Below are 57,671 nucleotides of genomic sequence, written 5' to 3'. Positions count from 1 at the left end.
AAAGAATATGCAATTCGAATTGCTACTGAAAATGAAAGTGATAGTATTATCCTTTTATTAAAAGAGGTAGCACAATGGCTACAATATAAAAAAGTGGATCAGTGGCAGTATCTTTTAGGAGAGGAAGCTACGGCTGAAATACTAGAATGTATAAGAGAGAAATATACATATGTTGTTCTGAAAGAAGCTGAAATAGTTGGTACGGTTACAGTTTCTCCTAAACAAAATGAATGGGATGAACATATTTTTGGTAAAGAGGAAGTTTCTAATTCATTATATATTCATAGATTTGCGGTGAAACGGAAGTATAAGGGATATGGAATAGGAGAATGGATTTTACGTTGGGTAGAAGAGAATGTGCAATGTGATAAAGAGTATTTGAAGTTAGATTGCGTGGGGCATAATTGTACGTTGAATGATTTTTATAAGAAAAATAGTTTTGAATATGTTGGAAGTACGGATGGGCTTAGTAAGTTTCAAAAGAAAAGGAGAGTGTGAATGCATCCAATTAACGTAAGTTTAGTTGAAAAGTTAATACAGGAACATTTTCCTAAATGGGCCCATTTAGAAGTGAAACCTGTAAAGTTTAGTGGGCATGATAATAGGACGTTTCACTTAGGGGATGAGATGAGTGTAAGATTGCCAAGTGATGTGGCATATGCACCGCAAGTAGAGAAAGAAAATAGTTGGCTTCCTATATTAAATAAGGGGCTTTCTTTACCGATTTCTACCCCACTTGCGAAAGGAAATCCGTCTGAAGCGTATCCATTGCCTTGGTCTATTAATAAGTGGATAGAGGGAGAAACAGTTACGAAACAAAACGTTCGGGATTTAAATGAATTTGCGGCGGACTTAGGATCTTTTTTAGTAGAATTGCAATCTATTAATGCGAGTAACGGACCTTTAGCTGGAACACATAATTTTTACAGGGGCGGACTTATATCTGTATATGATGAAGAGGCGAGAGTTGCTATTGAAAATAATAAGGATGTTTTTGACGAGGCATTATTAAAGCACCTTTGGAATTTAGCACTTAGTTCAACATGGGATCGTAAGCCAGTTTGGGTTCATGGAGATGTAGCACCAGGGAATTTACTCGTTAAAGATGGAAAGCTTTGTGCTGTAATTGATTTTGGTATTTTAGGTGTAGGAGATCCTGCTTGTGATGCAGCGATGGCGTGGACGTTTTTTGATGAAAATAGTAGAAATGTATTTAAAGAAGTATTACGCATGGATGAAGAGACGTGGAATAGAGCGAGAGGATGGGCACTTTGGAAGGCGATAATTACATATGATGCGAATAGGGATAGTAATGAAAAAGTAGCAGAAGAATCGTATCGTATCATTCAAGTGATTGTGGATGATTATGAGAGGTAATAGAAAAGCCTATTTTAAAATAGGCTTTTTCATATGATTAAATAGTAGAAATGGAAAGAAGGAATATAACATAATTATACAGAATATTTAGATAATAGGAGGTGTCGAATTTTGAGTGAAATTGAATTAAAGAGTAATGTAATTAAGACAGGGCGAGAGAAGGGGATTATTCTTCGGTTTATACTTGCTAGTCTTGTTGGAGTGTTTATGTTTTTCGTTCCTGTTACGATAAACGGTGCATCGTCTATTATGATTGATCATATCGTATCGTGGATTAGGGCTTCCGTTCCTGGCATAGTACCTTATTATGCATTATTTGTTATGGCAATTGGTGCGATTTATCCATTTTATACGAAGAAATGGAATGCATCTATAGTAGACATTTGTTTTTCTATTTTAAAAGTAGTTGGCGTTGTTTTTGGTATATTATATTGTTTAAAAGTAGGACCAGCTTGGTTCTTTGCGCCAGATGTTGGGCCGTTTTTGTATGAGAAGCTAGTCATATCAGTAAGTTTGCTCGTTCCGATTGGCTCGGCGTTTTTAGCGTTATTAGTCGGATATGGATTGCTTGAATTTATCGGTACATTTTGTCGTCCGATTATGAGGCCATTATGGAATACGCCGGGGAGATCGGCGATTGATGCAGTTGCGTCCTTCGTTGGAAGTTATTCGCTTGCCCTTCTTATTACGAACCGCGTGTATAAAGAAGGAAAGTATACGACAAAAGAAGCGGCGATTATCGCTACAGGATTTTCTACAGTATCCGCTACATTTATGATCATCATCGCAAAAACATTAGATATTATGCATTTATGGAATGTTTATTTTTGGACTACACTTGTTGTAACATTCATCGTGACTGCTATCACCGTAAGAATCCCACCCCTTAGTAGAAAACCAGATACATATGTAACAGAAGAAGGGTTTCCAGAGCCTGTTTATAAAGAGAAAATGTTAGAACGTGCTTGGGAAGATGCGTTAGAAGTATCAAAGTCTGCACCGAGCATTATGAAAAATATTGCAGTGAATTTAAAAGACGGATTTATTATGACAATGGGAATTTTACCATCCATTATGTCAGTAGGATTAATTGGTATCGTCTTAGCGAAGTTCACGCCAATATTTGATTGGATTAGTTATATTTTCTATCCGTTTACATGGCTATTACAATTACCGGAAGCAGACTTAGCTGCTAAAGCGGCATCCGTTGGTATTGCAGAAATGTTTTTACCGTCTCTTTTAGTTGTAAGTGCACCACTTGTGACAAAGTTTGTCATTGCGGTTGTTTCGGTATCATCTATACTGTTTTTCTCTGCGTCCATTCCTTGTATATTATCAACAGATATTCCGTTAAAAGTATCTGAACTTATTATTCTGTATGTGCAGAGAACGATTTTAACGTTGCTTATCATTACGCCGATTGCTTATTTGTTGCTTTGAAGTTTTAATAAGATAAAGTTAAACAAAAGAAGCCGTCTGTAAATGAACTGCACCCCAATTGTTAGACACAGTCTAACAATTGGAGGTGCAGTTTTTTGTATGACAAAATTTACGAAGGATTTAAAGTTAACGCTCGTTCAAGGATTTAATCCGAAAATAATTTCTCAAGCAGAATATGCAAAACAGATGCATATTACAAAGGCACAATTTCAATACTGGTTACGCTTATACGAACTCCATGGAGAAGAAGGTTTACACGAGGTCTATACAAATTACACCGCAGAGTTTAAACTAGACGTACTAAATTTTATGGCTCAATCGGGTATATCGTTAATGGATACAGCGGCTATCTTCATGATTCCTTCTTTTACAACGGTTTATCAATGGAAGAAGCAATTTGAAGTAGGTGGCTTAGATGCCCTTGAACCAAAGAAAAAGGGGCGTCCATCCATGAAAAATAAAAACACAAAACATGATACTAAAAAGATTCCGGCAGAAGGTTCAGTTGAAGCGTTACAAGCTGAATTAGAACGCTTACGTATGGAAAATGCGTATTTAAAAAAGTTGAATGCCTTAGTTCAAAACAAGGAAAAATCACCAAACAAGACAAGGCACAAGTAGTCTATGAATTAAGGCATGAGTTTCAAGTGAAAGAATTAGTAAAGTTAGCGGATATCCCTCGAAGCACCTATTATTTTTATGTAAAACAAATGGATAGAATCGATCCAGATGCCGATTTAAAAGTAGAAATTAAAGCGATTTATGATGAACACGAAGGTCGTTATGGATATCGTCGTATTCGTGATGAGTTAGCCAATCGTAATCAAATAGTGAATCATAAAAAAGTGCAACGAATTATGAAAGAGTTAGGTTTAAAATGTCTTGTACGTATGAAAAAATATAAATCTTATAAAGGAACAGTCGGTAAAATTGCATCTCATATTTTAGAGCGTAAATTTACGGCAGATACGCCAAATGAAAAATGGGTAACCGATATTACAGAATTTAAATTATTCGGTGAGAAACTTTATTTATCACCTGTATTAGACTTGTATAATGGTGAAATCATTACCTATACAATTGGCTCTAGACCGACGTATTCACTTGTTTCAGAAATGTTAGAGACAGCATTAGAAGGTTTACCTGAAAATCACCAACTAATGATGCATTCAGATCAAGGGTGGCATTATCAAATGAAACAGTACCGTCACGCATTACAAAAAAGAGGTATCGTACAAAGTATGTCTCGTAAAGGCAACTGTTATGACAACGCAGTAATGGAGAATTTCTTTGGAATCATGAAGTCTGAGTTTCTCTACATAAAAGAGTTTGAAAGTGTAGAGCACTTCAAAATAGAATTAGAAAAATATATAGATTATTACAATACAAAACGGATAAAAGCAAAATTAAAAATGAGCCCGGTGCAATACCGGACTCATTTTTATCAAGCTGCCTAATGAAATAACCGTGTCTAACTTTTAGGGGTCACTTCAAAAAAAGAGGGCTTCTTTTGTTTAAAAGCGGGATATTCTTATTTATTTTTCGTATATGACGTAACGCTTCTTAAGAAGATTCCTAGTCCCGCAAAAAAGAATCCTAAGCATAATAAGCTGCCTGGCGTTCCCCAAGTAATTTGATCTAGCATTTATTATCCCCTCCCGTTTATCATTATATAGAATTTATTGGAAATTATCAAAAAATTCTTTTTTAAGGGTTACTGATGAGTCTTCCTACCTTATACGAGAAGAATATATTTGAAAAGAATTCTTTTCTTTATATTTCTTTATTCTTATAATATGTTTTTGATTCTTATGATATAGTAACAACAAAGGGGGCTTAAAAATGGAAATTATTCACGAAAGAGCAAAGTTACGGTTAATGGATAATACTGATGTCGAAACTTTGTTTTCGATTGTAGAAGGAAATCGAGATATTTGGGCGTATTTAATCTCTAAAATGGATAGTGTGCAAGATATGCAACAATACGTTCAAAAAGCGATAAAGGGTTACGGAAGAGGTACTCAAATACCTTTCGTAGTCGTAGATCAACAGACGAATAAGATTGTAGGAAGTACACGTTTATATAATATTTCAGTAGAAGATAAGACAGTTGAATTAGGGCAAACGTGGTATCATCCGAGTGTGCAACGTACAAGTATAAATACAGAGTGTAAGTATATGCTTCTCCAGTATGCTTTTGAAAAACTGCATATGCTTAGGGTACAAATTAAGACGGATGCAAGAAATGAAAAAGCACAACGAGCAATTGAAAGGTTAGGTGCAGTAAAAGAGGGTGTGCTTAGAAATGAAAGAAAATTACCGAATGGTTATGTGAGAGATGCGGTGGTGTACAGTATTATCTCGAGTGAATGGCCAGGCGTAAAAGAACAATTGTTAGAAAAATTAGAGTTGTATAAAGAAAAGTTATAATTCGTGTTTTGAAAGGTATATTGTTCGTGAGACATGAAAAATATACCTTTTTTCTTACAAAATGCTACTTTATTTTAATTCCTTTTGTTTCATCGTTCCCTTCTGAGAAAAAATTCGTTACAATGTAGTTGTATGGTAATAAACTTATGAATTTAAAAAATGTAATGAAAACCGCAAATGAAAATGAATTGATAATCCTCAATTTTAAATGAAAACCCTTTTATACATAAATAACAAGTAAAGTTCCTTCTTTTAAATAAACTCAAACAAAACGATTTGATATAAATGTTTTTTATAGAAGTATGGATGATGTACGGAGGCAATTACAAATGAAAGAAAATAAGAAAAGTAAGAAAAGACGAATCTTTCAAGTATTTTTACTAATGATTTGTTCTGCTATTTTATATGTAAGTTATGCAGCTTACGATATTTGGAGTTATCGTTTTAAAGCAAATGATGACGTGAAAACGGATGCTGGTATCGTACTAGGCGCAGCTTCATGGAATGGAAAACCATCTCCTGTATTTAAAGAAAGAATTAATCATGCAATTTCTTTATATAGGAACGGAAATATTAAAAAGATTATTTTTACAGGTGGTACAAAGTTCGAGGCAGAACTTGAGGAAGCACGTACTGCAAGAGTATATGCAATGAAACAAGGTGTAAAAGAGGAAGATATTTTAATTGAAACTAAATCCCTTTTCACTGAAGAAAATTTAAAAAATGCGAAGCAAGTTGGAATAGAGAACGGTATACAAACATACACGATTGTAAGTGATCCACTTCATATGAAACGCGCAATGAGAATCGCAAAACATATTAATATTGAAGCGTATGCTTCACCAACGCCGACATCAGCATATAAAACGTTAGATACAGAAATACCATTCTTCTTTAAAGAATTATTCTCGTATATTGGATATGTAACCTCTTTGCCGTTAAAAGCATTGAAGGGGGACTAATATAAGAAAAGGATCTATCCTTAAATAGGAACTTTTCTTATTAGTCAAAAACATTGTATTTTTATCGGAATAGTGAAACAATAGAGAGGTAGCTTCATATAATCATAATGACAAAATGAACGGTTTATGAATCGAGCATAAAGTGAAACTTTAATCAGTGGGTGGGTTTCTCACTGATTATTAGTTGAACCAATCGGGCGTTTACGGGCAGTTGATCTCCCACCTAACTTCCTTTGCTTCACCTAAATTTTTAGGTGGGAGTTTTACTGCCCGTTAATGCGGGATAAAGGAGATTATAGTATGGCACTCTCATTTGTTGAAACAGAAGAACAGTCTTTAATTATTGAGAAAATAAATAAATTGATTCCGAAGTTCATGGAAAGGGAGCATCAGCTAAGTGAATTAGGATCATTTCCGTATGAAAATATAAATGATTTGAAAGATATTGGATATACGAAATTAACGTTACCGAAGGAATTTGGTGGTAGTGCGATTTCTTTATATGACTTCGTTTTATTTCAAGAGAAAATCGCGGAAGGCTGCGGAGCTACTGCATTATCGATTGGCTGGCATCTTGGCATTGTGAAGGAGCTAGCGGAAAATCACTCTTGGAATGATGAGATGTTCAAATGGTTTTGCGAAGAAGTACGTAATGGTGCGCTCTTTAACAGGGCAGCAACAGAACCGAAAACAGGGAGTCCGACGCGTGGCGGCAAACCAGAAACAATAGCGGTTCAACAAGGCGAGAATTGGGTTATAAATGGAAGGAAAACTTTTACAACGATGGCGCCAGTACTTGATTATTTTATTATTTCAGCAAGTATGGAAGGCCAAGAAGAAGTTGGTGAGTTTGTCATTCCAAGAAATACACTCGGTGTATCTATTGAAGAAACGTGGGATAGCGTTGCAATGAGAGGGACTGCTAGCCACGACCTTGTCTTACAAAATGTAGAGATAGAAAGCCGCTTTTTTACGGATGTGAAGGGCGGAAAAGTAAAACAAAAGGGTATTGGCTGGTTGCTACATATACCAGCATGTTATTTAGGAATTGCACAATCAGCAAGAAATTATGCAGTTCAATTTGCGGGATCATACAAGCCAAATAGTTTAAACCATTCTATTAGTTTATTACCGAATGTTAGAAAATTAGTTGGAGAATTAGAACTCGAGCTTATGCAAGCTCGCGTCTTTTTATATCAAATTGCGAAAAAATACGATGAGGCAGAAGATAAACTGTCACTGCAAGCAGAATTAGCGGCAGTGAAATACGCCGTAACAAATGCGGCGATATCCATAGTGGATAAATCAATGCGCATTGTAGGAGCAAAAAGTTTATCAGAAAAAAATCCGCTTCACCGTTATTATTTAAACGTTAGAGCAGGACTACACAATCCGCCGATGGATGATGCAACACTATCTATGTTGGCGGATGCGGCGTTTCGGTCGTAGGTTTTTTAGCTTGAATTTTATTGTCTATGTACAATATAGTTATTTTGAAAGCACGTGTTTGATTAGTAATCGAACGCGTGCTTTTTATGTGCAGGAACGTACCAAGTTGAGATGTAGGTTTTTAATATAAGTGGTTATCATGGTTTTGTGATTGTTTCTTGTTGAAAAATTCTTACCGCAATGCCAGTTTGGAACCTTTGTAAATAATTACTGAATTTAATCCCAAATCAATGGTCTTTCCAAATCTACCATTCGTAAATATTGTAAAAATTGACCTGCATGGACCGCATCATGATAGGCAATTCGTAATAGCATATCACCTAAATATCGTTGATAGCCAATATCACTTCTATCAATAAGTCTTGAATCTAGCTCGGCTATGCTTATTGATTGAACATATTCTATGAAGTCAGTAAAGTGTGATTGTGCCAATTCAATTTCTTTTTTTACACAAGTAATTGGTTCGTCATCATACGGGGTACGTATGTCGTTTATTGAACCGTTGTTTTTTATAATTATATGATAGTAAAAAGTTGAGCTCCATACGTGACGAATCATTTCACCAAAGGACATAGCCTCAGGATCAGGCTTCCAATTAAGAAAATTATCGGGAAGAGAATTCCATAATTTTTCTGAGCGCCTTCTCGTTTCTTTTAAATTTAATATACTAAGATCAATTGCATTCATAATACATTCTCCTTTACTATTAAACTTAAAATAATTGTATCAATTTAATAGTTAGGGTATCATCGAAATATGAATGTATATCCGAATATCTCATATATAGCTAAACTAATTGCTGAACCTACAAGAGCAATCATCTTAGATTGTCTAATGAATAATCAGGCACTACCTGCTAGTGAATTGGCTTATATGGCAAAAGTGTCACATCCAACAATTAGTTCGCATCTTTCTAAATTAGTAGAAGGGAATTTACTTACAGTTGAACAACATGGTAGACATCGTTACTATCGACTTGCTAATCAAGAAGTTGCAGAAGTGCTTGAAAAGTTAGGGACAATTGCACCAACAGTTCAAGTTCGCTCTTTAAAACAATCAAGCCAACTAAAACAAATTCGTTATGCTCGAACTTGTTATGATCATCTTGCAGGCAAACTCGGTGTAGAGATAACTGAAAAATTACTAGATAGGAAATTAATAATTTTAGAGGATGGAGAATACATTGTAAAGGAACAAGGTAAGGAATGGTTTCTGAATTTTGGAATAAATGTTGATGAGGCAGATACAAAAAGGAGGGTATTTGCAAAACCTTGCCTTGATTGGAGTGAACGGCGTTACCATATTTCTGGTTGGTTAGGGTCTGCAATTGCAAAACTGCTTTTTGAACAGGGATGGATTACGAAAACGGATAAGAACCGAGCTGTCCATCTTACAAAGAAAGGTGTAAATTTATTGGAAGATCAATTAGGCATTGATATGAAAACTGAGGAAAGAAAAGCTTGAAATTAGAAAAGTCCGTCAAAATGAAGGGCTTTTTTCATTATGGTAGGAGTGTACATGAATAATAGGATGTTACCAATAATCGTTGCCAATAAAAAATCTTTCTTTTCATTCTTCTTTTTTAAGTTTTAAAGGAGAAAGCTAGGCTTCTTATTTTTACTAATGTTATAATAAGAAAAAAGCACGAAAAGAGGTCATCTCATGCTAGAGGTTATTGCAACATGTTTAGAAGATGTAAAACGAATTGAAAGCGCCGGCGGGAAGCGGATTGAATTAATTTCATCTTATACAGAAGGTGGTTTAACACCGAGTTATGCTTTTATAAAAAAAGCGGTAGAAGCGGTAAGTATACCAATTCATGTTATGATTCGTCCGCATGCGAAGTCTTTTACATATACGGAAGAAGAAATTGAAATGATGAAAGAAGATATTATAGTTGCGCAGAAGTTAGGAGCAGCTGGTGTAGTATTAGGCGTATTAAACGAACGAAATGAAGTGGATGAAGAGAAATTAGCGGACTTACTATCTGTTGTAAATGGAATAAATGTAACGTACCACCGTGCGATAGATGATATAGAAAATCCAGTAGAAGCAATGAACACTTTAAAGAAGTTTCATAAAGTGACTCACGTTCTAACTTCAGGTGGACAAGGAAATATAGTAGAGAATATTCCGGTGCTTACAGAAATGCAAAAGGTAAGCGATGGTCAAATTCAGCTTGTAGCTGGAGCTGGCGTGACGAAAGAAAATATAAAGCGATTGCTAGATGAAACTGGAATTTCGCAAGCTCATGTCGGTACAGCGGTAAGAGAAGGAAAATCATGTTTTTCTGAAATAGACCCTAATTTAGTACAAGAATTAGTTAAAATCATAAAATAAGTGCTTAAGAAAGAGGAGAAATGATGAAGGGAAATACGAAGAAAGAATTATTCTCTTGGGCTAAAACGATAGGTTTTACCCTTGTATTAATTGCTATTATTCGCGGTGTTTTATTTACACCTTCTTTAGTGCAAGGTGAATCAATGATGCCCACTTTAAAAAATAACGAACGAGTTCTAGTGAATAAGATTGGTTATAGTATAAGTGGATTAGATCGCTTTGATATTATCGTCTTCCACGGAAAAGAAGGATACGATTTAGTAAAACGAGTAATTGGTTTGCCAGGAGATACAGTTGAGTATAAAAATGATGTTTTATATGTAAACGGAAAAGCGATGGAAGAACCATATTTAAAAAAGTTTAAAGAAAAAGCAGTAGGCCGTGTATTAACTCCAGACTTTACGTTAGAACAAATCACTGGGAAAACGAAAGTGCCAGAAGGCCAAGTATTTGTTTTAGGGGATAATCGTGAAGTTTCTAAGGATGGTCGCATGTTTGGCTTTATTTCAGAAGATGAAATTGTCGGAAAAGGACAAGCTGTTTTCTGGCCGTTGGAACAAGTAAGAGCGTTATAAAGAAAAAGTATGGGAGAAATATTCTTCCGGTGGATTTAAATTACATTTTTTTGTAAAACCGAATGTTCAATTAAGAAAGACAGAGGTCATTTTGATTATTACTTTTCAAAATGGCCTCTGTTTATTTGAAGATAGTATTGCAAGGAGGGAATTTAAATGATAAAGAAAGAATCAGAAATTATCTTAAACAGGAAAGGAGCCAGGAAAGTAAACGAAATTCCTAAAGAGGTCTTACAATTACTACAGCAAGGGAAAGTAGAAAGTGTTAATCTAACAGAATGGCTAGCTATAAATCATATTGAACTACTTAAAAATGTCTTACCTTCAATAGGACTCAAGAATAGTTTGGAATGTATAGTAGCTGAATTAGAAAAACAGAACGTTGAAACAGGAATGAAAGTCATACGAATAACAGGGACTTTATTGGATGAAATTATACTCAAAGAGAATGATAGAAATAAGGAAGACGTACTGTTAAAATTATCTAATCATATTTCAGATAGTGTACGATGTTGGGCAGCGTTTATGAATAAAAAATCAAATGACACATTAAAAGATACATTAACATACATTCGACCTTTTGCGGCGGATCATCATTTTGGTGTTCGAGAAATTGCTTGGATGTCTATTAGAGAAGAACTTTCACAAAATATAGAAGAAAGTGTGGAATTGTTAGTAGAATGGGCAAAAAGTGAAGATGAGAATATTCGCAGGTTCTCTGTAGAATCTATTCGTCCTCGAGGTGTATGGAGTAAACATATTGAAATATTAAAACAAGAACCTGAAAAAGCACTTCCTATTCTTAATTTACTTAAATCAGATCCATCAAAATATGTACAAGATTCGGTTGGAAACTGGTTAAATGATGCAAGTAAAACTAAACCGGATTGGGTAATGAACCTGTGTAAAGAATGGGAAAAGGATGCTGACATAAAATCAACTAGTAGAATTATTAAAAAAGCTAAAAGAACGATTTTGAAAAATAAGTAATATACAACTAATAGACTCGGTAGTTGTACGAAGGAACATTCAATCATGTTAAAAAAGAATAATTTGAATAACTATATAAAGAGCATGTATTGATCAATACATGCTCTTTATATTTACTTTTTTATTGCAGCTTTTATTCTAATAGTTTTGTAGCAATGTGAACGTTAGAAATTGAACCGTCGTGATTTCTAGGGTTAATTTTATATTCACTGTCAGGAAGCGAATCACTCCAATATAAATTACATTCACTAATAGTTCATTCTTCACGTGTTAAAGTTTTTTCAATCATCCAAGAGCCTTTCATTTTATATAAATTACATATTATTTTTGTTTTTTTATAGCGGACAAAATATATCGGATTATGTACGTGAAAAAAATATTGATAGAATTGAAAGAATATTTTATAATTTTAAATTATATGTTTGTTTCGAAAAACGGAATTTAAGTTCCGTTTTTCGGAACGAAAGGGAGATAGAATGAGTATAAATAAAACGGCAGTTAAGACAATGGATATTTTAGAGTTGTTTTATGAGCATGAAGAGCTAAGTTTAACTGAGATGGTTCAGCTTACAAATATGCCGAAAACATCTGTTTATCGTTTAATTGGCTCGTTAGAAGAGATGGAGTTTTTACAAAAAAACGAAAAGGGGAAATATCGTTTAGGGGTCGTATTTTTACGGTTCGGTCAACTTGTTTCACAACGATTATCAGTAAGGAATATAGCAATTCCTTATATGAAAGAACTTAGAGATAGTTTAGGACAGGCAGTTAATTTAATAATTCAAGATGGTAATGACGCAATTTATGTTGAAAAGATGGAAGGTGTTCAGCCAGTACGCGTGTATACGGCGGTTGGAAGAAGAGCACCGCTTTATGCTGGTGCATGTCCGAGAATTTTACTATCGTATTTTTCTGAGGAAGAGAAACGGAGATACATAGAGGAAGTGGATTTAAAACAGTTTGCAGATGGAACAATTGTGGATAAGGAACAATTGCTAGAAGTGTTGCAAATGGCAAAAAAGGAAGGCTACACAATTAGTTATTCTGAGTTAGAAAATCATACAGCCGCAATAGCAGCGCCCATATACGCAAGTGATGGAACGGTTGTAGCAGGTATGAGTATTTCGGGATTAGCAATTGAGTACAGCGAAAGTAACATTTCATATTTTATCGCTAAGGTGAAAGAAACAGCACATTGCATTTCGAAAGAACTCGGCTTTTTGGCATAGAAAGAGGGAGTAGGATGAAATTTTCTGCGTTAGGGGATCAAGCAATTATTGTTACATTTGGTGAAGAAATTAAGATGGATATATATGAGAAAGTACAGCGGTTATTTCAAGCACTGCAGCAACATCCGTTTGCAGGAATGATTGAGTGCGTTCCGTCGTTTACTTCATTAGCTGTTTACTACAATGTATACGAAGTATGGAAGAGAAATGAGAGAAGTGAAAGGTCATATGATTACGTTCGCCAGTATATAAAGGAGCTGTGTGATTCTTATAAAGAAGAAGTAAAACAGGATGTGAAACATATTTCTATACCAGTGTGCTACGGGGGAGAATATGGACCTGATTTAGAAGAGGTTGCACATTATAAAGGTTTACAAGTAGAAGATGTGATTCGAATACATAGTGAAACTACATATTTTGTATATATGTTAGGTTTTACACCAGGGTTCCCGTATTTAGGAGGACTATCAAAAGAATTAGAAACACCTAGAAAAGAAATACCGCGGTTACAAATCTCACCTGGTTCGGTAGGAATCGGCGGAAATCAAACAGGTATTTATCCACTGGAAACACCGGGTGGATGGAATATTATTGGTCGAACACCAATCTCCTTATTTAATCCGGAAGAAGAAACACCAACCTTTATTCAAAGCGGTATGTATTTACGATTTATCCCAATAACGAAGGAAGAGTACGTATCACTTGAGGGGGCTAAAGAATGGACGTAGAGGTTTTGCATGCAGGAATGTTTACAACAGTCCAAGATTTAGAGCGATCTTATTATCAACAATACGGTGTACCAGTTGGCGGGACTATGGATCAAAGTGCACTTCGGATGATCAATATGTTAGTTGGTAATGAGGAGAATGAAGCGGGACTCGAAATGACGATTATGGGACCTAAATTGTTAATAAAGAAAACGACTTTACTTGCGATTGGCGGAGCAGATATGGAACCGTTATTGAATGGAGAACGTATCCCGTTATGGCGTCCCATTTTAGCGGAAGAAGGTAGTATGCTTTGTTTTGGAAAAGTGAAAAGTGGTTGCAGAGCGTATGTAACTTTTGCGGGTGGTATACATATTGAGCGTACAATGGGAAGCAAAAGTACGTACATACGTGCTGCGATTGGTGGTATAGAAGGAAGAATGCTGAAAAAGGGTGACTACTTCCAAATTGGTGCACAACCAGAAATGGCGAATCGTTTCATTCAAGACTTACAAAAAGATGAGTGTATAAAAACGAAGTGGGCAATTAGCAACAGCGTACTACCAAAGTATAAGAAACATCCTAAGCTTCGTGTCATAGCTGACTTTGAATATAATCAATTTACAGAAGAAAGTAGAAAGGCATTTTTTACGAAAGAGTATAAGGTATCTAATTATGCTGACCGTATGGGCTATAGGGTTGAGGGAGAAGTTTTAAATAGGATTGAAGAAAAAGAGATTTTATCGAGTCCTGTTACATTTGGAACCATTCAAGTTCCTAATGGTGGACAGCCGATTATATTAATGGCAGATAGGCAAACGACAGGTGGCTATCCGAGAATGGGAAATATCATTTCAGTAGATTTACCTCTTCTTGCCCAGCTAAAGCCGGGGGACTATGTTTCTTTTGAGAAAATTACGCTTGAAGAAGCGGAACAATTGTACATAGAACAAGAAGTAAATATGAATTTATTAAAGAAATTCATCGCTTTACGAAGCTGAAATTAGGAGGAATACATTATGACTACAATCGATTTAAACTGTGATTTAGGAGAAAGTTTTGGCGCTTATAAAATGGGGAATGATGATGAGATTCTTCCGTTCGTTTCCTCTATAAACGTTGCTTGCGGTTTTCATGCGGGTGATCCGTCTATTATGCGTCAAACTGTTGAAAAAGCTTTGGAGCATAACGTAGCAATAGGGGCGCATCCTGGATTTCCTGATTTAATTGGATTTGGTAGAAGAAACATGAATGTTTCAGCAAGTGAAGTATACGATTATGTTCTATATCAAACAGGCGCATTAGACGCATTTGTGAAAGCGGCAGGCGGGAAAATGCAGCATGTAAAGCCGCACGGTGCCTTATATAATATGGCGGCGTCTAATCCGGAAATTGCAGATGCAATTGCAAAGGCAATTTATCATATAAATCCAAGTCTATTACTTTATGGATTAGCAAATAGCGAGGCGTTTATACAGGCTGCAGAAAAATACAAAGTAACTCTTGTACAAGAGGCTTTTGCGGATCGTACATATAAGCAAGATGGTACATTAACGAGCCGTACAGAAGAAAATGCGCTTATAAAAGATGAAGACGAAGCGATAAAGCAAGTACTTCAAATGGTGAAAGAAGGCCATGTAAATGCGGTCAATGGAGAGAAAGTAGCAGTTCAGGCGCAAACAATTTGTTTACACGGTGATGGGGAAAAAGCAGTGCAATTTGCAGAAAGAATATACAGAACATTCAAACTTGATGATATTTCTATTTGTGCACCGAAATAAAAAATAGGGGGAAGTGCTGGGATGATTAAATTAATCGGAATACTACTTGTTGCAGTGGGCTTTTTATTTAGATTAAATACACTTTTAGTAGTTATGGTTGCAGGTATTGTTACTGGTATGGTTTCAGGATTAAGTTTTTATGATGTGATCAGCATGTTCGGTAAATTTTTCATAGAAAATAGATATATGTCTATGCCAATTATATTAACTTTACCGGTAATCGGAATTTTAGAGCGTTACGGTTTAAAAGAAAGAGCAGAAGCACTTATAACGAAATCAAAAGGAGCAACAACTGGAAGAGTATTAATGTCATATTTTACGATAAGAGAATCATCAGCAGCACTAGGGCTTAATATTGGTGGGCATGCGCAAACAGTAAGGCCGCTCGTTGCACCGATGGCAGAAGGGGCCGCGCAAGGTAAATACGGTAAACTTCCTGAAAAATTAAGAGAAAAGATTAAAGCAAACGCAGCAGCTGCTGAAAATACAGCTTGGTTTTTCGGAGAAGATATTTTCATCGCAACTGGAGCTATTTTATTAATGAAAGGATTCTTCGATTCAGTAGGTATGCATGTCGGAGTATGGGATATGGCACTTTGGGGCATTCCGACAGCAATATCTGCACTTATTGTAAGCTGGATTAGATTTAGAAGGTTTGATAAATATATAGAGAAAACAATGAAGGCAGAAGGAAAAGAAGAGAAGGAGGCAATTTAATATGAACATCATCACAATGGATACAATCTATTATGTATTAGGGATAATCGTTGCTTTTATCGCTGTTCGTATCGCATTCGATCGTGAACATCCAAACAGATTCGGTTCTAGTTTATTTTGGGCATTGTTTGCAGTTACATTTTTATTCGGAAATGTAATTCCTTCGTTTTACGTTGGCTGTATAGTGCTCGCTATGGTCGTTTTAGCTTCACTAAATAAAGTAACAAAATCAGAGGAAAAAGAAGTTCCAGTACAAGAACGTGTGAAACATGCTGAGAAATTAAAAAATAAAATTTTTATGCCTGCACTATTAATTCCTATTTTTACAATTATCGGTACGTTGACGTTAGGGAAAATTAAATGGGGAAATGTCTCTCTTGTTGATCCAGATAAAGTAACATTAGTTGCATTAGCGCTTGGTGCATTACTCGCATTCGTTGCGGCGATGCGTATTACAAAATCAAAAATAACAACGCCTGTACAAGAAGGAAGCAGACTATTACAAGCTGTCGGCTGGGCTGTTATTTTGCCACAAATGTTAGCAGCACTTGGCGGTATATTCGCGAAGTCTGGCGTTGGACAAGTTGTTTCAGACTTAGTTGGACAAGTGCTACCGACAGAGTATCCGTTCGTTGCTGTTATGGCGTACTGTTTAGGCATGATGCTATTTACAGTCGTAATGGGAAATGCATTCGCAGCGTTTGCTGTTATTACTGGCGGAATTGGCTTACCTTTAATAGTTCAAATGCACGGCGGAAACCCAGCAATTATGGCAGCACTCGGTATGTTTGCTGGATATTGCGGAACGCTGCTTACACCAATGGCAGCAAACTTTAATATCGTACCTGCGATGCTTTTAGAGCTAAAGGATAAAAATGCGGTTATTAAAGCGCAAGTACCAATTGCTCTTTCAATTTTTATCATAAATATGTTTATTATGTACGGCCTTGTATATCGTTTCTAATTAGGAGGATAAAACTATGAAAACAGTATTATTAACAGGGTTTGATCCGTTTGGCGGAGAAAATATCAATCCAGCTTGGGAAGTAGCAAAAGGTTTGCATGAAAAAACAATTGGAGAATACAAGATAATAAGCAAACAAGTACCAACTGTATTTCATAAATCAATAAGCGTATTAAAAGAGTATATAGAAGAACTAGCGCCGGAAATTATTATATGTATCGGACAAGCTGGGGGCAGACCAGATATTACGATAGAACGTGTTGCAATTAATATTGATGATGCAAGAATTGCTGATAATGAAGGCAATCAGCCGGTAGATGTACCAGTTGTAGAAGAAGGAGTGATTGCATATTGGTCTACACTTCCGATGAAAGCAATTGTAAAAAAACTTCAAGAAGAAGGTATACCGGCTTCCGTTTCACAAACAGCAGGTACGTTCGTTTGTAATCATTTATTCTATGGTCTCATGCATGAACTAGAGAAACAGGATCAGAAAATAAAAGGCGGATTTGTTCATATACCGTTTTTACCAGAACAAGCGAGCAAGTATTCAGGTCAACCAAGTATGTCACTTTCTACTATTCGTAAGGGGATAGAATTGGCAATCGAAGTAACGACGACAGTTGAAGTAGATATTGTAGAGGTTGGGGGCGCAACGCATTAAGTAAAATGAATTGTACAACACCTCCTGTAAACAACTGGTATAATAAGAATAGGAAAATACATAGAGGTGATTTTTGTGCAACAATTTGAAAAAGTACGTTCAATTTTAGAAAAAGCGAAGAAAATTACAGTATTAACAGGCGCTGGTGCAAGTACGGAAAGTGGTATTCCAGATTTTCGTTCAGCAAATGGGTTGTATGCTGATGCGAATGTGGAGATGTATTTATCAAGAGGGTATTATAATCGAAGTCCGAAAGAGTTTTGGAAGCATTATAAAGAAATCTTTCAAATTAATACGTTCCATCAATATAAACCAAATCGTGGACATCGCTTTTTAGCTGCGCTAGAAGAACAAGGGAAAGATATTACGATTTTAACGCAAAATATTGACGGTTTACATCAATTAGGTGGCAGTAAGCATGTCATCGATTTACATGGAACACTTCAAACAGCACATTGTCCAAAATGTAAATCAGGCTATGATTTACAGTATATGATTGATCATGAAGTACCGCGTTGTGAGAAGTGTAATTTCATTTTAAATCCAGACGTTGTTTTATACGGAGATACATTGCCGCAATATCAAAATGCTATCAAACGTTTATATGAAACAGATGTGCTTATCGTTATGGGAACATCACTAAAAGTACAGCCTGTCGCTTCATTCCCGCAAATTGCAAAGAGGGAAGTGGGAGCAACAACTATTTTAGTAAATGAAGAGTTAACAGGACAGGAATATAACTTTGATTTTGTTTTTCAAAATAAGATTGGTGAGTTTGTTGAAGGGTTATCGTCGGTTAAATAAGTTATTATTTTTATGAAAAACTGAGGTGTATAGAGAACACCTCAGTTTTTTGTTTGAATAAAATTCATGTTATGACGTATGAAGGGGAATGGTAATAAATAGGTTATAAAATTAAAAAACTGAAAATTAAATCTTTTATTTCTTTAGTAATTAATATAAAATTCTATATATATCATATAAATAAATTTGATACATAATGATTTTGCGTAGAAATGTTAATAGAATGAAGCGAGGGAGCGAAATGAGACAGAAAAAGGAGCAGAAAAAACAATCGAAAAAGAAAAAGACTCATATTCCATTTCGGTTAAATGTACTATTTTTTATTGTCTTTCTTTTATTTTCAGCTATTATAATTCAATTAGGTAAAGTACAAATCATTGATGGAGAAACGTATAGAAATGAAGTAAACAAAAAGGAAGATGTAACGGTAAGTACTCCCGTTCCTAGAGGGAAAATGTTTGATCGACAAGGTCACGTTATTGTAAATAATAAACCATTACGAACCGTTACATATACGAAAATGAGAGGAGTGGACTCGAAAGAAGTTTTACAAGTAGCAAGAGATTTAGCTAAGCTAATTGAAATGTCGCAAGAGGACATGGATAAGTTAACAGAGACAGATAAAAAAGATTTTTGGATGCAGTTAAATGAAAAGCGGGCAGCAGCGAAAGTAACGAAAGAAGATGAGAGTAAATTTAGAAAGCAAGAAATAGAAGGAAAAGAGTTAGATAAAAAAGTAGAAGAACTACGCCGGGAAAGAATTACACAAGAAGAATTAAATGAGCTTTCAAAGGAAGATATAGAAGTATTAGTAATTAAAAGCAAAATGAATGCGGGATATAAAATGACGCCGCAAATCGTTAAAAAAGATGTAAGTGAAAATGAATATGCTGTCGTTAGTGAAAGGTTGGCAAGTTTACCGGGAGTGGATACAACAGTAGATTGGGAACGTGAATACCCAAATGATAAAATACTGCGCTCTATACTAGGTAGCGTTTCTAATGAAAATGAAGGGTTGCCAAGAGAACAATTAGATTATTATTTAGTTCGTGATTATAATCGAAACGACCGTATTGGTAAAAGTTACATCGAAAAACAATACGAAGATGCACTACATGGAACGAAAGAACAGTCTAAAAATATTATGGATAAAGCAGGGAAGATTGTTCGAACAGAAAAAGTGACTGAAGGAAAAAGTGGAAATAACTTGATGTTAACAGTCGATATGGATTTACAGAAAAGAGTAGAGGGAAGCCTTGAAAAGAATTTACGAGCCTTTCATGCTGCAGAGCCGATGATGGATCGTGCGTTCGTAGTAATGATGAATCCGAAAAACGGTCAAATTTTATCAATGGCAGGAAAGAAAATTGTAAATAAAGATGGCGGTATGCAAATAGAAGATTATGCATTAGGAACGATGACAAGTTCTTATGAGTTAGGGTCAACTGTAAAAGGGGCTACTTTATTAACTGGATATCAAACAGAAGCGATTAAGCCGTATACACACTTCTTTGATGCGCCAATGTATTTTAAAGGAAGTTCTAAGCCGAAGAAATCGTGGAAAGAATTTGGGGATATTGATGATTTAAGAGCTTTGCAAGTGTCATCGAATGTTTATATGTTTAATACAGCTTTAAAAATGGCAGGCATTAATTATGTTCCAAACAATCCATTAGATATTAAACAAGAAACATTTAATAAAATGCGCTACTATTTTAGACAATTTGGCCTAGGTGTGTCGACTGGTATTGACCTGCCAAATGAATCGATCGGTCAAATAGGTAGAACTGATAACATACCCGGATTTTTACTTGATTACGCGATTGGACAGTATGATACATATACACCGCTTCAGCTTGCGCAATATATTTCAACCATTGCAAATGGCGGTTACCGAATGAAACCACAAATTGTACAAGAAGTTAGAGAGCAACCGAATAGACCAGAGGATGCAGGAAAAGTCGTTCGGTCGATTGAACCAGTTGTATTAAATAGAGTGGATATGGAAACTTCGTACATTAATCATGTAAAAGAAGGATTTAGAAGAGTTTTTCAAGAAGCTGACGGAACCGGAACCGGAACATTTAAAGGTCTACCATATAAACCAGCGGGAAAAACAGGAACAGCTGAGACAGTATATGGTGGAGAAAGTGATATTGGAAGAGATGAGAACAACAACCGAAAAAAATGTTATAATTTAACTCTTGCCGGTTATGCACCATATGAGGCGGATCCGGAAGTAGCTTTTTCAGTTGTTGTACCATGGGTGAATGATGATAAATCAGGAATTAATTCTGCGATTGGTAAAGAGATTTTGGATGCGTATTTTGAATTAAAAACAAATAGATCAAATACAAATTCAATTCCAGTAGAACAACCGAACAAGGCACAGTAAAAATAGTATCACTGCATGGAAACATATTGTGCAGTGATATATTTTTTGAGTTAAAAAGCGCTTTATAAGGTGGGAATGGATATGAAAAAGGAGATTAAGAGAGGCTGGGGAAAGTACATACTATTTATATTGGTGATAGTCATAGGCTACCATTCTTTTACTTTATGTAAGGTGGAAGGGGAATCGATGCAGCCGACTTTATATGAAGAAGACTACGTATTTGTAAATAAAGCGGTAGTACGTCTTTCTAATTTACAACACGGAGAAATTGTCATTATAAAAGAAGAGGATGAATCGAAATATTATGTGAAACGTGTAATAGGGCTTCCTGGTGATGTAATTAACATAACGAACGGAAAGGTATATGTGAACGATAAAAAGCAAGAAGAACCATATACGAACAAAGATTTATTTAACAACACACAAGTGTTTTATAACTTTCAAAAGACAAAAATTCCACCAAATAAGTTATTTGTAATGGGAGATAACCGCGAAGTAAGTAGAGATAGTCGCAATGGCTTAGGATATATTAAAGAAGATAACATAATTGGCAAGGTGGAATTCGTATATTATCCTTTTTCAAAAATGAAAATGATAGAATAAGTGGGGGATGAGCAAAACCCCACTTATTAAAGTTTCACTTTATTTTCTTTAAAAAACCTTTTGGATTAAATGATATGAAAAATTTATGTTTAGACTCGTCGATTATGAAGTTATTGTTTTTAGTTAAAAACTCTTCCACAGCTTCCATTGGGCCAGGACCCCAATCGGGAAGAAGCGGATTTCCGTTAATGGAGGTATCTTCTACAATTATATAACTGCCAGTAGTGACGATAGATTTATATAGCAAGAGTTCTTTGGAAACATGCTCTTTACTATGATCAGAATCTAAAATAACTAAAATCACATCATCAGGTTTGCGCATACTTACTATTGTTTGGATGGCCTGCACAGAAACAGAAGATGCTGTTAAATACGTAATCCGATTATGTGATGGCCGATTTGGCTGCGGAGTTATATCGATAGTAAGTACGTGACCTTTTCCAATTAAATCTAACATAGAAGCTAAATACAGTGCACTACCACCGTGAAAAGTCCCGCATTCAATAATTAAATCGGGCTTTAATTCATAAATAATTTCTTGATACAAAAAGAGATCAGAGGGAAGTTTACAGATTGGAACTCCAAACCAGTGTGTATCGTTTAACCACACGAGGCTGTTGTAATATTGGTTTAGAAATTCATTGCTTATATTATCGATTTTAAATTCTCCTTTCTAAAAAGGATTCTCTCGTTTGACGTAAAGTGTTTACGCATGAAAGTTGTACTATATATTATGTAGTAAGGAATTGTAAGGCGAGTGTTTTTACTTGAAAATAAGCCAAATAACTCATGTGGAAAATGAAAGGAAATGATCGTATGTACAAATACACAATTTGTTTTATTAGAAAAAGCGATAAAATACTGCTATTAAATAGAAATAAAAAGCCGAATATGGGGATGTGGAATGGTGTTGGAGGAAAAATAGAAGAGAATGAAACGCCATACGAAGGAATAATTAGAGAAACGTTTGAGGAAACGGGTATAGAACTTTCAAGTGTAACGTATAAAGGGACTGTTGTTTTTAAAGGTAAAGATGAGCCCCAGGCTAGTGAAGGAATGTATGTGTTCGTTGCTGATTTTCCAGATGGAATGCAAATGAATACACCATTACGTACGGCTGAAGGATTATTAGAATGGAAAGAAATTGATTGGATATTAGATGGTGATAATAGAGGTGTAGTTAGCAACTTACCAAAATACTTACCGACAGTATTAACAGAAGAAAATAAGTTAAAACATATATTCACGTACGATAACCGGAATATTATTCATTACACAACTGCATGTTTGAAAGAAGATGATGCGAACAAGCGATATGAAAAACAACTTGTTTCTCAATAGAAGAGGAAAGTGAAAAATCACGTTTTTGCTCTCGTTATATATGCGAGGTGATTATAAGTTTCAGAAATACAATTCATTGGTCATAATTGTAATATGTATGATATAACTTTTCTTATGGTGAAAGAGTAGAGAACATACGTAAACGGAACAAAAAAGAGGTGGCTTTGCCACCTCTTTTCCGTTAGTCACGAATCGCCTTAATCATAAATCGATGTTGCTTCACATCAAAATATCCTTTTTGCAAGATAATCTCATGTATACGATATAACTCCTCATAGTACCTTTCGACAGTGAAATCAGGAATTTGCCACGGAATTGCTTTTAAATAATAGACGATAGCGCCAATATCATAAAAGCGTTGGAAAGGGAATTCTTCTTTTGCTTCTAAGATAGTAAATCCGTTTTCCTGTAGTTCATTACATGCCGCTTCAAGCGACCAACTTGCAAATTCACTATTTAGTGGTGTGTCAAATTGGTCATTAAGTTCCGCGCAATCGAGACCGCCAATTTGTTGTGTAAGAAATGTTCCATTTGGAGAAAGGATTCTTTTTACTTCAGAAGCAGCATATGATTCATGTTGGTTTAGGATTAGATTAAACTGACCATCTTGAAATGGCAATGAAGTATCATCGTTCACCTCTACAACAGTAACCCCTAAAGACTCTAATTTCTTTCGAGCAATTGGCACGTTTGGAGCGTAGCCCTCAGTAGCATAAATAGTTGACGGGAACGGTTGTAACATAGATAAAAACTCTCCGCCGCCAGTACCCATATCGAGCATTGATTCTGCATGCTGCATAAGCTGGAAAGCTGTACTGCCATATGACCACGATAAAGGCTCACTCTTCATTCGACCCGTTTCTGAAATAAAAGAAAAATCCCAACCGCTAAAATTTGTATTAGCACTTTCTAATAAAGTTAAAAATAATGGATCACGTTTCATAATTGTATCCTCCTATTTTGTAAGTAAATGATATGGTGAGAAAAGAAAAAAGGAGGACCTCTTATAAAAGGGGAACGGTTTTACGTTTCGTGTTCGAATAGATTCATATAAATTCGCTCCTTGTGAGAATAGTAATTTATATATTCGGGATAATCGAGTGGGAATCCTTTGAAATTATGGGAGAAGGTAGTTGTTTGATGAAAGATTGGATGGAGTGTACAGAAAAAGGGTGCACTCAAACTTTAGAAAAGGTATTTAGTAAACTTAAGTTTCCGCCCAGCCCTTTTATGAGATATGTGATATTTCTCACTACTATTAAGTAACAATAAAGTCGTACTGTTTATAAAAGAAGTGACGTTTTTGTATCCCTTTGGATTTACTTATCTATGGGATAAGTAAAGAAGTAGACGTATAAACTGAATATAAAAACGTTTTAATTCTTTGGAAACATTCCATAATTTAGTATTGTTATATATGGAATAATTTATTTGTACGAAAAGAGGAATAAGATGTTGATACAAAAGTATAAGGGTTTGATGCTAGGGATAGTTGGTGCTGTATTAGGAGTAATATCCTTTGTTTATTTTAAAGATTTAGATTATATATAAGACGGGCCTTAAGTTATTATCTGTAACATTAATCATTATAGGTCGGGTTATTGCCTGTGATTCGACCCGTTTCAATAAAAAAGAGAATAATAACGTATAAGATTATTATTATATAAATTTAGCTTGTTGAGCATGGGGAATACTAATCTTACAAAATTGTAAGATTAGAAGTCACATAGTTAGATAGAAGTCATTAACTTATGAAAAAAACTCATCTATAATCCAGATATAAATCATTTACTAAAGGAGTATTCTAATGAAAAAAATTATAAGTTATACAGTTGTTATTGCTATTTTTATAGGAATAGGATTAGGAGTAAAACGTTATGTGCAAGGTCCAGGACAACCAGTCGATGGGATTCTAGTTAGTGGTACTGCAACTGACGTAGAAAAAGTTAAACAAGAGTTTAAAGATGACACTAAACAATCAATAGACTATAAGGTAAAGTACGTCACAACAACAAAAAGGATTCCATTATCAGAAGAAGATAAGAAACAAAATGATACAAATGAAGAATTTGAAATCAACACTACAGAATATGCAGTTATTAATAGTTCTACCGCGGTAAAATTATTTAATAAGGGACTTCTAAGAGCTAGAAAAAATCCAAATTTAGCATCTATTATTTCTGAGAGGGTGAAAGATAAAAATAAAGTATCTAGTGATCAGAATCTATTATTTTCTTATGCGGTTGATAATTCAACGGTTGATAATTTTGAAAATAACCAGTTGAATTTGAACGGTAAGATGGTATCTGCCCAGTATGTTAAACAGCAAATTTGGATTGGGTATGTTCCAATGAACCTTGTTATTCTAAACGACCAAGACTATAATACAATTTCTGAATCAGAGTCAATAATGAAATTGATTCAATTTCAAAAACGTAATTTTGATTATAAAAACAAACAAGAAGTAGACAAAGTTTTACAACAGATTGATAAGCTCTCTTCGAATAATCAGAATAAAATAAACTTTGTAGAGGTACAAGACTAAATTAAAATGAAAATAAGGTGATATAAATGGAAATCGTAAGAATAGAAAATGTAGTCAAAAGTTATGGTGAAGGAAATAGTAGGGTAGATGCTTTGAAGGGCATAAATCTTTCTATACAGCAAGGGGAATTTGTTTCAATCGTAGGAGCTTCTGGCTCAGGTAAAAGTACATTGTTGCATATTTTGGGAGGATTGGACCGTCCGAGTTCAGGACAAGTATTTATTGGAGAGAACAATATTTATAATTATTCAGATAATGAACTTTCGATATTTAGAAGAAGAAAAGTTGGTTTTATATTTCAGTTCTTTAATTTAATTCCTGTATTGAATGTGCAAGAGAATATAGCTTTGCCCACTTTACTAGATAATGAACCTGTAGATAATCCTTATATGGACGAAATTATTGAAATTCTGGGACTTCATGAAAGACGAAATCATTTACCATCTGAATTATCAGGAGGTCAGCAACAACGGGTTTCGATTGGGAGGGCACTTATAAATCGCCCACATTTAATCTTAGCTGATGAACCTACAGGAAATCTGGATACTCAAAACACAAAAGAAGTCATGGATTTATTAAGATTGACAGCAAAAAAATATAATCAAACTATTGTATTGATTACTCACGATTTAAAAATTGCATCAACTTCTGACCGTATTATTACAATTGAAGATGGCCAAATCATTTCCGATCAGTGGCTATCCACGAATAAGCCTAAGACGGGAGGAAACTAATCTTGATTGGTAATTATAAACAATTAAGCAGGAGATACTTAAAGGGAAATAAGAAACGAACAATTTTAACTTTGATAGGAATCGTACTCTCTGTATCGTTAATTTCTACAATCGGCCTATTTATGAACGGTACTCAGATTTCTCAAATCGAGAATACGAAAAAGAGGCAAGGGTATTCTTTTCATGCCGTTGTATTAAATTACGATGAATCGATATTGAAAAAAATTAAATATAACCCGCAAATTGAATCATTTGGTTTAATGTCACAGGGAGAAACAGTCCAAGTTGGAGAGGCTGCTGTACAAATGAATTTTGCTGATGATAACGCCTTGGAATTTTTAAAATACAGTATTATTAAGGGCAGATTGCCATCTAATGATCAAGAAGTTGCTGTTGATCCCTGGGTATTACCTTATATAAAAGAAAATATTCAAATAGGTGATTCATTCGAATTAAATGAAAAAAAATACAAATTGGTTGGTTTTCTAAGTGATAGTACATATACACAGGAAAATAAGGTGGGACGGTTACTAACCTATAAGAGTAAGTTTAGCGCTGGTGAAGGAAAAATATTAGTTGGAATTAGCTCAAAAGCAAACTTTAATGAGGTTTTAGAGGGACTCAAGACCCTTTCCGGAGAAAATAATATTAATATAAGTAATGAATTAATTCAATTAGAGAAACCAGGTTACAATAATTCGATTATGGCTACGCTAATTATTACAATCAGCATTGTTGTGATAGCGACAATTGTTGTGATTTACAACGCTTTTCAAATCAGTGTCGTAGAACGAACGAGGCAGTTTGGCTTGTTGAGAAGCATTGGTGCAACACGAAAGCAAATTAGACAAATCGTTCTGAGAGAAGCTACTTTTCTGGCTGTTATCGCTATACCAATTGGAATTATATGCAGCCTAATAGCGCTTACCTCTCTTCAGTTCACTTTTTCACTTTTAATGGATAATAGTAAAGCGGTCTCAATATTTTATGTTGATTGGAATATTTTACTAATAAGTTCGATTATTACCTTGCTTTCTGTAATAGCGTCAAGCTTGTACCCAGCTTATTTTGCAGGGAAAATCTCCCCTTTGTTGGCAATTAGTAGCAGGTTGTCAATTAAAAAGGAACAAATCAAAAAACAAAAGAATTCCATGGTGAAAAAACCTTTATCTATTCCTTTGAGCATGGCTATGAAAAATGTTAAGCGAAATAAAAATCGCTATACCATTACAATCTTATCAATTATTATAAGTAGTGTGTTATTTATTACTTTCTCGTATTTAATGAGTGTTGCATTTGCATCTAAATCTTTTGATAAGTTATCTGTTAAATCGGATATTACAATTAAGATAGTGGATAATAATCCAGATCATTTAGCTGAAAGTGAACAAGTTTTGCATCAATTGAAATCACTTGAAAATATATCTAAAGTATACGAAAAAAAGGAGAATAGCTTTGAAACTAAATTAAAGGATGTAACTCAATCTTCCGCGACAGTAAAGGAAATAGAAAACACGATTGGAAAAAGCTATTCCATTACAATCGTAAATAATTATCAAGAAAATAAAACAAAAAAAGAAGAAAAACTTACTTTACAAGTGCTTGCATATGGTTTCATCACAGTCATTTCTTTAATTAGTAGCGTTAATATCCTCAATACTATAACTATAAGTATCATGACTAGACGAAAAGAATTGGCCGCTTTGAAATCCATTGGTATGTCACAAAAGGATTTGAAAAAAATGATTACCTATGAAGCTTTGATTTACGGTTTTTCTGGAAGTTTACAAGGAATCTTTTTTGGCTGTATATTGTCTTATATTATATATTTAGCTATATCTGATATGTTGAAAATGACATGGACGATTCCCTATGAGGCTTGTATCATTACGTTTGTTTCAGCTTTAATAATTAGTTATTTATCAGTCTTAAATCCATTGAAAAAAATTCAACAAGATAATATTATTGATAATATTAGAGAACAATAATATTATAAGCCTGGCTAGATTATAGCCAGGCTATTGTAATTGGAGTATAAGCTAGGGGAAAAAAGGAGAGGGCATACTTGAATAAAAAAATATTACTAGTTGAAGATGATGAAGCTCTTGGCATAGCCATCGAATTTTCATTGAGAAATGAAGGTTATGAGGTGATTAGAGCGTCCAGTGTAAAAGAAGCTAAACACCAGTTTGTTCACAATACATTTGATTTGTCCATCCTTGATATCGGCCTACCAGATGGTAATGGTTATGACTTATGTTTGTATTTTAAAAAGAAAAACGAGAATTCGATTATTATTTTCTTAACTGCACTAGATGAAGAAGCAAATGTGGTAATGGGGCTGGATATAGGCGGTGATGATTATATAACCAAACCTTTTCGGGTTAGGGAACTCATGGCCAGAGTGAAAGTACAATTGCGTAAACAAGCGTCGCTAGAAACGCCATCTCAAATTTTAAGATCTGAGAATATAAGAATCGATACGAACCTAGTCAAGGTTTATAAAAATTGTGAAAGTATTACATTGACGAATTTAGAATACAAGCTGCTATTGAATTTCATGAAGAATTCTCACAAAGCATTAAAAAGAGATGAACTCCTACAACAAATAACAGAAGGAGAAAATGTTTTTTTTGATGAAAACACGTTATCTGTATACATAAAGCGTTTAAGAGCTAAAGTTGAAGACAATCCTCAAAAACCACAGTTTATCGTTACCGAAAGAGGATATGGTTATCGTTGGAGTAAGGACGTGATTGGGTGAGCAAGATAATGAAAAATACCGAGTTAAAAAGCTATATGACGATACTAGCCGTCCTTTTATCTATATTTGTGATTTACCAATTTATTATTCAACAATTATTTTATGATCATTTGAAAAGAGACTCTATTGCAACATGGGGGGAAATTACAGCTAGGTTGGTAGAGCAGAATCCAGAAAATGAAGCGGAAATTATGAAAGTCTTATCAAGTCATTCGTCTCACTCAAGTAAATATCAGGAAAAAGGGACAGAGATCCTAAAGCAATATGGATTATATGAAGACTTGGATTCAAAATTTTTTCCTCACTTAAATAATCTAATTATTAATCACAATCAATTTATGATGTGGGGATTGATTGCTTTTGGATTTTTACTTTTTGTTGCAAACTACATGCAACAAAAAATTATTTTCAATAAGATTAGCCAGCTTACTAGAGCTGCAAAAAAGATAATCGAGGGAGATTACTCGGTTGTCATCAATGAAAATAAAGAGGGGGATTTCGCGAAACTGGCGATTTCATTTCGTTCAATGAGGGATATCATTAGAAAAAATATGCATGATTTGCTTGAAGAGAAACGGTTTTTAGGAGAAATGTTGCAGGATATATCTCATCAGTTAAAAACACCGCTTTCAACTATTTCTATCTATAATGAAATGTTGTTAAATGAGAAACTATCCCGAGAGCAACAAGCTCAATTACTACAAAATAATGATATTCAGATTTCTAGAATGAATGTCTTAATTCAGAATTTGTTAAAAGTAGCAAAAATTGATGCAAAAGCGATTTCGTTTGATAAAGAGCCAGGGAATTTAGTAGATACGACTGAGGAAGTACTAAATCGCTTGCAAAGCATGATAAGTGATAAAAATATTTTGATTGATTGGAATGCACCAAGAGAAATAGTCGTTATTCACGACAAATTATGGATGCAGGAAGCTTTGTTAAACCTGTTGAAGAATGCAATCGAACATTCTAAACCCGGTGGTAAAATAATGATTCAGGCCAAAAATTCTCCAATCTATACAGAACTAGTAATCCAAGACTTTGGAGAGGGAATTTCAGCTGAAGAATTACCTCATATTTTTGAACGATTCTATAAATCAAGTAGTTCTAAAAAGCACGGATCGACCGGAATTGGATTGGCACTTGTCAAAGCTATTATAGAGGCACATCACGCCTTAATTACAGTTGAAAGTGAAAAAAATGCTTATACAAAATTTACAATTATTTTTATGAAATTTTAATAACAGTTTGGTATATATTTTAATCTTTTTAATATAAAGGGGTTTTTTTATGTTTAATAGATTGAAGTGTTTTCTTTTATCTGAGAAAGAAATAGTTGATACTGTGAAAAAATACAAGGAGGAAAAAATACACGTTTCCATAATAAAAGATTTTTTAGGGGATTTAATCTTAATAAGAACTTTTACATTTTTAATGTTTGTTCCAGTATCAACTTTTATTTTTTCAGTTATAATTTATGGAGCTGTTTTCTTTTTATCAGGCATTAAGATTACTGTTTGGGGCATCACTATAATGTTATTAGTTCCAATAACATTACTTTTCTATATGAATATAACTAATACATCAATTATTATTACTGATTTAGTGAGAAAATTTTTATTAACCATAAAATATCTAAATCCATTTTACTCAATTATAAATAAACCTTGGCTCTTTATTTTTGAATTATTAATTGGTTTTTTATATGTATTTCTGCTATCTTTATTTTCTATTTGGATAGTATTACATTCATTAGAAATAGATTTTTCTGAATTTAGTTCGGAGGACAATCGAAGTTTTCAATTTTCAATTATTATTTTACATACAGCAATTTATTTGTTTATAAGAGTTCATGGCCAGTATTGTAAGACAACTAAGCAAAAAATTAAAAAGCTGAAAATGAAGTTTTATTTATGGTTTTGTTCTATGATTGCAAGTATTGTATATATATTTGAATCACTCTTTAATTATATGAATGGAATCCAAGCAATTTATTTTATTTTTGTTTTAATGATTGCTTTAGAAAGAACAGTGACACATTATAAGAAATTTATAGATTTTTTAGAATGTGAAAATTTGTATGAAAAATATTTTTAGAGAGAAAAGTCTTTTGAAATATAAAAAGTTATACCTACTAAATACTGGACGAGTAAAAAAACGCTATTCTTTTTCTAGAATCATAGGAAAAGATAGCGTTTTTGTTTAATATACTCAAAAACAAAAATCTTTTGGTAAAGTACCATTTTTAATAACTGTTCTTAACCCATGTTTTATAATCCAAGGATTAATAGGATGCTGTTTATCACGTAATTGCTGTAACCATTGAAAAACGAGTTCTTTATCTTCTTTCGTAATATCGTTAATATGATTGGCTACAGATTTTTGAACATATTTAGAAGGGTCATTCATTAATGGTTCAAGAAGTTGTAAATTGTACTTAAAATCACCTTTTAGAGCTCCTATTTTTTTAGCCCAAGGAAGCCTTGGTCTTGTACCTTCAGAAACTAATCTCCTAATGTGGCTGTTTTCGTCATGAATCCACTGTTGTAATATGTTTAGTGTATCTTCATGGTATGTTTCAAGAAAGGGCCGAATGGCATATTCAGCAGTATTCCTTTTCGTTATTTCATACATTGCATTAAACGAGATTTTAAAATCGTTAAGCCCATATTTTTCAACGTATTTTGCAACAGGCATGTACATATATCCATTTGTAAATGTGCCTACTTCTGTTGTATTTTCTGGTCCTAATGTTTTCAGTAATATATGTATTGCGGCATTAAAATCTTTTTGTAAAGCATTGTGTAATTCATCTGCAATTACTTCAATACGCTGTTTTAACTCTAAATTTTCAACTTTACAAGCTACAGAATCTACAAAGATGCTTTTAGAGAAACAAGGATCGTGTTTACAAATAGAATCAGCTATTTTTTCTGCTAATTCTTCATTAAATAAAAATTTTAACGGAACATATTTACCCATTTTTTCACCTCGGTGGTCAAATGAAAACAATTTTTATTTTTTAATCGACAATCCATAAACCAAAGTCTCACTCGGAGTCGTAATACTAAAACCTGTCGTCTTATAATCAAGTTTCACCGTATCACCAGTGTAGTCTTTCGTGAATGAATCCATTTGTACGATAAGCTCTGCATCTTCATATACAACATCATCTGCGTTATATGTATCCCAAATTAAATCGACATCAACGAAAATACTACAAGAGTTCGTCATTGTTCCTCTAATGCGAACGATTTTTTTATCTTCAAGTTCTAATCTATGTATAGCTGCTTTTGCTTCATCAGTAATGCGGATGTTCATTGTATCCCAACCTTTATTTATATTTCCTTTATTATTGCAAAAACAGGAGCAATAGGGAAGTAAAGAGGTTTGCAACAAAAAACGAGCAAACAAATTTGTTTGCTCGTTTCACTTTATTTTAGTTCACATTTATCAAGTGGAATCACTTTTGTTTTTTTCGTAAATTTATAACCTAACCATAGTACTAAGAAGAGTGGTAAACCGATGTAAGAAACGAGTACACCGTTCCAATCAATTGCTTCACCCATAAATGCGCCGTAGTTTTGTCCTAAAATTACGATGATACAAAGTGTAAATGCGAAGATTGGACCGAATGGGAACCATTTTGCTCTATATGGTAAGTCATTTAAATCTTTTCCTTGTGCGATATATGCTTTACGGAAACGGTAATGACTAATTGCAATTCCAACCCATGCGATAAAACCAGACATTCCGGATGCGTTTAATAACCAAATGTATACAACACCATCACCGAATAAAGAAGCAATGAAAGCAATACTACCAACAATTGACGTTACGATTAACGCGTTAACAGGTACACCGCGGCTATCTAATTTACCAAGAAACTTTGGTGCTTTTCCTTGGCGTGCTAAATCCCAAAGCATACGAGTTGATGCATACATACCAGAGTTACCAGCAGATAGTACAGCAGTTAAAATAACAGCGTTCATAACAGAAGCAGCAAAGGCAACGCCCGCTTTTTCAAAAATAAGTGTAAACGGACTTACTGTAACATCACTTGCAGCAAGGCTTTCAGTTGTATAAGGAATTAATAAACCGATAACGAGAATCGCAAGGATATAGAATAAAAGAATACGCCAAAAGATTGAACGAATTGCTTTTGGGATATTACGTTCTGGATCAGACGTTTCACCAGCAGCTACTCCTAATAGTTCAGTACCTTGGAATGAGAAACCAGCTGCCATAAACACACCGATAATTGCCATGATACCGCCGTTAAATGGTGCATCTGCAACAGTGAAGTTTTTAAATCCAACCGTTTCACCGCCCATAATTCCAAAAATCATCATGAAACCAACAATTAAAAAGATAATAATCGTAACTACTTTAATAAGTGCGAACCAATATTCAGATTCACCAAACCCTTTAACAGATAAGTAGTTTAAAAGGAAAATAATAGCTAAACATAATCCGCTCCAAATAAGAGAAGGGGTATCTGGGAACCAAAATTTCATAATTAATGTTACGGCTGCAAGTTCAGCAGCAATCGTAATTGCCCAGTTATACCAATAGTTCCATCCAAGTGCAAAGCCAAGTGATGGATCAACAAATTTTGTTGCATACGTGCTAAAAGATCCAGTAACAGGCATGTAAGCTGCAAGTTCAGCTAAGCTTGTCATTAAAAAATAAACCATAATTCCAATTGCGGCGTATGCAATTAATGCGCCACCAGGTCCAGCTGTATGGATGACACCACCGCTGGCAAGAAATAGTCCGGTACCAATTGTACCACCGAGAGAAATCATCGTAAGGTGACGAGATTTTAATCCGCGTTTTAATTCACCTTGTCCTTGTGTAGTTTGCGTTTTAGAGGTAGATTGATTTGTTGCGCTATTCATGTTCAACACTCCTTTTCTTGTAGGTTAGGAAGGAGCGGGGGAGAAAAATACAAAAAACCGCCAAAGGAATTTGGCGGAACGTTTCACAAATAACCACCCCATCATACCCTTCCGTTAAGATAGCACCCCACGTTTACACGGTAATTTTGTAAACGTGACAGTTCTGTTCCTTTCGGAGACAGCCCCAGCTCATATTTCCAGAGAAGAAATATAAACTTCGGCAACTTTTCCTTTCAAACGGAGTCAGCTGACATTCTCTGTGTCTCGTCCGTTTTACTATTAAAAGTCGCAACCTCTACCTCATCGGATTGATGAGGATTTATATATTGCTAAGATTTTTAATATATGGCAATTGTAATGACTTTCTGAATATATTGCAAGATATTTTGTTAGGAAAAGTCAAAAAATATCGGTTATTGTATAGGAAACGCTTGCAAAACTCCACCCGAACCTACTATTATGTAGCAATAAGCAAAGAAAAAATTGTTATACAAATGTTTCGCAAAAAATATTGAAAAACCCTCTAAATTAAAAGAAAATTCAGAAAATATAATTCGACATAACTATCAAAAGAGGATTATTCCTTAAATTCGCTTCAAAGAATAAATATAAATTTAACGAATAGGATGAATATTCTTTTTATTTTTAGTAAAATTGAGGTATTGTTTAATTGAAAAGGGGAAATCAATATGAAATTAGAAACAGAAAGGCTCTATATAGTGCCGTGTACAGAAGAGAGGATTCAAATTGCTAACGAGCAAGGATATAATAGCGGTCCGCATATTGTAGGGCATGTAGAGAATGTAAAACAAGATGTGGCTTTATTACCATGGGGGGCGTGGTATGTTCTTCGGAAAGAAGATGATAGCGTTTTAGGTGATATTGGATTTAAAGGTGGACCAAACGAGAATCAAACAGTGGAAATTGGCTATGGATTCATTGAGAAATATTGGAATCAGGGCTATGCAACAGAAGCTGTAAAAGAACTAATCGATTGGGCTTTCAAAACAGGTGAGGTAGAAACAATAATTGCAGAGACACTTCTAGATAATTATAGTTCGATGCGTGTTTTAGAAAAGTTACATATGAAGAGAGTAAATGCTACAGAAATGATGATTAATTGGAAAATAGAAAAATAAAAAATACCGCTCTAAATTGGGCGGTATTTTTTATAGTTATGGTAGCATTTGCTTCTGATCATTTGGATACTCAGCGGTTGATGCGTTAGGACGATTGGAATGATTTCGAACAGCGATGAAAATAGAAATAATAACGACAAGACCAACTGCAACGTAAGAAAGTGAAATAATAGTTGGATCCACTTTAAATGTAGTAAGCAGTGTACGTATATTCGTAAAGATAATAAGACCGCCAACTAATACCCCAAGTAAATGTGCTGGAACGATACGAACTAACCATGCAGCAATTGGAGCTGCGACAATACCGCCAAGCATTAACGCAAATACCCAAACCCAGCTTACTTGTTCCCAGCCAAGTGAGATGAAGAAGCCAATTGTTGCAGCGAGTGAAACAGGAAATTCACTCGTATCTACAGATCCAATAACTTTTCTAGCTTCATTTCCTCTTGCTAGAAGAACAGGCGTCGTAATCGGCCCCCAACCACCGCCACCAGTTGAATCAACGAATCCAGCGAATAAACCAAGCGGCACAAGTTGTTTTGCAGACATACGCTTATTTGAAGTGACAATTTGTTTTTGAATGATGAATCGTAATAAAATATAAACCCCTAAAGTAAATAAAAATACGGAAATGTACGGTTTGATTACATCGCCAGGCAAATTACTTAAAAAACATGCCCCAACAAATGCGCCGATTGCCCCAGGTAATGTAAGCCTGGAAACTGTATATTTATCAACGTTTCCAAATTTGATATGAGATGCGCCAGAAGCTGCAGTTGTAACGACTTCAGCTAAATGAACCGATGCGGAAGCTACAGCCGGTGCAATACCAAACATTAATAATAGTGAAGTAGACGTTACCCCATACGCCATTCCGAGTGCTCCATCGATCAATTGAGCGAAAAATCCAATAATAGCAAAGACAATTAATTTCTGCATAAATAATCCCCCTGTAATAATAAATGAAAAAGACACTTTTCCCGTATGAGAAAAGTGCCTTTGGTTTTTCCAATCAGCAATAATTAAATTTGTTTCATTATAATACATATTAATCGTATAAATCAACTAGGTTTTAAAGTTTTTGAATTGAATGAAAGAAAAATAAAATATACAATAAAAGGATGGAGAGAAAGGGGAGAAAGACATGTTACGATTTGATCATCTCGTTCACACAGTTCATGGTACACCGGAGGAAGCGGCAAAACAAATGCAGGAACTTGGATTTCATACCGCACTAGGCGGAGAGCATACGAACTGGGGTACTTGGAATAGTTTAAGTTATTTTGACTTATCATATATAGAATTTTTAGCAGTTCAACATGAAGAAAAAGCGAAAGAAGCAGAAAATCCATTAGTACAAGAAACAGTGGTGAAACTACAAAATGGAGAAGGAATGCTACAAATCGCAATCCGAACAGATGCAATTGAGGAGCTAGTAGTTAACTTTAAGAAGCACGGCTTACATACGATAGGGCCATTTGAAGGGAAACGCATGAGAAAAGATGGCCGGCTTTTAGAATGGAAAATGTTATTTGTTAAGCAAGAAGAGAACGGACTGAAATTACCTTTCTTTATACAGTGGAATGAAACGGACGAAGAAAGAAGAAACGATTTACGTAACATTGGAACGATTACGGAACATAAAAACAAAGTACAACAAATTGAAACGATCCATTATGCAGTGAAAAACGTTCGAGAAACGGTGCGGAAATGGAAAGAAGTAATGGGACTATCTACAAGCTCAGTTGTGAAAAATGAAAAATGGAATGCTGAGTGTCAAAGTGTAGTGTTTGGAGATATTCATGTACAGTTTTGTGAACCGATTGAAGAAGGGCTAGTGCTAGAACATTTGAATAAGAATGGCGAAAATCCATTTGCAGTAGAGTTTACAGGTGGAAATAAACGAGAGCATGAAGTGCTAGGTAGTTTGTACATATATTAATAGAGGTGAATGTTGTGGAAGAAATGCTTAGAGAGATAGAGAGAAAACTAGAATGGCCTCGTATGTTAAAAGCGACTGTTATTTCAAAAGGCTTTTCATTCGATGAGAAATATAAAATTGAATTAGAGAGTGGGGCCTCGTATTTTATTAAAGTATGCGATTCATCATATTTTGAACGGAAGCAGGAAGAATATGAATATATGCAGCAGCTAGATTCTTTACATATTCCTATGCCAAAATTAATTCATTTTATTAGTCTTACTAAATTCAATAAATGTGTACAAGTTTTTGAATGGATTGATGGATTAGATGGTGAAGATATATTAAGAACGTTGTCTACAGAAGAGCAGTATAGGGCTGGAAAAAAGGCTGGAGAAGTACTAAAAAAGATTCATTTAGTTGAAAAAGAAGATAAAAGTAATTCATGGGAAATGTCTATATGGAGTAAATATGAGAGATACTTAGAAGCGTTGAAAGAATATGAAGTAGACTTTTTTCGTTTAAATACAGTGATAGATTTTGTAGGAAATCATAAAGATTTATTAAAAAATCGTCCTATCGTATTTTTACATGACGATTTTCATCCGGCTAATATAATGATTGACCAAAATGAGTTTCGGGCTGTCATTGATTTTGCTAGATTCGATATTGGTGATCCTATTCATGATTTTTATAAAGTAGCACTATTTACAACGAATATAAGCAAACCATTTGCGGTTGGACAAGTTCACGGTTATTGCGGAGGAGAACCTGATCTACATTTTTGGAAACTGTACTCATTATATGCAGCAATGATATTCCCGGCTGATATCGTATGGACAAACCGAAGCACACCATATTTATTAGATGATATGAAGGAAAGATTAAATGGAATTTTAGAAGATCATAATCATTTTTCATCTTATATTCCAAAATGGTATCAATCAAGTGAATTTAATAAATAAAGGAGTAATTTATATGGATAAAATAGCAGTAATTTCAGATATTCACGGTAATATTCAAGCATTAGAATCCGTGTTAAATGATATTAAATTAAGAGGAATCGAGCGCATTATTTGTCTGGGAGATTTAGTAGGAAAAGGACCTCATTCCAGTGAAGCAATTGAAATCATTCGTAAAGAATGTGAAGTAGTCGTAATGGGAAACTGGGATGATTTTATTACAAAGCCGACTGAATTTGAAGCATTAAAATGGCATCAAAAACAATTATCAGAAGAACAAAACGACTATTTAAGAAGTTTACCATTTTCAATCGAATTTTTTATGAGCGGCAAACTCATTCGTATGTTCCACGCCTCACCGAGAAGTTTATATGAAAGAATTCAACCACACGCTTCAAGAGAAGAGCGTATTAGTATGTTCGAAAATAGTGATTTGACTGAAAATATAGAAAGGGAAAGAAAACCAGATGTCGTTTGTTACGGTGATGTTCACCAAGCGTTCGTTCAAAATTTCAGAGGGAAAACGTTATGTAATGCTGGTAGCGTAGGAAACCCACTTGAAATAACACAAGCTTCCTATTTAATATTTGAAGGGACTTACAATGAAAAAGAAGCAGCAAGCTTTTCTATCCAACTCGTACGAGTACCGTATGATATTGAATTAGCTATCAGACTAGCAGAAGAACTCGAAATGCCAGAAATTGCAGAATACAAACAAGAATTACGGACTGCACTGTATCGAGGATTTAAGGGGAAATAAGGAGAAATATAAATCAATATTTGTTGTTTATAATTATGTTATGTAGACTAATTACAGGGGAGATATTAGATGGATAAAAAAGAGAATCCGAACGATTGGCCTGTATGGGCGAATGAGTCAGTAGAGATAGTTAGTGCAAATCCTGATTGGCAAGATAAAGGCCGATGTGAAGAACAGCAACTATATGAACTGCTTGCTCCTCTCGGTATAAGCAAAGTAATACATATAGGAAGTACATCCATACCTGATTTACCTGCAAAACCTATCATTGATCTAATGGCTGAAATAGACTCATTTGAAAGAGTACTAGATATTTCAGCTACATTGGCCATATATAATTGGCATTATGTAAGTCCAGAATTAGATGAAAGACCTTGGAGAAGGTTCTTTGTGAAAGTTAAGAATAATAGGCGTGTAGCTCACCTGCATTTGATGGTTAAAGGAACTGAGCGATGGGAGCAACAACTTTTGTTTCGCAACCACTTACGAGAAAATCCACAATTAGTTTATGAGTATTCAAATCTTAAACAAGATTTAGCTAAAAAATTTAAACAAGATAGAGAAGCATACACAAAAGCTAAAACAGAATTTATTAAACAAGTTCTAAAATGATACAACCTTGGATTGTAACTATGTTTGAATACAAAAGAAAAAACAAACTTTATTTTATAACTTAAACTTACATGAAAGGCATGTAAACAAAGTGATAGACTGCGATATTTTAATGTATTTCCTTTTATTTATTAGGATAAATTATATATAATTGAATCAAGTTCATATAAGGATAGGCAATTACAGGGGATAAGGCGAAAATATGTTAAAAAACGCAAAAAGGGGACAAGAAATATAATGAATGAAGTACTAGAACTAAAAGAAGAACTACTACAAATTAAAAATAACAATTATGCTGTACCAGAAGATGTGGATGCATATCCATATGCGCAGTGGATGTTAGATTATATCGGATCACCTGATGCTGAATTACGTGATGATTTAATTTATAGTACGCTTCACACATGGATTACAAATGATGTATTTAGACAAAAAGAATTACGAGGATTAATGCTGCAAGCAATTAGCCCTGATTATTTATTTTATAAAATTGGTGAAAAGGGAACAGACTCTGTTTTTAAACGTGCATTCTCCGTATTAATTCCACCACTTATTTTATCTGTTCATGAAAGAGAACCGTTGTTATCGGAAGAACAATTGTACAGTGTGGCAGAACAAGTGTTGGAATATGTATATTTAGAAGAAGATGTAAGGGGCTACGTAGAAGGAAAAGGCTGGGCACACTCTACTGCACATGCAGCAGATGCGCTCGACGCTTTAGCACGTACAATCCAAAATCGTGAGTTCTCATATGCAATACTAGCTGCCGTTCGTCAGAAGGTACGCTTACATGACTACGTATACATTCACTTTGAGGATGAGAGATTAGTAGCACCAATTATGTCGTTACGTAACCAAAATCTTTTAACTGAAGAAGAGTGGAGCAACTGGTTACATAGTATAGCAACTGTTGAAGACATCCGACATCCGCAGCATGCTATTTTAGTACAAAATATTAGAGCTTTCTTAAGAAGTTTATATTTTAGAGTTTTAGAGACAGAGGGTAGCACATCCTTTACAGATGATATATTGGAGACTTTGAAAGGGTTGCGTAGGTATTAAAAATACGTTTTTCTAAGAGAAAAGTACATAAAACCACTACCTCCCAACCATACTAATAAAATGTGTTGGAGGTGAGTTTTATGGACAAAAAAGACTTTGAAAAAGGGTATAATGATTATTTACATCAAGGAGACGAACGAGCTCAATTTGAAATAGGCCATGAAGTCAATTCAGGAGCAGAACAAATTGTTGCTGTTCGTAAAAATGATGATGGAGATTTAATAGCGTTTAAAACAAGTAGCGGGAGAGAGTTAGATTATATGACTGCTCTTAATGAAGCAAAATCAGGGAAGTTAGCTCATGTGGACGTATTTCATAAGTATGGCAGAGATATTATACGTAGTGAACCGGATGGAATAAAAGAAAATAACTTAGATAATTTACCTTCATTTTAAACGGGTAAACCTCAAGAAGAGAATGTACATTACGATATTCTCTTCTTTGTTTTGCGAAGTTTTCCTAGCAAATAGACGATTCATTTTTAAAGTGAGATCATACTTTTAAAGAGTGCTCTAAATTTCTCTTTATCTTCTGCTGTAAATGGTTTCGGTCCCTTTGTACGTTTACCACTTTTTCGAACCATTGCACTTAAATATCGTGTTTGTAACAATTGTTCAATGTTATCATTCGTATACTTATAGCCTTTATGGTGTAGAACGATACAGCCTTTTGCTAAAGCGAGCGAAGCAAGACCGTAATCTTGTGTTACGATTAAATCTTCTTTTTTTGCTAACTGCATAATTCGGTAATCTGCAGCATCTGCTCCAGAATCAACATAAATTGTTTCGACACCTTTTGGCTGCTCTGCATTAGAATAATGTGAAAAACTAGTAACGAGGGTAACAGGAATTTCCACATTCGTAGCCTCAAAAATAATCACATCTTTTACAGGACAAGCATCTGCATCAACGTAAATCTTCATTTTATCACTCCTATAAATAGGTTCGAGTTGATAATAATGGTAGATTTAGGTTTTGTCAAACGAGAAAGCTTTATTTAAAGTTATTTTCACATACCAAAATAGCCTGGCGTAAACGAGAAATACCTTCCGCAATTTGATCAATATCCACTTTTCCATAAGATAAACGTATATAACCATCTTTCGCACCGAAAATACTACCTGGCATAAAAGCAATTTCTTGTTTTAAACTTTGCATAATGAGTTGTTTTTCGTTTATAGGTTCTTTTAATTTCCCCCAAATGTATATACCACCAGTAGGGTTTGAAAAAGAGATTTTATCATGAAGTTGCTCGTTTAGGGCACGAACGATAACGTCTCTTTTTTCTGCTAATTGTTTTCGTAACGGTACGATATGAGACTGAAATGGTACGGTTTCGAAAAATTGCTGCATAAGCCACTGCGGGAAAATACTCATTCCTAATTCCATTTGGTGCCGTGCGTCTGACAATCGCTCTACGACAGACTGTGGGGCGACAAGCCAACCGACTCGTAATCCTGGCGCAATCATTTTTGATAAAGAATGTACATAAATGACAGTTCCGTTTTCATCTATTGATTTCAAAGTAGGACAAGGTTGTTTCTTTTCTAGCGTCAGCAAACTAGAGGGATCATCTTCAACGATTGCAATTCGTAAATCTGCGCAAAGTGATAATAGTTTTTTTCTACGGTTTGGATGAAGCATCGTCCCCGTAGGATTTTGGAAGTTTGGATTTAAAAAGATCATTTTAATACGGTGTTTTCTATATAACTCCTGTACATCATTTGGATTAATACCATGTTCATCGACAGGTAACGGGAAAATACGAATACCTGCTGATTGGAATAACGGCAAGGAATAACAGTGTGAAGGACTTTCGAAAGCAACGGCATCACCTGGATTTAATAAACATTGCACGATAAGGTGAAGTGCTTGCTGTGCGCCAGATGTAATCATAATGGATTGTTCAGTCGCCTCAACTTTTAAATATTCCTTCATATATTTTACGACCGCTTGTCTTAGCGGGAGATAGCCTTGCGGATGATCGTAACTTAATGAATGCGTTAACGGTTGTTCACGTAAAATCGCTTGTAGTTGATCGTGGGGATAAAGATTACAACCGAGCTCTCCGTTTGCAAAATCAATAATATTTTCATTTTGTTGTACTTCTGCCCGAATATGGCGAAGTAGTGGTAAGTTTGGTAAAAAAGTACCACCTTCTACGAAATTTCTCCAGTTCGGCGTTAATGTTGGAGAAACACCCCACATATGTGTACTCACTCGTGTTCCTTTACCAGTCGTACTCTCTACAATTCCCATAGCACGTAGTTCATTATAAGCAGTCGTTACTGTACTTCTGTTTACATTTAACTGCGTAGCTAATTTCCGTTCTGAAGGGAGGAAGCTTCCTGGAGGAAGTTCTCCATATGTAATACGTTTTTCAATAAAGTCAACAACTTGCTGATAAATAGGGATTTTACTGTCACTATCTAGTTTCCATTCCATAAAAAACGCCTCCGTATCTCTTATATACATCAAGTATAGCAAATTGGCTGGGTAAAAAAACAGCCAATTGGACGGTGTTATATCCAGCCAATTTTACTATGCTAAATAGGGAAGGGGAGATTCGGATGAAACGATGGCAAATGGAATGGCTCCTAGTATCAGTTGCATTAGTATGGGGAGCAAATTATACAATAGGAAAGTATGGAGTGGCATTTATGTCATCCATTCAATTTAATAGTTTACGATTTTTAGTAGCATCACCGGTATTATTACTTATCACTTTTATGATGGAACGCTCATTACGTATTGAAAGAAAAGATTGGTTACGATTAGTAGCAGTCGGTATTGTTGGTACAACAATGTATCAAACGATGTTTATGCTATCTGTGAAATATACTTCAGCAACAAACGCCTCATTATTAATTGCAATGTCACCTATTTTTACAGGGATATTAGCAGTATTGCACAAACAAGAACGTTTTTCGATGAAAGTACAAATTGGTTCAATAGTGGCCTTTGTTGGTGCAGCATTCGTTTTATTAACAGGGCATACAGGAGGAGCTACTTACGAATATGCGTGGCTCGGAAACATAATTGGATTAGTCGCAGCGATTGCGTGGGGATGGTACCCAATATTAGCGCAACCTCTTATAACAAAATATTCCGCAATGAGAGTCACATCTTGGTCAACTTTAATTGGAATTGTACCTCTCGTTGTATATTGTTTATTCAACGTAAATACATTAACGTGGCCAGTAGACATGCCAAGCTGGGGGTCTCTAGCATATTCAATCGTCTTCGCGACAATCTTCGGACTTGCAATGTGGTATGTCGGTATTAGTAAAATAGGCTCAACGAAAGTAATGGTTTATATGTATCTTGTACCATTGTTCGCAGTTATCTTCGCGGCAGTAACTATCGGAGAGCAAATCAACATGATGCAACTCGTTGGCGGACTTATAATCTTTATCGGTTTATATGTTGTAAAAAAGGGTGGAATTCAAAAGCCAGCTCTCAATTTGAAAAAAGTAAGTTAACAATAAAAAGGATCTCTTTCATATAGAAGGAGATCCTTTTGGTTTTTGTAATAAAAGCGCTTGTTCAACAGCCCATTTTTGATGATCATGAATGAGAAGCTCTACAGCAAGTAAAGGAGACATCCACCGCAAAACATGATCTTCCTCACAGTTTTCAGTTTGTGTCTGCACCATGTTCGCAATATAAAAGAACCCATCGTTTAAATAATAAGTATCTTCTTTTTCCGCATAAAAATATCGCATTGCATTACCGATATATTGATTAATTTCAATTACCCATCCTAATTCCTCTAGTAGTTCACGATGTAAGCATTCATCTTTTGTTTCGGTACCTTCCATACCGCCACCAGGTAAAAAATAACGGTCTCCTTTTTGGATAATAGCAATGTTTGAAGAAGTTGAGTTAAAAATAATTGCATAACAACTAGGCCGTAATACATATTGCTCAGTAGGCTTTTTATAACCAAAAATAAGTTTAGATATCATAAAACACGTCACCTCTCTATAAAATACACAAAAGGAATAATAAGGTAAAAGTAGAATTGTATAAGTATAATCTTACGAGATTGGAGTGATAACAAAATGATAAATCGAAAGTGTTCGCGCTGTAAAGAAATTACAGGTACATTGCACGGTGGTAAAAAAATTAAGGAAGAATTTCTATGTGAGGACTGTTTGCAAAAAGGAATTGCGAGTGGAGAAATCGAATTATCACAAGTGGAAGAAAAACAAACTTCGTATCTTTCTATAAAAATATTAAAAATAATGAGTGTGATTTATTTAATAGGATCTATTTTAATGGCTTTTTCAACTGGTCCATTTATACATAACCTGGGGTTTGATGAAATGTCCATTTCAGGATCAGAATTAGGTTTAATAAGTATTGTTATGCTAGGTTCTATATTTCAGTCAGTTCTCGTATTTTGCGGGATATGGGTATTCATCCTATTAGTAGAAACAGTCATTAAAATTTATGAAAAAATGAAGTGAGTGAGAGGGAGAAACATATGCGAGTAAGAAACATCCAAGGGGAAGATTATGTAAAGATTCATTCTGTTTTAAATGATTGGTGGGGCGGGAGAGACATGGCTGCCATGTTGCCAAAATTGTTCTTCATTCACTTTCAAGAAACGAGTTTTATTATTGAAGAAGAGGGAGAAACGTTAGGTTTCTTATGCGGTTTTTTTTCACAAACATATAAAGATGAAGCATACGTTCATTTTATCGGTGTGAATCCGAAGTATAGAAGAAGAGGAATTGCATCGACATTGTATTCTTATTTCTTTGATATCGCTCGTGCAAATAACCGTAAAGTTGTAAAAGCAATCACGTCACCAGTAAATAAAAAATCAATACAGTTTCATAGGGAGATTGGCTTTCAAATTGAGGCTGGGGATGATGAGATAGAGGGTGTATCGGTACATACAAATTATGATGGGAACGGCGGGAGTAGAGTGTTATTTTTGAAAAATGTGTAAAGAGAGGCTAACGTGTTGTTAGTCTTTTTGTGATGAGGAGATAAAAGTATGGAGAATAAACAAAGTAGAAATGAGTATGTAAGACGCATACATACAGTTCAAGATTATATAGAATCAAACATAGACAGTTTACTATCCATTGAAGAGCTAGCGGATATAGCAGGATTTTCAAAGTTTCATTTTCATCGAATTTTTAAAGGAATAGTAGACGAGCCGTTATCACGATATGTAAATCGATTGAAGTTAGAAAGGGCAACAAACCTTCTTACATATCGATTGGATATGACGATTACGGATATCGCTTACCATTTTGGTTTCACAGATTCAGCAGTTTTCTCCCGTACATTTAAAAATTATTACGGAGTAAGTCCGTCTCAATATCGAAATCACAATAGCAAGAATTGCAAAGACGTAAGGGGAATTCCTCAATACAATGAATGTAAGAAGGTTCGAGGAAATGTTGAAATTGTAACAGCGGACGATATAAACGTCGCATACATAAGACATATCGGTACATATGAAGAGTTAACGCTAGCTTTTCCAAACATGATAGAGAAATTATTTCATTACGCAGCAGAGGAAAACTATCATGTATTTGAGGATACGAAAGTATTAACCATTTACCACGATCATCATGAATTTACTGAGGACTATCATTTAAGAACAAGTCTATGTGTAACAATTTCAGATGAATCCACAGTAGAAACGAACGACGTTGGAATAATGGTAATACCTTCTGGAAAATATGCAGTAGGACATTTTGAAATATTCCAAGATGAATATAAAGGAGCATGGGATTTCTTATACGGTGAATGGCTGCCAAATAGCGGATATAAACCGAGAGACTCGTATCCTTTTGAAGTATATAGAAATGATCCAAAGCAGCATCCAAAGCATAAACATTTAGTTGATATATATGTACCTATCGAACCTTTTTAATTATTGGTTAAAGGGGAAGGAATAATGAAAACTGCTGAAAAGTTAGATCAGATTATAAAAGAAGAATATGAAAATATGAATGGTATGTTAGTAGTGCAGAAAGGTAATGTTATTTTTGAAAAATATTATAACGGTTACGGTCCAGATGATGCATTTCACATAGCGTCAGTCACAAAAACGATAATCTCTGCGCTAATTGGGATATGTATAGATAAGGGCTATATAAAAAGCGTTGATCAAAGAGTAATAGAATTTTTCCCGGAATATAACGTTAATTCATCTGAAGTAACAGTAAGCCATCTTCTAACGATGACAGCTCCACATCCATTCGTAGACTGGCAGGAACCGTTAGAAGAACTATGTACACAACAAGATTGGATACAATATACGTTAAATAGGATAGGAAGCGGCGGAGAAATTGGATCTTTTAAATATTCATCTGCAGGAGCTCATATACTATCAGCGATCATAACGAACGCAACAGGAAAAAATGCGCGTGAATTTGCGAATGAATACTTATTTCAGCCACTGGGCATGAGAGAAATTCCAAACTATAATATGAAAGCATTTGGATTTGATGACTTATTCGGAAAAGATGTGAAAGGATGGGTTCACGATCCAAATGGTATTTCGACGGGCGGCTGGGGACTAACGTTAACGGTTAGAGATATGGCGAAGTTTGCACAGATTTATTTGAATGAAGGTATTCATAATGGAAAACAAATACTATCAAAATCATGGATAAAAGAATCGACAGAAATGAACCAAAATCAATATGGTTATTTATGGTGGTTACGAGAAGGAGAGGGTGTCTATTCGTATTGTGCAATGGGTGATGGTGGGAATATGATTTGTTGTATTCCAGAGAAGGAATTGGTTGTAGTAATTACTTCTGAAGTTATGCCGAATGCACGGGATAGATGGGAGTTAGTTAAAGGATACATACTTCCTTATTTAAAAGATTAATATGGGTATTTTTATGAAAATAAGAATGAAAGGTTTAGTTAAACTTGTTTTGTACTTCATGATAGAAAAAAGTGTGGTGTTAACAAAGTTATGTAACTAAGATTATAAAACTTCAACACCTATACGATTATTAAATAATTGCAAGGTGTTGAAGTACTTTTTAATCTATTAAGGCTGCTTTCAACTAAAAGAAGAAACATCTTTTTTCTTAGCTGTTTAACTATTTTTTAACTTTGTGCAGTATAAGATACATCGTGCCCAGCACAATTGCTAGTAAGGTAAATTTAATTAATTCTATTAGGCTGGCATCCCACTTGTTTTGTACTACATCTGTTAAATAAAATACATTAAACATACCATGTAAAATTGCTGGTGATATTACGGAACCACCATATTCCCTTGTGTACGTCAAAATGATAGATAATATAAATAATAAAGCAAGATAACTTAATATTCCTACAAACCAAAACTCATAGTTTTTATAAAAGATTGCTACTGGAATATGCCATAAAGACCAGAGAAAAGCTATAATAATAGCTGTTTGTTTGAATGAATATTTTTTTCGTAAATAGTAATGAAAATTCCCACGCCATATAATCTCTTCTAATAATGCAGATAAAAATCCGACTGTAAGACCAACGAGCAAGAGAAATCCTAATTCATTCCAATGATGATATAAGAACTTTATATCATCATTATAAAAATAGAAATGGAGACATAGTCCTAGAAGTAGTGGCAATAATATGGAGAAAATTAGTGTTTTTATTTTGGGACGTGAAAATCCAAATGTGTGAACTAAGTTTTGTTTCTTAAATAATTTTTGAAATAAAATAACAGCTAAAAGTGGAACAACCATGGTAAACCCCAAATAATTACGACCATTTTCTATGTTCAGCAAGATGATATATACAAGTGATGTGAGAAAATAAATACATAATGTTGAATGATAAACTATGTGTTTATTAATATTTTTCACCTGCCTAAGTATGTATAAGTGGTTAATCGAATATCCGATATTTTAATTATATATGAAATGGAAATCGACAGAATGAATATTTCTATATTATTGTTTTTAACATAGAAAAAGTGTCGAAATTACATATATTGAACTTGTAGAAAAAATTAAGCTTTCCCCGTAACTTTCCACAACAAAAAATCGTTTAACAAAAGAAAGGATTTTCAATCATGAATGGGGGAGAACTATGAAGATATTAATTCTAGGTGGTACACGATTTTTAGGAAGAGCTTTCGTAGAAGAGGCTTTACAGAGAGGGCATGAAGTTACATTATTTAACCGCGGAACAAATAAAGAAAATTCTCCTGAAGTGGAGCAGCTTATCGGGGACAGAAATGGTGATGTATCCAGTTTAGAAAATCGAAAATGGGATGTTGTCGTGGATACATGTGGGTTTTCTCCACATCACATTAGAAATGTTGGAGAAGTACTTAAAGATAATATTGAACACTATATATTCATCTCAAGCCTTTCCGTATATAAAGATTGGATTCCGCATGACATAAAAGAAGACTATATATTACAACCTGAACCGACGGCTGAGCAAATAAAGACTGTAGAAAATGGTGAAATATCTCCTTATGAGCATTATGGTGCACTGAAAGTATTATGCGAAAAAGAAGCAGAGAAGTATTGGCCGGGGCGTGTTTTACACGTAAGAGCAGGACTTCTTTCAGGAATGTTTGATTATACAGATCGACTTCCATACTGGGTTCAGCGTGTAGCAAAGGGCGGAAAAGTGTTAGTACCAGGAAGAAAAAATCGTCCAGTGCAATTAGTTGACATAAAAGATGTCGCGAGATTTGGACTCGATATGGCAGAACATAATAAAGCAGGAACATTTAATATAACAGGTCCGAATGATGAATTGACGATGGAAGAGCTATTAAATACGTGTAAAAAGGTTACGAATAGCGATGCTGAATTTGTTTGGGTAGACGAATCATTTATGAGTGAACATAATGTGCAGCCTTGGACAGAAATGCCTTTGTGGATTCCAGAAACTTTCCCATTAGATGGTGAGACGAAGCCGTGGAGAGGCGGGTTTTCTATTTGTATCGAAAGTGCGGTTAATGAAGGGCTTACTTTTAGAAGAATAGAAGAGACAGTTACAGATGTGTATGAGTGGATGGAGAGTACGGAAGAATGGGAATTAAAAGCAGGTATTTCAGGGGAAAGAGAAAAGGTGTTATTGGATAAGTGGTATGAAAGAAAGAGAGTTTAAATAAGAATCTTGTGAAAAAAGGACTCTGTTTATTGAATAAACAGAGTCCTAATATAAATCTACCACTCAATTGGTTCTTCTCCGTACATCTCCCATAGCTTAGGAAACATCTTTTTTAAACCTTCCTCATCGTCTTCATCCCAATCTAACTCGATATCAACTTCCTCAAACTCTTTATTTGTTAAGACGTGGTATAGTGTAAAGTATGTATCATCTTCATCCCCAGTCTTCTCCATGTAAACTTCTTGCCCGAAATATAGAGTAAGTTCTTCAATCTCTGGGACGTCATACTCACTCAAGTTTTCTAATACAGGAATTAATCGTTCTGGATTTTCAATACAAGCTTCGTATGTCTCTTTTCCTTGATATAATAACCATCCGCGGAAGTAATCGAAAGTATCATCTGAACAGCCACCCATAATAATATAGGCTGCTGCCCATAAACGGGAGGTATAGGAGTCTTTCAAAAGGCGATGCATATGCGTATCAAAAGCTACAATTTCATGTACTGTACGTTTAGCAAGGTGAGAAGTAAGCCATTCTATTTGTTCTTCTTGGTCCTCACCTTTCGTTTTTGCACGATGAAGTAGTTCCCAAAATTCTTCTTCGGTTATCGTTTTTTCTTTTATGTAATCTTCCCCAGGCAACGGGTCTGTATATCCTTTTTTACGTTTGGAAGCAACTAGTTTATTAGCTTCTTTCATACATTCTTCTTCTGTTTCAAACTCTTTCGCTTTCACACTGCCAGCTGTGCCAATTTTTCCGTAAAACACAACATAGTCTTTTTCTTTCACAACGATTTTCCAAAACTTATTTGATTTCTCAGTTTGCTGGATTAATAACGTTTCCATCCGTACCCCCATAATGTTTTCTAGTGTGCAATGTGATTGTAACATATGTATATACACTTGTAATGATGAAAAATAAGAGTTCGGAAAATTCAAAAACGATTGAATGAAGTGAATAAATTTAGTAACCTTATTTGTACAGTAATTACATAATTGTTTTGTAATAATTCGATATTTATATAAGGGGGCGTTACGGATGGATCTTACGTTTAAAGTTGAGGAAACATGTTTTAATTACCGCGTTGGAGCAATTTGTAAACAGAATAATAAAATACTTATTCTTCAAAACAAAGGGGAAGATTATTGGTATGTACCAGGCGGAAGAGTGAAAATGCTAGAAAATAGTGAAGCTGCGTTAAAACGAGAACTTGCAGAAGAACTAGCTGTTCCTATGAAAGAGAAGAGATTAATATGGACAGTAGAAAATTTCTTTACACTTTCTGAGCGAAAGTTTCATGAGATTAGTTTTTATTATGAAGTAGAGCTACATGAATTACCTGCGAATGGAGCGGATCAATATATTTTGGAAGAAGAGGGTAGAACGTATTTGTTTAAGTGGGTGCCGGTAGAAGAGTTAGATGCATATAGCTTACAGCCTGCATTTATAAAAGAGAAAGTAAAGGATATAGCAGTTCATACAGAACATATCGTTTTACAAAATTAAATGTATTCGGAGGGGAAAAGGGTGAAGGGGACTAAAAAAGAAATACATATAGATGATAAAGTAATTCGTTACACACATATCGAAAAAGGTTCTAGTAGGATTTGCTTTATGTTCTCAGGTTCAGGATACAATTACGATAAACCGTTATTTTATTATGCAACGATGTTAATGCTTGAACATAAAATAGATGTTATACATATTCATTATTCCTTTGATGGACAATTAATGAATAAATCGATGGAAGAAGTAACGAAAGTAATGATGGATGATATTCATCCTATAATGAAAGAAGTATTAAAAGATGAGCAATACAACGAGACTTTGTTTTTAGGGAAATCACTCGGAACAATTCCGATTGCAAATGATTTAATGAAGAGAGAAGAATTCGCGCAGTCAAAAATGATGCTACTTACACCTTTACTGACGTTTGATACAATTTTTGATTCTATCTTACATAGTCGACACGAAGGGCTTTTAGTTATTGGGGATAAAGATCACCAATACAATGCAGATCAAATTGATCAGTTATATAAAACAACTTTAACGATTGATGTTGTTAAAAACGCAAATCATTCTGTAAATGTTGGGGAATATGAAACAAAGAATTCAATTGAAGCGATAGCAAATATAATAGAAAAGCTTAAAGAAGTTGTTAGGAAAAAATAACTTATCAATACATGCAAAAAGAGGTGCGAATTGCACCTCTTTTACTTTTAATAAGCCTTCAACACATGAAGCAAATAATCTTTTCGGTTCAGCGGATTATAATCAACACGTTTTCGAGTAGGGAAGGGAGCCATAAGCTTTGTGAAACCAGCTGGCTTCGTTGTAAATATGCCTTCTCCTTCTGTAAATGAATGTAGTATTCGTTTGAAACTCTCTGTTTTCGCAACAGGTAATGATCCTGTTAACTGATAAGAATTGTAATGGAATATAGGCTCTGCAAAAGTTGCTGGAACGGCAGCGAGTTTATACATTGCAGTACTAATTGCGTGCTCCGGTACAGTTAATTCAAACTCATTTACTGGTTCATATACATATGTTTCAGCTTGCTTTAAAGCATCCATTAATACGATCGGTGTCAAATTTCTAAAGTCACTTGCTGTTGTAACAGGACTAGCATAACCAGTATGTGTTAACGTGACGATAATATCTGTAACTTCCCATCCATATAATCCTTGTTTTAACGTTTGAAATACCGTATCTTCAATCGCTTTATGGAATGCTAAAGGTAGTGATCCGAGTTCAACCCCTAAGTGATATGTTACGCCAGAGTTAAGTTCACCACGTTCAACTTTGAATCCGACTGTTGCGTAAAATGGATTCTCTTTTTCACCCATTACTTCAACAGAATTGCCTAAGCCAATTGGTTTCTCGATACATACAACTCGCGTATTTGAAAAAGTAACTTGCAAATTATATTTCTCATAAAGTGTTGTTTCAATTACTTCTTTTTGTACCTCACCGAAAAGGCGAATGTATAGTTCATTATGAACATCATCTTTCCACACTTTAATAAGTGGATCTTCTTCACATAGCTCCATAAGTGCAGCGTATAAATCATGAATTCTTTCTTTTGATACTGCATCAATGGAAGCTTCCATTTGTGGTTCGGCAAAGTGAATATCTTTTATATAATCCGTACGTTCACCAATAATATCACCAATTTTTATATCATTCAGTCCCCACACTTTGCAAAATTCTCCGCTAGGAACGATAGTAGATTGAACAGCATTTCCGCTATGAAACATACACATTTTTTTAATCTTTTCTTTATGTGGTAGAGACTCATCGCGCTGTATATCAACATATTTTCTAACATGTAAGCTACCTGAAAAAACTCTTATATAAGCAACCTTTTCTCCAGAAGGTTCACGTTCAATTTTAAAAACAACACCGGATAATGGTTCCTCTTGTGCCGATGTAAGAGCTGGCATTAGGGCCGGAAGTTTGTCAAGTAGTTCTGTTACTCCTATACCTGTCATTGCTGAACCGAAAAAGATTGGATACACACTTGCTTGCTGTATTTGCTGTTCTAGTTTTTCTCTTAATAGTGCGTCCGGTATTATTTCGTTATTTACATATGACTCAAGTAATGATTCATTAAATGGTGCTAACAGTTCCATACAATCGTCATATGATTTATATTCAATGATCCGGGCTTCTTTCGCTCCTTCGTTTAGAACAGAGTAGAAGGGGAATGCTTCATTTGAAAGAACCTCTTTTATTTGTTTCATAACTTTTTCAGTGTTTGCTCCACTACGATCAATTTTATTAACGAATAAAATTGTCGGTATGTTTAGTTTCTGTAATGTTCGCATTAAAATTTTTGTTTGTGCTTGCACACCTTCAACGGCAGAGATAACTAAAATCGCACCGTCTAGAACGCGGAATGATCGCTCCACTTCAGCGATAAAATCAGCGTGTCCAGGTGTATCAATGACATTTATTTTTACATCATCAATAAAGAAAGAAACGACAGATGCTTTAATCGTAATTCCGCGTTGTCTTTCTAATTCCATTGAGTCAGTTTGTGTATTACCACTATCTACTCGGCCAATTTCTTTAATCACATTCGTTTCATAAAGAATACGCTCAGTCAAACTCGTCTTGCCAGCGTCTACGTGCGCGACAATCCCTATATTTATTGTTGTCATATATCAATATCCTCATTTCATTTTCCATTTTCATTTCCTCATTTCTATTTGTGTATTGCCGCATTATCAATCACTCTCCAGTTCTTTAAATTAGTATTATTATAGTGCAATTAACATTATTTGTAACGCTACAAAGCGCCTTAATTTGGAAAAAATAAAATGAAAACAAAATGCTTGCATTCTAAATCGATATAGATTATATTAATTGACATATCAACTATTGATACATCAAATGTTTTCGTTTTGATTGTAAAGGAGGGGTAATTTGACAAGTTCATGCTCAAAAGAAGCGATTATTTTATATAAATTACACTTTCTAAATAAAGAAGTAAGTTCGAAATTTGAAGGGTGTACGGGTATGAGCCAGTCTCGATTAGAGCTTATACTTCAGTTATATGAAGTAGGTGAAATTAGTCAAAAAGCACTTCAGCAAGAAGTGAATATTGATAATGCTGCGATAACGAGGCATTTAAAGCAGCTTGAGGCCAATGAGATGATTGTAAGACGTAAAAATCCAGATGATAACAGAATTACGTTAGTTTCTCTTACTGAAGAGGGACGAAATAAAATTCAAGCGTTTCAAGAGGAAAAAGAACGTTTTGCAGCATCTGCATTTAAAGGATTAAGTGAAGAAGAACGCGACAATCTTTTAAATATGTTAAACCACATTCAAGAAAATATAAAAGAATTATAAAAAAGGGAGAATACAACTATGACTAACTCAGTAAAAACAAATGATTTTAACGAAATTTTAACAGGACGTCGTTCAATTCGTAAGTACGACCCTTCAGTGAAAATTAGCAAAGAAGAAATGACAGAAATTCTTACAGAAGCAACACTTGCACCATCTTCAGTAAACATGCAACCATGGAGATTCCTTGTGATTGAAAGTGACGAAGCAAAAGCAACACTTGCACCACTTGCGAAATTCAATCAATCTCAAGTAGAAACATCTTCAGCAATGATCGCTGTATTCGGTGACTTAAACAACTTTGATAACGCAGAAGAAATTTATGGTACAGCAGTAGAGCGCGGACTTATGCCAGCTGAAGTAAAAGAAGATCAAATGAAAAAACTTTCAGCTTATTTCTCAATGGTTACACCAGAAGTAATGAAAGACACAGTACTAATTGACGGTGGTCTTGTAGCAATGCAATTTATGTTAGCAGCTCGTGCTCACGGCTATGACACTTGTCCAATTGGTGGTTTTGAGAAAGATCAAATCGCAGAAGCTTTCGGACTAGATAAAGACCGTCACGTACCAGTTATGTTAATTTCAATCGGAAAAGCTGCTGACAGTGGTTACCAATCAGTACGTCTTCCAATTGAAAAAGTTGCAGAGTGGAAGTAATTTTAAAGAAATAAGTGGAATATGAAAGGGGAAACACCATGATTATTATTCACGCAATATTTCAAGTAGATCCAGCAAAACAACAAGCATTTTTAGAAGAAATTCAGCCACTCATTCACGGTTCAAGAGAAGAAAGTGGAAATGTATCTTATGACTTATATAAAGATACAGAAAAAGAAAGTGTTTATACGATGGTAGAAGTATGGAAAGATGAAGCAGCAGTTGCGAGCCATAATACGAGTGAACACTTCACATCTTTCGTTAGTAAAGCAGCACAATTTTTAACTGCTCCGCTTAATATAAAAGCTTATAATGGAGAGTTAGTAAAATAAGAAGGTAGAAAAAGATGACTTTAGCGTGTGGCTGAGGTCATCTTTTTTATTTCAATTTAAGGTTGAAATGGTTATATTAGTTAATTCTGTTACAATTTTTTAATCAACATTATTATTCTTCTTCTTCTTCTTCATGTATGTAATCACCTTTAAATAAGTGAAGTGAATTAAGTGTAAATTAATTTGTTTTACTTATACTTAATTTTGTGTTAATGTATATTTAATTTTTTAATGTATTTATCCTTGTTTTATTAAAATAGAAAGAAAAAGAAATGTATTAGAGTTAAAAGTTACACGGTCAGCATGTAAATAATAACTTATAATTTATTTTTAAATTTTTTAAGGGTGTGAACTATAATGAAATCGGTATTAAAAAGCATACTTATTTCCTTTGTTTTTTCAGCAGTAGGTATGTGTTGGTTGCTGTTCTTATTATTTCAAGGGGACGGTGATTGGTTATTATCTTGGATAGGCGTATTAATGTCATATTTATCTTTATATACTTTAATAGATTTATACTGTAAAAATACATACGATAAAAAATTAAATAAATGGCTTATAAAAACAGCGGTGACTAGCTTTAGTTTTGCAGTATTAGGAATCTCATTTTGCATCATACATGAGCTATTAACACCATGGAGTCTTAGTTTAATGGTGTGGTATTGGTTGCTAATGTTAGTATTATTTTTAACGACTATAATATCATTAATCAGTTTAGTATTTGTTAATCGTAAAAATCACAATTTCACCGTTGGATATAGAATGCTCATACTTCTAAATGTATTTCTTACATTAGGACCAGTATTATGGCCGTTATTACTTTCTATTATTGGAAATGGTATGAATGCTAGTGCAGGCTGGTAAAAAGGAATTTAGATTAGTTGTGTAAAGAATAGGATGAAAAGCTGATATAGAATTTTAAATGTTTATGAGAACATGTTTACATAAAAAGTGAAAACATGTTCTCTTTTTATTTGCATGCATAACTCTACCTCAGTTTACCCTATTTAAATTTAAACGTAAGTATTTTGTAAGGAATGAATAAGAAAAAAGAGAGGTTTATCGTATAGGATGAAAGTATAGCTCGAATCAATACGATATTAATAGAGGAGAGAAAGCCTTATGAAAACACGTAATCAAATTAAGTTGGCCAGTTTAGCAGTTTTATTAGCGGGTACTACTCTATTTACACCTGGTTTTACTGTGAAAGCAGAGTCTACTCAAAATATTTCTAATTCGTCACAAGAACCTAATCAAAAGAATCGGAATGGATGGAAACAAGTAATGCAGGAAACAATACAAATTGGGGCACCAGGGGTATTAGCTAAGACGTCTAATAAAGGGAAAGTTAATAGTTATACTGCTGGCGTGGCGGATTTAATTACAAAGAAACCGGTGAAATCGGATTTTCGCTTTCGGATTGGTAGTGTGACGAAAACTTTTACCGCCACGACTGTTCTTCAATTAGTAGGAGAAAATCGCGTACAACTTGACGATCCAATTGAAAAGTGGCTGCCGGGTCTCGTGCAAGGAAATGGGTATGATGGAAATCAAATTACGATACGACAACTTTTGAATCATACGAGTGGTATCGCTGAATATTTAAAGTCAAAAGACGCTGACGTAATGAATTCGAAAAAAACGAATACAGCAGAAGAAATAGTGAAAATAGGCCTTTCTCTGCCTCCAGATTTCTCGCCGGGCAAAGACTGGTTGTATTCAAACACAGGATATGTAATATTGGGAATGCTTATTGAAAAAATAACTGGTAATAGTTATGCGGAAGAAATTGAAAAGCGAATTATTGAACCTCTGGACTTGCCAAATACGTTTTTACCAGGGAATTCACCCGTCATCCCAGGAAAGAATCATGCTCGTGGATATGTGAAAATGGAAGAAACAGGCGAGTTGAAAGACATTACGTATTATAATCCGAGTTTAGCTAATGCAGCTGGAGATATGATTTCTAATGCGGATGATTTAAACAAATTCTTTTCATCTTTACTCGGTGGTAAGTTACTGAAGGAACGCGAGCTAAAAGAAATGCTTACTACAGTTCCTGTAGAAGGAAAAGGGGTTGGGGATGGATATGGTCTTGGAATCTATGAGACTAAACTTCCAAATGGTGTCTCAGTATGGGGGCACGGAGGATCAATTCCTGGGTTTATGACTTTTGCTGGTGGAGTAATTGGAGGCAAGCATACATTTGCTGTCAATGTTAATTCTTTAGGTCCGGTTGATATTCTTACACAGTTTGATAAAATGATGCAAGTTGAATTTAATAAATAGATGAAGAAAAAGCGAATAGGTTTCTGCAATAGCTGTAAATAAAAGAGATGCTTTTTAAATTTCACAAATAAGGACAGTATTAACATTCATAATATGGTATTAAGTATATGTAGAACATAAATATGATACAAGTGTATTTCAAAGTGCAATTCAATCTTATAGTTTAGTTTAAAAAAGATGTCAGTTGCATGACATCCTTTTTGTTGTGGGACAAAGAGGTGTTGTTTGTTTTGAAAATTGTTATTTTTGAGAGTA

The 57,671-nt window shown here is 34.6% G+C and carries 61 protein-coding genes, 1 pseudogene and 1 riboswitch (1 of these 63 only partly in view); of the genes and pseudogenes, 49 read left to right on the top strand and 13 right to left on the bottom strand.

The genetic code is table 11. The annotated features are described in order from the left end of the window. The 7 genes from N2V79_RS14950 to N2V79_RS14920 form a co-directional block, all read left to right on the top strand. A protein-coding gene (locus tag N2V79_RS14950; RefSeq protein WP_340720003.1) for a GNAT family N-acetyltransferase crosses the window boundary here: on the top strand, nucleotides 1-498 show its 3' portion. Its footprint begins 18 nt before the window's first position; the window shows 498 of its 516 coding nt (coding positions 19-516); its start codon lies beyond the left edge, outside the window; its stop codon occupies nucleotides 496-498. Continuing rightward, nucleotides 499-1,377 carry an aminoglycoside phosphotransferase family protein gene (locus tag N2V79_RS14945; protein WP_340720002.1) on the top strand — a complete coding sequence of 293 codons (879 nt, stop codon included), beginning with the start codon at nucleotides 499-501 and terminating at the stop codon, nucleotides 1,375-1,377. Nucleotides 1,378-1,488: 111 nt separating this feature from the next. Next, nucleotides 1,489-2,817 carry a YjiH family protein gene (locus N2V79_RS14940; protein WP_063547798.1) on the top strand — a complete coding sequence of 443 codons (1,329 nt, stop codon included), beginning with the start codon at nucleotides 1,489-1,491 and terminating at the stop codon, nucleotides 2,815-2,817. A 99-nt stretch (nucleotides 2,818-2,916) separates the two neighbouring features. Then, nucleotides 2,917-4,274, top strand: a protein-coding gene (locus N2V79_RS14935; RefSeq protein WP_284558962.1) for an IS3-like element ISBce18 family transposase whose coding sequence is annotated in 2 segments (ribosomal slippage) — nucleotides 2,917-3,373 and nucleotides 3,373-4,274 — 1,359 coding nt in all. Because the reading frame shifts where the segments join, the coding sequence is not laid out codon by codon here. Between the two features lie 385 nt (nucleotides 4,275-4,659). Next, nucleotides 4,660-5,247: a GNAT family N-acetyltransferase gene (locus tag N2V79_RS14930; protein ID WP_000402589.1), complete on the top strand. Its 588-nt coding sequence runs from the start codon at nucleotides 4,660-4,662 to the stop codon at nucleotides 5,245-5,247. Between the two features lie 329 nt (nucleotides 5,248-5,576). Then, entirely contained in the window at nucleotides 5,577-6,209 is a 633-nt protein-coding gene (locus tag N2V79_RS14925) for a YdcF family protein (protein WP_000662218.1), read from the top strand. A gap of 300 nt (nucleotides 6,210-6,509) precedes the next feature. Next, entirely contained in the window at nucleotides 6,510-7,658 is a 1,149-nt protein-coding gene (locus N2V79_RS14920; RefSeq protein ID WP_071731990.1) for an acyl-CoA dehydrogenase family protein, read from the top strand. Nucleotides 7,659-7,874: 216 nt separating this feature from the next. On the opposite strand, the gene N2V79_RS14915 is transcribed toward N2V79_RS14920, so the two are convergent. After that, entirely contained in the window at nucleotides 7,875-8,345 is a 471-nt protein-coding gene (locus N2V79_RS14915; protein WP_340720001.1) for a DinB family protein, read from the bottom strand. Nucleotides 8,346-8,414: 69 nt separating this feature from the next. Between N2V79_RS14915 and N2V79_RS14910 the strand changes: the two genes are divergently transcribed. From N2V79_RS14910 to lepB (N2V79_RS14845), 14 genes are all read left to right on the top strand, one after another. Next, a complete protein-coding gene (locus N2V79_RS14910) occupies nucleotides 8,415-9,122 on the top strand; it encodes an ArsR/SmtB family transcription factor (RefSeq protein ID WP_340720000.1) in 708 nt (235 codons plus the stop codon). A gap of 198 nt (nucleotides 9,123-9,320) precedes the next feature. Further along, on the top strand, nucleotides 9,321-9,998 hold the full coding sequence (locus N2V79_RS14905) for a copper homeostasis protein CutC (RefSeq protein WP_340719999.1): 678 nt from the start codon (nucleotides 9,321-9,323) through the stop codon (nucleotides 9,996-9,998). A 23-nt stretch (nucleotides 9,999-10,021) separates the two neighbouring features. Then, a complete protein-coding gene (gene lepB, locus N2V79_RS14900; protein ID WP_340719998.1) occupies nucleotides 10,022-10,573 on the top strand; it encodes a signal peptidase I in 552 nt (183 codons plus the stop codon). Nucleotides 10,574-10,729: 156 nt separating this feature from the next. Continuing rightward, nucleotides 10,730-11,563: a DNA alkylation repair protein gene (locus N2V79_RS14895; protein ID WP_069355860.1), complete on the top strand. Its 834-nt coding sequence runs from the start codon at nucleotides 10,730-10,732 to the stop codon at nucleotides 11,561-11,563. Nucleotides 11,564-12,039: 476 nt separating this feature from the next. Continuing rightward, complete coding sequence (locus N2V79_RS14890) at nucleotides 12,040-12,792, top strand: IclR family transcriptional regulator (protein ID WP_340719997.1); 753 nt, start codon at nucleotides 12,040-12,042, stop codon at nucleotides 12,790-12,792. Between the two features lie 14 nt (nucleotides 12,793-12,806). Then, on the top strand, nucleotides 12,807-13,520 hold the full coding sequence (pxpB, locus tag N2V79_RS14885) for a 5-oxoprolinase subunit PxpB (RefSeq protein ID WP_265938254.1): 714 nt from the start codon (nucleotides 12,807-12,809) through the stop codon (nucleotides 13,518-13,520). Continuing rightward, complete coding sequence (locus N2V79_RS14880) at nucleotides 13,511-14,500, top strand: 5-oxoprolinase subunit C family protein (protein WP_340719996.1); 990 nt, start codon at nucleotides 13,511-13,513, stop codon at nucleotides 14,498-14,500. Before pxpB ends, N2V79_RS14880 begins: the two co-directional genes overlap by 10 nt. Before the next feature lie 18 nt (nucleotides 14,501-14,518). Next, nucleotides 14,519-15,280, top strand: coding sequence for a 5-oxoprolinase subunit PxpA (gene pxpA, locus N2V79_RS14875; RefSeq protein WP_265938252.1), 762 nt, complete (start codon nucleotides 14,519-14,521; stop codon nucleotides 15,278-15,280). A gap of 21 nt (nucleotides 15,281-15,301) precedes the next feature. Then, a complete protein-coding gene (locus N2V79_RS14870; RefSeq protein ID WP_000593392.1) occupies nucleotides 15,302-15,997 on the top strand; it encodes a DUF969 domain-containing protein in 696 nt (231 codons plus the stop codon). 1 nt (nucleotide 15,998) lies between these two features. Then, a complete protein-coding gene (locus N2V79_RS14865) occupies nucleotides 15,999-16,961 on the top strand; it encodes a DUF979 domain-containing protein (RefSeq protein WP_001021658.1) in 963 nt (320 codons plus the stop codon). A gap of 16 nt (nucleotides 16,962-16,977) precedes the next feature. Next, complete coding sequence (pcp, locus tag N2V79_RS14860) at nucleotides 16,978-17,625, top strand: pyroglutamyl-peptidase I (protein WP_071731996.1); 648 nt, start codon at nucleotides 16,978-16,980, stop codon at nucleotides 17,623-17,625. Between the two features lie 75 nt (nucleotides 17,626-17,700). After that, nucleotides 17,701-18,429, top strand: coding sequence for an NAD-dependent protein deacylase (locus N2V79_RS14855; protein WP_340719995.1), 729 nt, complete (start codon nucleotides 17,701-17,703; stop codon nucleotides 18,427-18,429). A 241-nt stretch (nucleotides 18,430-18,670) separates the two neighbouring features. Further along, nucleotides 18,671-20,824 carry a peptidoglycan D,D-transpeptidase FtsI family protein gene (locus N2V79_RS14850; RefSeq protein ID WP_340719994.1) on the top strand — a complete coding sequence of 718 codons (2,154 nt, stop codon included), beginning with the start codon at nucleotides 18,671-18,673 and terminating at the stop codon, nucleotides 20,822-20,824. A gap of 81 nt (nucleotides 20,825-20,905) precedes the next feature. Beyond that, on the top strand, nucleotides 20,906-21,427 hold the full coding sequence (gene lepB / locus N2V79_RS14845) for a signal peptidase I (protein ID WP_053564103.1): 522 nt from the start codon (nucleotides 20,906-20,908) through the stop codon (nucleotides 21,425-21,427). Nucleotides 21,428-21,461: 34 nt separating this feature from the next. Here the strand turns inward: lepB (N2V79_RS14845) and N2V79_RS14840 are convergent, their stop codons facing one another. After that, nucleotides 21,462-22,085, bottom strand: coding sequence for a cephalosporin hydroxylase family protein (locus N2V79_RS14840; protein ID WP_276565647.1), 624 nt, complete (start codon nucleotides 22,083-22,085; stop codon nucleotides 21,462-21,464). Between the two features lie 158 nt (nucleotides 22,086-22,243). Between N2V79_RS14840 and N2V79_RS14835 the strand changes: the two genes are divergently transcribed. Continuing rightward, entirely contained in the window at nucleotides 22,244-22,768 is a 525-nt protein-coding gene (locus N2V79_RS14835; protein ID WP_327905437.1) for an NUDIX hydrolase, read from the top strand. Nucleotides 22,769-22,949: 181 nt separating this feature from the next. On the opposite strand, the gene N2V79_RS14830 is transcribed toward N2V79_RS14835, so the two are convergent. Next, a complete protein-coding gene (locus tag N2V79_RS14830) occupies nucleotides 22,950-23,711 on the bottom strand; it encodes a class I SAM-dependent methyltransferase (protein WP_340719993.1) in 762 nt (253 codons plus the stop codon). Between the two features lie 509 nt (nucleotides 23,712-24,220). On the opposite strand from N2V79_RS14830, the pseudogene N2V79_RS14825 reads away from it, so the two are divergent. The 7 genes and pseudogenes from N2V79_RS14825 to N2V79_RS14795 all read left to right on the top strand — a co-directional run bounded on the left by N2V79_RS14825 (nucleotide 24,221) and on the right by N2V79_RS14795 (nucleotide 30,911). Beyond that, nucleotides 24,221-24,419, top strand: a pseudogene (locus N2V79_RS14825) (hypothetical protein). Nucleotides 24,420-24,575: 156 nt separating this feature from the next. Continuing rightward, nucleotides 24,576-25,313, top strand: coding sequence for a lipoprotein BA_5634 family protein (locus N2V79_RS14820; protein ID WP_340719992.1), 738 nt, complete (start codon nucleotides 24,576-24,578; stop codon nucleotides 25,311-25,313). 26 nt (nucleotides 25,314-25,339) lie between these two features. Continuing rightward, nucleotides 25,340-26,047: an ABC transporter ATP-binding protein gene (locus N2V79_RS14815; protein ID WP_000407086.1), complete on the top strand. Its 708-nt coding sequence runs from the start codon at nucleotides 25,340-25,342 to the stop codon at nucleotides 26,045-26,047. 2 nt (nucleotides 26,048-26,049) lie between these two features. Further along, on the top strand, nucleotides 26,050-28,035 hold the full coding sequence (locus tag N2V79_RS14810) for an ABC transporter permease (RefSeq protein WP_340719991.1): 1,986 nt from the start codon (nucleotides 26,050-26,052) through the stop codon (nucleotides 28,033-28,035). Nucleotides 28,036-28,112: 77 nt separating this feature from the next. Next, nucleotides 28,113-28,811 (top strand): response regulator transcription factor, encoded by a 699-nt coding sequence (locus N2V79_RS14805; RefSeq protein ID WP_001035094.1) that lies wholly within the window; start codon nucleotides 28,113-28,115, stop codon nucleotides 28,809-28,811. An 8-nt stretch (nucleotides 28,812-28,819) separates the two neighbouring features. Then, the gene (locus N2V79_RS14800; protein WP_000798888.1) at nucleotides 28,820-30,055 is read left to right on the top strand and encodes a HAMP domain-containing sensor histidine kinase; all 1,236 of its coding nucleotides are present in this window, start codon (nucleotides 28,820-28,822) and stop codon (nucleotides 30,053-30,055) included. A 49-nt stretch (nucleotides 30,056-30,104) separates the two neighbouring features. Continuing rightward, on the top strand, nucleotides 30,105-30,911 hold the full coding sequence (locus N2V79_RS14795; protein ID WP_000483294.1) for a hypothetical protein: 807 nt from the start codon (nucleotides 30,105-30,107) through the stop codon (nucleotides 30,909-30,911). Between the two features lie 114 nt (nucleotides 30,912-31,025). On the opposite strand, the gene N2V79_RS14790 is transcribed toward N2V79_RS14795, so the two are convergent. From N2V79_RS14790 to N2V79_RS14780, 3 genes are all read right to left on the bottom strand, one after another. Next, complete coding sequence (locus N2V79_RS14790) at nucleotides 31,026-31,796, bottom strand: DNA alkylation repair protein (protein WP_000521691.1); 771 nt, start codon at nucleotides 31,794-31,796, stop codon at nucleotides 31,026-31,028. Between the two features lie 33 nt (nucleotides 31,797-31,829). Continuing rightward, nucleotides 31,830-32,135, bottom strand: coding sequence for an iron-sulfur cluster biosynthesis family protein (locus tag N2V79_RS14785; protein ID WP_001026167.1), 306 nt, complete (start codon nucleotides 32,133-32,135; stop codon nucleotides 31,830-31,832). Nucleotides 32,136-32,248: 113 nt separating this feature from the next. Continuing rightward, the gene (locus N2V79_RS14780; RefSeq protein WP_001083396.1) at nucleotides 32,249-33,715 is read right to left on the bottom strand and encodes an amino acid permease; all 1,467 of its coding nucleotides are present in this window, start codon (nucleotides 33,713-33,715) and stop codon (nucleotides 32,249-32,251) included. Nucleotides 33,716-33,827: 112 nt separating this feature from the next. Continuing rightward, nucleotides 33,828-34,021: riboswitch (Lysine riboswitch) on the bottom strand. A gap of 383 nt (nucleotides 34,022-34,404) precedes the next feature. On the opposite strand from N2V79_RS14780, the gene N2V79_RS14775 reads away from it, so the two are divergent. After that, complete coding sequence (locus N2V79_RS14775; RefSeq protein WP_265938243.1) at nucleotides 34,405-34,854, top strand: GNAT family N-acetyltransferase; 450 nt, start codon at nucleotides 34,405-34,407, stop codon at nucleotides 34,852-34,854. Between the two features lie 36 nt (nucleotides 34,855-34,890). Here the strand turns inward: N2V79_RS14775 and N2V79_RS14770 are convergent, their stop codons facing one another. Further along, nucleotides 34,891-35,793, bottom strand: coding sequence for a sulfite exporter TauE/SafE family protein (locus N2V79_RS14770; protein ID WP_001170743.1), 903 nt, complete (start codon nucleotides 35,791-35,793; stop codon nucleotides 34,891-34,893). A gap of 205 nt (nucleotides 35,794-35,998) precedes the next feature. On the opposite strand from N2V79_RS14770, the gene N2V79_RS14765 reads away from it, so the two are divergent. The 6 genes from N2V79_RS14765 to N2V79_RS14740 all read left to right on the top strand — a co-directional run bounded on the left by N2V79_RS14765 (nucleotide 35,999) and on the right by N2V79_RS14740 (nucleotide 40,566). After that, the gene (locus N2V79_RS14765; protein ID WP_071732003.1) at nucleotides 35,999-36,796 is read left to right on the top strand and encodes a VOC family protein; all 798 of its coding nucleotides are present in this window, start codon (nucleotides 35,999-36,001) and stop codon (nucleotides 36,794-36,796) included. 14 nt (nucleotides 36,797-36,810) lie between these two features. Further along, on the top strand, nucleotides 36,811-37,740 hold the full coding sequence (locus tag N2V79_RS14760; protein WP_000392093.1) for an aminoglycoside phosphotransferase family protein: 930 nt from the start codon (nucleotides 36,811-36,813) through the stop codon (nucleotides 37,738-37,740). 13 nt (nucleotides 37,741-37,753) lie between these two features. Beyond that, nucleotides 37,754-38,497 (top strand): metallophosphoesterase family protein, encoded by a 744-nt coding sequence (locus N2V79_RS14755; RefSeq protein ID WP_098679876.1) that lies wholly within the window; start codon nucleotides 37,754-37,756, stop codon nucleotides 38,495-38,497. Nucleotides 38,498-38,566: 69 nt separating this feature from the next. Further along, entirely contained in the window at nucleotides 38,567-39,109 is a 543-nt protein-coding gene (locus N2V79_RS14750; RefSeq protein WP_053564111.1) for a GrpB family protein, read from the top strand. A 237-nt stretch (nucleotides 39,110-39,346) separates the two neighbouring features. Next, on the top strand, nucleotides 39,347-40,171 hold the full coding sequence (locus N2V79_RS14745) for a DUF2785 domain-containing protein (protein WP_053564112.1): 825 nt from the start codon (nucleotides 39,347-39,349) through the stop codon (nucleotides 40,169-40,171). An 80-nt stretch (nucleotides 40,172-40,251) separates the two neighbouring features. Beyond that, complete coding sequence (locus N2V79_RS14740; protein WP_000358154.1) at nucleotides 40,252-40,566, top strand: DUF3892 domain-containing protein; 315 nt, start codon at nucleotides 40,252-40,254, stop codon at nucleotides 40,564-40,566. 86 nt (nucleotides 40,567-40,652) lie between these two features. Here N2V79_RS14740 and N2V79_RS14735 read toward each other — a convergent pair whose 3' ends face one another. Continuing rightward, on the bottom strand, nucleotides 40,653-41,093 hold the full coding sequence (locus tag N2V79_RS14735; protein WP_000708772.1) for a YaiI/YqxD family protein: 441 nt from the start codon (nucleotides 41,091-41,093) through the stop codon (nucleotides 40,653-40,655). A gap of 70 nt (nucleotides 41,094-41,163) precedes the next feature. Further along, a complete protein-coding gene (gene pdxR, locus N2V79_RS14730) occupies nucleotides 41,164-42,615 on the bottom strand; it encodes a MocR-like pyridoxine biosynthesis transcription factor PdxR (protein WP_069355842.1) in 1,452 nt (483 codons plus the stop codon). A gap of 125 nt (nucleotides 42,616-42,740) precedes the next feature. On the opposite strand from pdxR, the gene N2V79_RS14725 reads away from it, so the two are divergent. Continuing rightward, nucleotides 42,741-43,652 carry a DMT family transporter gene (locus tag N2V79_RS14725; protein WP_053564117.1) on the top strand — a complete coding sequence of 304 codons (912 nt, stop codon included), beginning with the start codon at nucleotides 42,741-42,743 and terminating at the stop codon, nucleotides 43,650-43,652. Nucleotides 43,653-43,670: 18 nt separating this feature from the next. On the opposite strand, the gene N2V79_RS14720 is transcribed toward N2V79_RS14725, so the two are convergent. Beyond that, complete coding sequence (locus N2V79_RS14720) at nucleotides 43,671-44,138, bottom strand: NUDIX hydrolase (RefSeq protein WP_000623967.1); 468 nt, start codon at nucleotides 44,136-44,138, stop codon at nucleotides 43,671-43,673. 96 nt (nucleotides 44,139-44,234) lie between these two features. Here N2V79_RS14720 and N2V79_RS14715 point away from each other — a divergent pair, with 96 nt between their 5' ends. Genes N2V79_RS14715 through N2V79_RS14700 form a run of 4 tightly spaced genes read left to right on the top strand, consistent with a single transcriptional unit; the run spans nucleotide 44,235 to nucleotide 47,035 of the window. Beyond that, complete coding sequence (locus N2V79_RS14715) at nucleotides 44,235-44,642, top strand: DUF3980 domain-containing protein (protein ID WP_000610492.1); 408 nt, start codon at nucleotides 44,235-44,237, stop codon at nucleotides 44,640-44,642. 17 nt (nucleotides 44,643-44,659) lie between these two features. Continuing rightward, nucleotides 44,660-45,130 (top strand): GNAT family N-acetyltransferase, encoded by a 471-nt coding sequence (locus N2V79_RS14710; RefSeq protein WP_069355841.1) that lies wholly within the window; start codon nucleotides 44,660-44,662, stop codon nucleotides 45,128-45,130. A 48-nt stretch (nucleotides 45,131-45,178) separates the two neighbouring features. Next, entirely contained in the window at nucleotides 45,179-46,069 is an 891-nt protein-coding gene (locus tag N2V79_RS14705; protein ID WP_000428682.1) for an AraC family transcriptional regulator, read from the top strand. Nucleotides 46,070-46,093: 24 nt separating this feature from the next. After that, nucleotides 46,094-47,035 carry a serine hydrolase domain-containing protein gene (locus tag N2V79_RS14700; RefSeq protein WP_340719990.1) on the top strand — a complete coding sequence of 314 codons (942 nt, stop codon included), beginning with the start codon at nucleotides 46,094-46,096 and terminating at the stop codon, nucleotides 47,033-47,035. Nucleotides 47,036-47,255: 220 nt separating this feature from the next. Here N2V79_RS14700 and N2V79_RS14695 read toward each other — a convergent pair whose 3' ends face one another. Continuing rightward, a complete protein-coding gene (locus N2V79_RS14695; protein WP_084746152.1) occupies nucleotides 47,256-48,011 on the bottom strand; it encodes a CPBP family intramembrane glutamic endopeptidase in 756 nt (251 codons plus the stop codon). A gap of 226 nt (nucleotides 48,012-48,237) precedes the next feature. On the opposite strand from N2V79_RS14695, the gene N2V79_RS14690 reads away from it, so the two are divergent. Further along, a complete protein-coding gene (locus N2V79_RS14690; protein ID WP_340719989.1) occupies nucleotides 48,238-49,275 on the top strand; it encodes an SDR family oxidoreductase in 1,038 nt (345 codons plus the stop codon). Between the two features lie 59 nt (nucleotides 49,276-49,334). Here the strand turns inward: N2V79_RS14690 and N2V79_RS14685 are convergent, their stop codons facing one another. Next, complete coding sequence (locus tag N2V79_RS14685; RefSeq protein ID WP_340719988.1) at nucleotides 49,335-50,126, bottom strand: DUF4240 domain-containing protein; 792 nt, start codon at nucleotides 50,124-50,126, stop codon at nucleotides 49,335-49,337. A gap of 193 nt (nucleotides 50,127-50,319) precedes the next feature. On the opposite strand from N2V79_RS14685, the gene N2V79_RS14680 reads away from it, so the two are divergent. Both N2V79_RS14680 and N2V79_RS14675 read left to right on the top strand, forming a co-directional pair. Then, nucleotides 50,320-50,787, top strand: coding sequence for an NUDIX hydrolase (locus tag N2V79_RS14680; RefSeq protein ID WP_029442679.1), 468 nt, complete (start codon nucleotides 50,320-50,322; stop codon nucleotides 50,785-50,787). Continuing rightward, nucleotides 50,788-51,453 (top strand): alpha/beta hydrolase, encoded by a 666-nt coding sequence (locus N2V79_RS14675; protein WP_140155528.1) that lies wholly within the window; start codon nucleotides 50,788-50,790, stop codon nucleotides 51,451-51,453. Between the two features lie 47 nt (nucleotides 51,454-51,500). Here the strand turns inward: N2V79_RS14675 and N2V79_RS14670 are convergent, their stop codons facing one another. Then, on the bottom strand, nucleotides 51,501-53,444 hold the full coding sequence (locus N2V79_RS14670) for an elongation factor G (RefSeq protein WP_000207806.1): 1,944 nt from the start codon (nucleotides 53,442-53,444) through the stop codon (nucleotides 51,501-51,503). 265 nt (nucleotides 53,445-53,709) lie between these two features. Between N2V79_RS14670 and N2V79_RS14665 the strand changes: the two genes are divergently transcribed. From N2V79_RS14665 to N2V79_RS14645, 5 genes are all read left to right on the top strand, one after another. Next, nucleotides 53,710-54,138 carry a MarR family winged helix-turn-helix transcriptional regulator gene (locus tag N2V79_RS14665; RefSeq protein ID WP_000204172.1) on the top strand — a complete coding sequence of 143 codons (429 nt, stop codon included), beginning with the start codon at nucleotides 53,710-53,712 and terminating at the stop codon, nucleotides 54,136-54,138. An 18-nt stretch (nucleotides 54,139-54,156) separates the two neighbouring features. Further along, nucleotides 54,157-54,795 (top strand): nitroreductase family protein, encoded by a 639-nt coding sequence (locus N2V79_RS14660; protein WP_000185375.1) that lies wholly within the window; start codon nucleotides 54,157-54,159, stop codon nucleotides 54,793-54,795. Nucleotides 54,796-54,833: 38 nt separating this feature from the next. After that, the gene (locus tag N2V79_RS14655) at nucleotides 54,834-55,127 is read left to right on the top strand and encodes a putative quinol monooxygenase (RefSeq protein WP_000583805.1); all 294 of its coding nucleotides are present in this window, start codon (nucleotides 54,834-54,836) and stop codon (nucleotides 55,125-55,127) included. A 357-nt stretch (nucleotides 55,128-55,484) separates the two neighbouring features. After that, entirely contained in the window at nucleotides 55,485-55,991 is a 507-nt protein-coding gene (locus N2V79_RS14650) for a DUF3902 family protein (protein WP_000843829.1), read from the top strand. A 258-nt stretch (nucleotides 55,992-56,249) separates the two neighbouring features. Continuing rightward, nucleotides 56,250-57,416, top strand: coding sequence for a serine hydrolase domain-containing protein (locus N2V79_RS14645; RefSeq protein WP_340719987.1), 1,167 nt, complete (start codon nucleotides 56,250-56,252; stop codon nucleotides 57,414-57,416). Nucleotides 57,417-57,671 lie beyond the last annotated feature (255 nt).

This window comes from Bacillus sp. CH_70 (assembly GCF_038007045.1).
Taxonomy (GTDB): domain Bacteria; phylum Bacillota; class Bacilli; order Bacillales; family Bacillaceae_G; genus Bacillus_A; species Bacillus_A cereus.
Note: the sequence above shows the minus strand (reverse complement) of the source record. Positions and strands in the feature narration are given on the sequence as shown.

Bases quoted from the DNA above. Each gene is read 5' to 3' on its own strand.
- N2V79_RS14945 (WP_340720002.1), top strand. From the start codon at position 499: ATGCATCCAATTAACGTAAGTTTAGTTGAAAAGTTAATACAGGAACAT.
- N2V79_RS14930 (WP_000402589.1), top strand. From the start codon at position 4,660: ATGGAAATTATTCACGAAAGAGCAAAGTTACGGTTAATGGATAATACT.
- N2V79_RS14925 (WP_000662218.1), top strand. From the start codon at position 5,577: ATGAAAGAAAATAAGAAAAGTAAGAAAAGACGAATCTTTCAAGTATTT.
- N2V79_RS14920 (WP_071731990.1), top strand. From the start codon at position 6,510: ATGGCACTCTCATTTGTTGAAACAGAAGAACAGTCTTTAATTATTGAG.
- N2V79_RS14915 (WP_340720001.1), bottom strand. From the start codon at position 8,345: ATGAATGCAATTGATCTTAGTATATTAAATTTAAAAGAAACGAGAAGG.
- N2V79_RS14910 (WP_340720000.1), top strand. From the start codon at position 8,415: ATGAATGTATATCCGAATATCTCATATATAGCTAAACTAATTGCTGAA.
- N2V79_RS14905 (WP_340719999.1), top strand. From the start codon at position 9,321: ATGCTAGAGGTTATTGCAACATGTTTAGAAGATGTAAAACGAATTGAA.
- lepB (WP_340719998.1), top strand. From the start codon at position 10,022: ATGAAGGGAAATACGAAGAAAGAATTATTCTCTTGGGCTAAAACGATA.
- N2V79_RS14895 (WP_069355860.1), top strand. From the start codon at position 10,730: ATGATAAAGAAAGAATCAGAAATTATCTTAAACAGGAAAGGAGCCAGG.
- N2V79_RS14890 (WP_340719997.1), top strand. From the start codon at position 12,040: ATGAGTATAAATAAAACGGCAGTTAAGACAATGGATATTTTAGAGTTG.
- pxpB (WP_265938254.1), top strand. From the start codon at position 12,807: ATGAAATTTTCTGCGTTAGGGGATCAAGCAATTATTGTTACATTTGGT.
- N2V79_RS14880 (WP_340719996.1), top strand. From the start codon at position 13,511: ATGGACGTAGAGGTTTTGCATGCAGGAATGTTTACAACAGTCCAAGAT.
- pxpA (WP_265938252.1), top strand. From the start codon at position 14,519: ATGACTACAATCGATTTAAACTGTGATTTAGGAGAAAGTTTTGGCGCT.
- N2V79_RS14870 (WP_000593392.1), top strand. From the start codon at position 15,302: ATGATTAAATTAATCGGAATACTACTTGTTGCAGTGGGCTTTTTATTT.
- N2V79_RS14865 (WP_001021658.1), top strand. From the start codon at position 15,999: ATGAACATCATCACAATGGATACAATCTATTATGTATTAGGGATAATC.
- pcp (WP_071731996.1), top strand. From the start codon at position 16,978: ATGAAAACAGTATTATTAACAGGGTTTGATCCGTTTGGCGGAGAAAAT.
- N2V79_RS14850 (WP_340719994.1), top strand. From the start codon at position 18,671: ATGAGACAGAAAAAGGAGCAGAAAAAACAATCGAAAAAGAAAAAGACT.
- lepB (WP_053564103.1), top strand. From the start codon at position 20,906: ATGAAAAAGGAGATTAAGAGAGGCTGGGGAAAGTACATACTATTTATA.
- N2V79_RS14835 (WP_327905437.1), top strand. From the start codon at position 22,244: ATGTACAAATACACAATTTGTTTTATTAGAAAAAGCGATAAAATACTG.
- N2V79_RS14830 (WP_340719993.1), bottom strand. From the start codon at position 23,711: ATGAAACGTGATCCATTATTTTTAACTTTATTAGAAAGTGCTAATACA.
- N2V79_RS14820 (WP_340719992.1), top strand. From the start codon at position 24,576: ATGAAAAAAATTATAAGTTATACAGTTGTTATTGCTATTTTTATAGGA.
- N2V79_RS14815 (WP_000407086.1), top strand. From the start codon at position 25,340: ATGGAAATCGTAAGAATAGAAAATGTAGTCAAAAGTTATGGTGAAGGA.
- N2V79_RS14800 (WP_000798888.1), top strand. From the start codon at position 28,820: ATGAAAAATACCGAGTTAAAAAGCTATATGACGATACTAGCCGTCCTT.
- N2V79_RS14795 (WP_000483294.1), top strand. From the start codon at position 30,105: ATGTTTAATAGATTGAAGTGTTTTCTTTTATCTGAGAAAGAAATAGTT.
- N2V79_RS14790 (WP_000521691.1), bottom strand. From the start codon at position 31,796: ATGGGTAAATATGTTCCGTTAAAATTTTTATTTAATGAAGAATTAGCA.
- N2V79_RS14785 (WP_001026167.1), bottom strand. From the start codon at position 32,135: ATGAACATCCGCATTACTGATGAAGCAAAAGCAGCTATACATAGATTA.
- N2V79_RS14780 (WP_001083396.1), bottom strand. From the start codon at position 33,715: ATGAATAGCGCAACAAATCAATCTACCTCTAAAACGCAAACTACACAA.
- N2V79_RS14775 (WP_265938243.1), top strand. From the start codon at position 34,405: ATGAAATTAGAAACAGAAAGGCTCTATATAGTGCCGTGTACAGAAGAG.
- N2V79_RS14770 (WP_001170743.1), bottom strand. From the start codon at position 35,793: ATGCAGAAATTAATTGTCTTTGCTATTATTGGATTTTTCGCTCAATTG.
- N2V79_RS14765 (WP_071732003.1), top strand. From the start codon at position 35,999: ATGTTACGATTTGATCATCTCGTTCACACAGTTCATGGTACACCGGAG.
- N2V79_RS14755 (WP_098679876.1), top strand. From the start codon at position 37,754: ATGGATAAAATAGCAGTAATTTCAGATATTCACGGTAATATTCAAGCA.
- N2V79_RS14750 (WP_053564111.1), top strand. From the start codon at position 38,567: ATGGATAAAAAAGAGAATCCGAACGATTGGCCTGTATGGGCGAATGAG.
- N2V79_RS14745 (WP_053564112.1), top strand. From the start codon at position 39,347: ATGAATGAAGTACTAGAACTAAAAGAAGAACTACTACAAATTAAAAAT.
- N2V79_RS14740 (WP_000358154.1), top strand. From the start codon at position 40,252: ATGGACAAAAAAGACTTTGAAAAAGGGTATAATGATTATTTACATCAA.
- N2V79_RS14735 (WP_000708772.1), bottom strand. From the start codon at position 41,093: ATGAAGATTTACGTTGATGCAGATGCTTGTCCTGTAAAAGATGTGATT.
- pdxR (WP_069355842.1), bottom strand. From the start codon at position 42,615: ATGGAATGGAAACTAGATAGTGACAGTAAAATCCCTATTTATCAGCAA.
- N2V79_RS14725 (WP_053564117.1), top strand. From the start codon at position 42,741: ATGAAACGATGGCAAATGGAATGGCTCCTAGTATCAGTTGCATTAGTA.
- N2V79_RS14720 (WP_000623967.1), bottom strand. From the start codon at position 44,138: ATGATATCTAAACTTATTTTTGGTTATAAAAAGCCTACTGAGCAATAT.
- N2V79_RS14715 (WP_000610492.1), top strand. From the start codon at position 44,235: ATGATAAATCGAAAGTGTTCGCGCTGTAAAGAAATTACAGGTACATTG.
- N2V79_RS14710 (WP_069355841.1), top strand. From the start codon at position 44,660: ATGCGAGTAAGAAACATCCAAGGGGAAGATTATGTAAAGATTCATTCT.
- N2V79_RS14705 (WP_000428682.1), top strand. From the start codon at position 45,179: ATGGAGAATAAACAAAGTAGAAATGAGTATGTAAGACGCATACATACA.
- N2V79_RS14700 (WP_340719990.1), top strand. From the start codon at position 46,094: ATGAAAACTGCTGAAAAGTTAGATCAGATTATAAAAGAAGAATATGAA.
- N2V79_RS14690 (WP_340719989.1), top strand. From the start codon at position 48,238: ATGAAGATATTAATTCTAGGTGGTACACGATTTTTAGGAAGAGCTTTC.
- N2V79_RS14685 (WP_340719988.1), bottom strand. From the start codon at position 50,126: ATGGAAACGTTATTAATCCAGCAAACTGAGAAATCAAATAAGTTTTGG.
- N2V79_RS14680 (WP_029442679.1), top strand. From the start codon at position 50,320: ATGGATCTTACGTTTAAAGTTGAGGAAACATGTTTTAATTACCGCGTT.
- N2V79_RS14675 (WP_140155528.1), top strand. From the start codon at position 50,788: ATGTATTCGGAGGGGAAAAGGGTGAAGGGGACTAAAAAAGAAATACAT.
- N2V79_RS14670 (WP_000207806.1), bottom strand. From the start codon at position 53,444: ATGACAACAATAAATATAGGGATTGTCGCGCACGTAGACGCTGGCAAG.
- N2V79_RS14660 (WP_000185375.1), top strand. From the start codon at position 54,157: ATGACTAACTCAGTAAAAACAAATGATTTTAACGAAATTTTAACAGGA.
- N2V79_RS14655 (WP_000583805.1), top strand. From the start codon at position 54,834: ATGATTATTATTCACGCAATATTTCAAGTAGATCCAGCAAAACAACAA.
- N2V79_RS14650 (WP_000843829.1), top strand. From the start codon at position 55,485: ATGAAATCGGTATTAAAAAGCATACTTATTTCCTTTGTTTTTTCAGCA.
- N2V79_RS14645 (WP_340719987.1), top strand. From the start codon at position 56,250: ATGAAAACACGTAATCAAATTAAGTTGGCCAGTTTAGCAGTTTTATTA.